We start from the raw sequence: 57,671 nt of genomic DNA, 5'->3' as shown, positions 1-57,671 counted from the left end.
GCGCGACTACCTGTCGACCTTCCTGAAGATCGGCGCGATCCTGGCGCTGGCGCTCGGCATCCTGTTCGTCGCGCCCGACCTGAAGATGCCCGCGGTTACGCGCTTCATCGACGGCACCGGCCCGGTGTGGTCCGGCAGCCTGTTCCCCTTCCTGTTCATCACGATCGCGTGCGGCGCCGTATCCGGCTTCCATGCCCTGATCTCGTCCGGCACCACGCCGAAGATGATCGAGAACGAATCGCACGCGCGCCTGATCGGTTACGGCGGCATGCTGATGGAGTCGTTCGTCGCGATCATGGCGCTGGTTGCCGCATCGATCATCGATCCGGGCGTGTACTTCGCGATGAACAGCCCGCTCGCTGTCCTCGGACCGACCGCCGAGAGCGCTGCGCAGGTCATCTCCAGCTGGGGCTTCGTCGTGACGCCCGAGATGCTCACCGGCACCGCCAGTGCGGTCGGCGAACACACGATCATCGCCCGCACCGGCGGCGCACCGACGCTCGCAGTCGGCATGGCGCAGATCTTCTCGGTGATGTCCGGCGGCACCGCGATGATGGGTTTCTGGTACCACTTCGCGATCCTTTTCGAGGCGCTGTTCATCCTCACCGCCGTCGATGCCGGCACCCGCGCGGGCCGCTTCATGCTGCAGGACCTGCTCGGCACCTTCGTGCCGGCGATGAAGCGCACCGACTCGTGGGTCGGCAATGCGGTCGCCACCGCGCTGTGCGTCGCCACCTGGGGTTACTTCCTGTATCAGGGCGTCGTCGATCCGCTCGGCGGCATCAACACCCTGTGGCCGCTGTTCGGCATCTCGAACCAGATGCTCGCCGCGGTGGCGCTGATCCTGTCGACGGTCGTGCTGTTCAAGATGAAGCGCGAGCGCTTCGCGTGGGTCACGCTCGTGCCGATGGTCTGGCTGCTTGCCTGCACCCTGACGGCCGGGTGGCAGAAGGTTTTCCACGCGAATCCGAAGATCGGCTTCCTCGCCCAGGCATCGCGCTTCCAGGACGCCCTGGCGCGCGGCGAACTGCTCGCACCGGCCAAGAACCTCGACCAGATGCATCAGATCATTCTCAACAATCAGATCGATGCCGGGCTGTCCATGTTCTTCATGCTGGTCGTCCTGAGCATCCTCGCCTACGGCACACGCTGCTGCTACCGAGCCTACCGTGTGGCGCATCCGACTGCACAGGAAGTCGGCGCAACGGGCACGGCCTCGCAGGGCGCCGCGGCGTAATAAGGCGGTGTTCAACGACCTCTCCAAGCTCGGCAAGTATCTCGGGCAGGCCGCCCGCCTGATGGTGGGCCTGCCCGACTACGACACCTACGTCGCGCACGTGAAGGCGACGCATCCGGACCGGCCGGTGATGAGCTACGAGGAATTCTTCCGCGAGCGGCAGGAAGCGCGCTACGGCGGCGGCACCGGCCGCTGCTGCTGAGGGCACCACGATGGAGCAATCATCGACCATGGAAAACGCCAGCAATGCACCGATCCCGGTGACGGTGCTCACCGGATTTCTCGGCGCCGGCAAGACGACGCTGCTGAACCGCATCCTGACGACTGGCCACGGCCAACGCATCGCCGTCATCGAGAACGAGTTCGGGCCGGTGAATATCGACAGCGAACTGCTGGTGCAGCAAAGCGCCGAAGTCGTCGAGATGACGAACGGCTGTCTGTGCTGCACCGTGCGCGGCGACCTCGCGAAGAACCTCATCGACCTGAAAGCGCGGCGCGAAAAAGGCGAACTCGTGTTCGACCGCATCGTCATCGAGACGACCGGTCTCGCCGATCCCGGTCCGGTCATCCAGACCTTCTTCGCCGAACCGGAACTGGCTCAAAGCTATCTGCTCGACGCGGTGCTGACGGTTGTCGACGCGGTGCACGCGCCGCGTCAGCTCGACGAACATCCGGTGTTGCTGAAACAGATCGGCTTCGCCGACCGCCTGCTCGTCTCGAAGTCCGACGGCGTCGCAACCGATGCCCTCGACACGCTCGTCGACCGGATCGCCCGCATCAATCCGCGCGCGCCGATCCGGCACCTTGTCGACGGCGATCTGGATATCGGTTTCCTGTTCGATATCCGCGGCTTCAATCTCAATGAAAGCCTCCTCGCCGACGACGCCGCGACCCCACGCTTCTACCCGGTCGCGAAAGGCATCGGCGCTGCATTCGTCCGCAAGAACCACGGCGACGAAATCGGCTCGCTGCTTCTCGAGCATGCGGGCGATGTCGACCTCGATCGCATCGGCGCCTTCGTGCAGCAGATGCTCGACCGCCACGGCGACGATCTGCTGCGCTACAAGGGCGTACTGGCGGTTCCGGAGCAAGCGAGCAAACTCGTTTTCCAGGGCGTGCACCGCATTGCCGGCTTCGACTACGGCGCCGAATGGGCTGACGACGACGTCCGGCGCTCACGCATCGTACTGATCGGCCGCCGTTTGCCCGAGGCCGAACTGCGGGCCGGATTCGCCACGTGCCTGCTGACGGAACACACGCAGGCCCTGACAGATCAGTCCGGTTTCCTTGTGGCGTTGAATCGTGCCTCGGCTTCCTGAAACAGGGATTTGACCCGGTCGACATCCCATGGCTGCTCGATCAATGTTTCGTGATCCCATGCACTTCGCGGGTCAGCCGGATTAAAAAAATCGCCGCCATAAACATGTATTGCGCACGTCATTTTCTGGATCGGATTAAGCACGGAATGGATAATGTCGCGGCCGAGCGTGGCGATGTCGCCGACGCCCAGGGATTTGGCGCCCGCGGCCTCAATGGTGGCTCCGGTTCTTTTCCAGAAAACGTTGTCCTCCCGACCTGAATAGATGCCGACAACCGAAAACATCTGGTGGTTGTGTGGCATCAGACTCATGCACGGGGCCCAGACGAAGTTGATGATGGTCAGATCGGGCGATCGGTAAATCGGTGTAAGTCCTGCATGCTGCGGTTCACCCAGCGCGGACATCACTGCCGCACTGTCGGAAACGGCTTCTGCCACAAGCTCGCGAATGGCACCCTGACCTTCGGCGACAGCATTCATGCAGTCGTGGATAAAACGATCCTTGTCGAACATGGTTCTGTGCTCCTTCTCCTGGCTCATCCGCTGCGTCATCCGGCGCCCTGCTGCGCAGGGGCGGGATCACTGCACAGCCGTCGATTCAACATAGCCCGTGGCCAAAGACATTCAAGCGAAATGCACCATGCCGCGCCAGCGGGTGGCCGTGGCAGCGCCCGGTCGATGACGGCCCGCGACTTTCACGCACGGGAAGCATCCGCAGCGCATGCGCGCGCCGGACCCTTTGTCGTATGATCAGACGATGCAGATTTCCCGCGTCAGCCTGTTCGGCCTCATGCAGGACCCGCACGATTTCGACACCGTTGTCGCGATTGACGTGCTGCGCTCGTTCTCGACGGCGGCCTACGCCTTTGCCGCCGGGGCGTCAAAAATCCATCCGGTGGCGACGGCGGCAGAGGCCGCTTACCTGCTGGAGCGGATGCCCCAGGCACTCACCATGGGGGCTCTCCCCGGCGGGCGTCCGATGCCCGGCTTCGACCTGGGGAATTCCCCTTCGAGTATGCCGACGCGGTCGTTTGCCGGACGGCCGGTGATCTTGTCCACCGCCGCCGGGGTCCAGGCGTTGATCCGGTTTCGTGACGCCCCCCGGCTATTCGCCGCCAGCCTGGTCTGCGCCGGGGCGACGCTGCGGGCCTTGCAGGCCATCGAGCCGCGGCGGGTGGCGCTGATCACCACGGGGGAATGGATCGACCGCGACGGCGACGAGGACATTGCCTGCGCCGATTATCTCGCCGCCGGATTGCTCAGCCAGCCCGTCGACCGCGCGGCGCTGTCGCAGCGGGTGCGCGATTCCGACTTCGGCCGCCGCTTCGCCGCGGGCACCGATCCGGCGCTGCCACCCTCTGATCTGGACCTGTGCGCGGCAGTCGACCGTTTCGACTTCGCGATGCCGGTGGTCCGCGAGCACGGTGGGCTGGTCATGCACGCCGGTGGTACCGGCGCCGACCGGGCGAAATGAAAGAATGAAATGAAAGGGGGCATTTAAATGCGTCGGACCCCTTTTTTCTTCCTTCATCGGGCGGTGCGAAGTGTCTGGAGGAGCTGGGGGTTGATGAATAGCTTCTCTCGTCCTGCCTTCACTTCCTTTAGCAAGCCGATATCGGCCAGCTGTTTCAGATAGATGGATGCCGTCTGCCGCTGTGCGATTCCGGCATCAACCAGGTTGGCGATACGGCAGTAGGGCTGCGTGAAGATCAGTTCGGTCAGCTCGCGGGAATAAATGCCCGGCGCATCTCTCCGCATTCTGTTCGCGGTGTCGTCGATCAAGGCACGAATCGCCTTGATTCGAGAGGTGGTCCAGTGCGCAGTGCTCCGAACGGCCTCCAGCATGAACAGGAGCCAGGGTTCCCAGGCGCCCTCCCGGCTTACGTCGAGGAGCAGGCGGTAGTAGTCCTGCTTTGCCTCGATGATCGCCTTGGACAGGTACAGCACAGGGATATCCAGCAGCCCCTTGTCGACCAGGTAGAGCAGGTTCAGCACTCTCCCGGTACGACCGTTGCCGTCGGTGAAAGGGTGGATTGCCTCGAACTGGTAGTGGCCGATGGCCATGCGCACGAGCGGGTCGATGTCGTCCGCCTCGTGCAGGAAGTGTTCCCAGTTGGCGAGCTTGTCGCGGATGAGCGCCTCACCTTCTGGTGGGGTGTAGATGACCCCGCCGGTGCGGTCGTTCAGGAGTGCGGTGCCGGGGGTGCGACGGACGTCCATATCAACACCCTTGATCGTGCGGCAAATCTCCACTGCCGTTCGGGTGGTGAGGGGGTGTTTGGACAGCGACTCGACGCCCTCGCGCAGTGCGGTTCGGTAGCGGAGGGCTTCTTTGGTCGCAGGGTCGGCCAGCGCCTCGCGGTCGTCCGCAAACTGGAACAGGCGGTCCGTTGTGGTGACGATGTTCTCGATGGCCGAGCTGGCCTGAGCTTCGAGCAGGGGAATACTGTTGATCAATACGGCCTGATTCGGGACCAGCTCCCCCGCCTGCTTCAGTTCAGCAACGGCCGCCCGCGCCTCGATGCAAGCCTTCAGGATGGCCCGCGACTCGATCTCCGCTTGAGGGGGGAGTGGAGGCAGAGTGTTATAAGGTTTCGTCGGTTCGAACGGCATGTGTTGAAAGTTTTGTGGTTGATCGACAGACCGTGGAGATGTGTCGACGGAATCGACATGATATCTTTTCGTGTCGATATATGACGAAAATTTGTACATGTGAGACTCGATTGCGAGACGAGCGGAAAGTCCATGTGAAAAAAAGTCGCAGAAGCGTTTGAAAGAGGGGTCAGGTGGGTGAAGGGCGACACGGCTCGGGCCTCTTCGCACTTTACTCGCAGGTCGTTTCTCGGGCTGGACACTTCCGTTAGCTATACCGTCGGGATAGATATCCTGGCTTGATAAAAACAAGCTATCGTTGCCATGGATTTAAATCGATAGAAACAGGAATCCATCACGGCTAACGTGAGTATCGGGAATACCCGGTTCACCTTTGATAGGAGGGGTCATCCATGAGCAACGAAAATCAGTGCCCATTTTCCAGCATGCATGGGGCTCGCACAGCTGCCCGGTCGAATCGCGACTGGTGGCCGAACCAGTTGAACCTGAACATGCTGCACCAGCACGCGCCGGCCTCCAGCCCCTTGGGCGCCGACTTCGACTACGCTGCAGAATTCAGGAAACTCGACCTGGCCGCGCTGAAGCAGGATCTGCATGCGCTGATGACCAGCTCACAGGACTGGTGGCCGGCTGACTGGGGCCACTATGGCGGCCTGTTCATCCGCATGGCCTGGCACAGCGCCGGCACCTACCGCACGGCTGACGGACGTGGCGGCGGCGGCACGGGGAACCAGCGTTTTGCGCCGCTCAACAGCTGGCCCGACAACGGCAACCTGGACAAGGCACGCCGCCTGCTCTGGCCGATCAAGCAGAAGTACGGCAACAGGATTTCCTGGGCCGACCTGGTGATCCTGGCCGGCAACTGCGCGCTGGAATCGATGGGTTTCAAGACCTTCGGTTTCGGCGGCGGCCGCGCGGACATCTGGCAGCCGGAAGAGGACATCTACTGGGGCAACGAAGACACCTGGCTCGGTGACAAGCGCTATAGCGGTGAGCGCGAGCTGGAGAACCCGCTGGCCGCCGTGCAGATGGGCCTGATCTACGTGAACCCCGAAGGCCCGAACGGCAACCCCGACCCCGTGGCCTCGGGCCGTGACGTGCGCGAAACCTTCGCCCGCATGGCGATGAACGATGAAGAGACCGTGGCGCTCGTTGCCGGCGGTCACACCTTCGGCAAAGCCCACGGCGCTGGCGACCCGGCACTCGTCGGCGCTGAGCCCGAGGGCGCCCCCATCGAAGCGCAGGGTCTGGGCTGGATCAACCGTTTCGGGTCAGGCAAGGGCGGGGACACCACCACCAGCGGCATCGAGGGCGCGTGGAAGCCCAACCCGACCAAGTGGGACAACGGCTATTTCGACATGCTTTTCGGCTACGAGTGGGCGCTGACCAAGAGCCCGGCCGGCGCCCACCAGTGGGTGGCGCAGAACGTCAAGCCGGAACACATGATTCCCGACGCCCACGACCCGTCGAAAAAACACCCGCCGATGATGACCACGGCCGATTTGTCGCTGCGCTTCGACCCGATCTACGAACCCATTTCGCGCCGTTTCCATCAGGATCCCCAGGCGTTCGCCGACGCGTTTGCCCGCGCCTGGTTCAAGCTCACCCACCGCGACATGGGGCCGAAGGTGCTTTACCTCGGCCCCGAAGTGCCGGCCGAAGACCTGATCTGGCAGGACCCGATCCCCGCCGTCGATCATCCCCTGATCGACGCCACGGACATCGCCGAACTCAAGGCGAGGGTTCTGGCCTCGGGCCTGTCGATCGCCGAATTGGTTGCCACCGCCTGGGCCTCGGCGTCCACTTTCCGGGGGTCGGACAAGCGCGGCGGAGCCAACGGTGCACGCATCCGCCTGGCGCCGCAAAAGGACTGGGAAGCCAACCAGCCGGCGCAGCTGGCCAAGGTGCTGGCCATGCTGGAGGGAATCCAGCAAGCCTTCAACAGTGCACAGACGGGTGGCAAGAAAGTCTCGATCGCCGACCTGATCGTGCTGGGCGGCTGCGCCGCGGTCGAAGCGGCGGCCAAGGCGGGCGGTCATGCGGTAGCGGTGCCGTTCACCGCGGGCCGCGCCGACGCTGCGCAAGCGCAGACCGACGTAGCGTCGTTCGCCGTCATGGAACCCCTGGCCGATGGTTTCCGAAACTACCAGAAGCAGGCCTACAGCGTGTCCGCGGAGGGCATGCTGGTGGACAGGGCACAGCTCCTGACCCTGAGTGCGCCCGAAATGACGGTGCTGGTCGGTGGCCTGCGCGTGCTGGGCGCCAACGTGGATCACGCGCAGCACGGTGTGTTCACGCAACGGCCGCAGACCCTGACCAACGACTTCTTCGTGAACCTCCTCGAAATGGGTACGACCTGGAAGCCCACCTCGGATGCCGGGGACAGCTTCGAAGGGCGTGATCGCACGACCGGCGAACTCAAGTGGACGGGCACGCGCGTGGACCTGATCTTCGGTTCCAACTCGCAGCTGCGCGCGCTGGCCGAGGTTTATGCGCAGGACGACGCGCACGAGAAGTTCGTACGCGACTTCGTTGCGGCCTGGAACAAGGTGATGAACCTCGACCGCTTCGCCTTGAAGTGACGCTGCGCAAGGCGTTCTGGAGGCTCTGCCGGCGTGGTTGCGGCGGCTTCCGGAACGCCCCTGCCCGCTCACGGTCCGTCGGGGCGGTCCGCGTCGTCCAGCGGATAGGAGTCGGCGTAATAGGCCGGGCCTTTCATCACCGTCAGGATCACGGCGCCGGTGGCGAGCGTCACGATCGTCGCCCAGAGCAACAGGAGGGTGCTCAGGCCGAAGATGTCGGCGGTGAGGATGCGCGTCGTGGCGTCGGTGTCGAGGCCGGTCCAGGCGAGCAGCCGTGTGAAAAGTGACGGGATGGCTGCGACGACGGAGCCGAACAACCCGGCGGCGGGAAGTCGTCGCAGCAGGATACGTTCGAATCCGGGCGGCGCACTGCGCACGGCAGGCGTTTGGTTTGACACAGCCATCGTTTCTCCTTCTTGCCGAGGGGTGCCGGCATTTACCCACGTGAGCGTGGTCGCCGCCTCGGCCGTGCTCCTTTGAACACCGCCGACGGGTGAGCGTTCCACTCGATTACAGCAGGGTATGAAATTGGTGGTCGAGTCGAAGGATGAAACCGCCGCCGCCTGCTGACGGCATCATCGCTATCAGTGCATTGCCGGGCTCGTTTCCGCCAGCAGCGTCGCGAATGCCGCGCTGCTCAGCGGGCGGTGGAAATAGTAACCCTGGCCGATCTCGCAGTGCCGGTCCTTGAGGATCTGCAGCTGCGCGCCGGTTTCGATGCCTTCGGCCAGTACCGTCATGCCCAGCGCATGGGCCATGTCGATGATGGCGGTGGTGATCGAGCGGTTGCCGGCTTCGTCGGCGATGGTGCGGACGAAGCTCTGGTCGACTTTCAGTTCCTGGATCGGCAGCCGGCTGAGGTAGGACAGCGATGAATAGCCGGTGCCGAAGTCGTCGATGCTGATGGCAATGCCATGGCGGGTGATGCGCGACAGGATCTGGGCGGTCTGGTCGAGGTCCGTCATCAGCGTGCCTTCGGTCAATTCGAGGCAGATCGCCTCGGGCGGGACGCCCTGACGTTCGAGCAGCTCGCACAAATGTTCGACAAAGTGCGGTTCGCGCATTTGCTGGGCGGCGACATTGATCGAGATTCGCGGCGGCACCAGACCCTGCATGCGCCACAGCGCGATCTGCGCAAGGACCTTGGAGAGCACGATGTCGCCGATCGTGACGATGAGGCCGGCCTCTTCGGCCACCGGGATGAAGCGCGACGCCGGCACCTCGCCCAGCGTGGGGTCGGTCCAGCGCAGCAGGGCTTCGGCGCCGACCATGGCGCCGGTGACGAGGTCGTCCTGCGGCTGGTAGACGACGCGGAAGCGGTCATGTTCGATGGCGGCGCGCAGGCCCGTTTCGAGCGACATGCGCTGCCGCAGGCGGGCGTTCATGTCCTCGGCGAAGAACTGGTAGCGGTTGCGGCCGCCGGCTTTTGCGGCGTGCATGGCGGTGTCGGCGTTGCGCAGCAGGATGGCGCCGCTGTCACCGTCCGCGGGATAGAGGCTGATGCCGAGGCTGGTGGTGATGAAGCGTTCCTGGCCGCCGAGGCAGAAGGAGGCGGACAGGTAATCGAGGGTGTTGGCCGCGAAGCGGTGGAGTTCCTCGGAGGTCGCGCCGCGCATGACGACGGCGAACTCGTCGCCACCCAGACGCGCAATGGTGTGGGCGTCGCAGATGCAGCGCCGCAGCCGATCGGTGATGTGCTGCAGCAGTCGATCGCCCAGATCGTGCCCCAGGGAGTCGTTGATGTCCCTGAAATTGTCCAGCCCGATGAGCATGACGGCGAGCGGATCCTTGAGCCGTGCAGCCTCGTCGACACATTCCTTGAGGCGCTCCATCAGCAGGCTGCGGTTGGGCAGGCCGGTGAGGGGATCGTGGATCCGCATGAACTCGACGTGCTGCTGCGAAGCCTTGATGGCGCTGGCGTCACCGAAGATCGCGATGAAGTTCTGGATCGCACCGTCGGCGCTCTTGATCGAATAGATCGTCAGCCATTCCGGGTAGATATCGCCGTTCTTGCGGCGGTTCTGGATTTCGCCCTGCCAGCGGCCGTGGTCGATGAGGCTGCGCCACATGCGCTGGTAGAACTCCTTCGCGTGCAGTCCGGACTTGAGGATGCGCGGTGGCTTGCCGATCACCTCGTCGACCGCGTAGCCGGTAATCCGGGTAAATGCCGCATTGACGGTGACGATGTGGCCGTTCGCATCGGTGACCAGGACGCCTTCGCCGGCGGGATCGACGGCGGCTGTCGTCGAGCGCAGTGCGCTGCGGGCTTCGTCGGCTTGGGCAATTTCGTTGGCCTGGGTGCAGATCGACGTGATTTCGCCGCTGCCGTCGCGAATCGGAAAGCGCACGGCGGCGAGCCACACGCTGCGGCCGTCGAGTGTGAGTTCATCGACCGATTCGCAGCTGGCGGCTTTGGCGATCGCTTCCAGTTCCCGTCTGCGCAGCGTTTGCGCCAGGTCGGCGTTGAAGATCTGCGCATCGGTGCGCCCGAGGATGTCGGCGGATCGCACGCCGAATGTCTGTTCGAAGCAGCGATTGACGAATTCGTAATGCCCGGCCATGTCCTTGAGGAAGACGACCGAGGCGGATTGATCGAGCATCGTCGACAGCAGCGCTTCGCGCGGCTCGGACGGCGTTCCGGGGACGCGCGCGGCGGCAGACTCGCCGATCCGGGGCAAGGACCGGTCGGACAGCGCGGCGAGCATCGGAATGCTTACGACGAAGCCGAGCAGCTGGCTCTTGCGCAAGATCGGTTCGATGCGATTGGCGAGGAGCCATTCCGGCAAGGTTTCCGGCGCCGCGTCCGGTGTTTCGGCTGCACCGGGCAACGGGATGCGGGTGGTCGCGATCAGGCTGACGTCCCAGGCTGCCAGTGCGGCCGTCGCCTTGTCGTTGGCTTTCACCAGATTGCCGTGGCGATCGAAGACGATGACGCCGTCGCCGGACGACAGGCGCGGCAGGCAGGCTTCGAGCAGCGCGAGGCGTCGCTCACTTTCCTGTTGCGCCAGCTGATTCTCGATGCGCTCGGCCGTCATCGCGACGAGCGGCAGGCTGTACTTGTTGTAGGTGCCGCTGAGACCCGATACGTCGAGGACCCCGAGGATGGCCGCGGTGACCGGATCGCGAATGACGGCGGCCGAACAGCTCCATTTCTGCACCTCCTCGCAGAAGTGCTCGGAGGCATGCACCTGGATCGGCTGAAGCAGTACCAGGGCCGTGCCGATGGCGTTGGTGCCGCTGGCGGTCTCGTTCCAGGACGCGCCGGGGACCAGGTGCACGCGTTCGATCGCGTCGCGCAGCCGCGGGTCGCCCTCGACGTCGAGGATCGTGCCTTCCGGATCGGTCAGGATCATGACCGTGCCGGTCCGGGCGAGCAGGCTGCGCGACTGCACCATGAAAGGCGAGCTGGCCGAGATCAGCCGTTCGTGGCGCTCACGTAGCGCTTGCAGTGCGCTGCGCTCGAGCAGCGGCGGTGTCGGATTGTGCGTCGGGTCGACGCGGCTCACCAGGCAGCGCCGCCACGACTCGTCGATCGTCGGGCGCAGCCCGGCGCTGGCGGAATAGTCTTTTCCGCTCAGGAATTTCTCCCACGCCCCTTTGATTTGCTTGTTGTATTTCGGGTGGGACAACCAACTGCTTTGCAGCGTCCTTGTCACCGCTTCACCCTTGCCGCTCTACTGGCGGGCACCTTATCGTTACTTTATAGACCACAGCCGGTATGCGGGGATCGAGCGTTTCTGGGTGAATTGTTCCTGATCGGGCAGAGCTTGCCAATGGAAGCGCCTGACGCGTGCGGCGTCTACGCGGACTGTCGCGTCGCGAAGTGTTTGCGCCGAACGATCCAGCCATCGACTTCGAGCGCCGACGAGCCCGCCATCGGCAGGTTTTGGGCCAGCCAGCAACGCGTCGGCAGCAGCGGTTCGCTCGCGCTCGCACGGGCGGCGGCGCGGTCGCCGGGCAGCTCGGCGAGGGTCGCGCGGATGCTCGCCTGCGCATCGGCGGGCAGGTCGTGCACGATGAAGACGAGGCGGCCGCGATGGTCCTCGAACGGGCCTTGCTGCGGCCAGCGGGGGAGCCGCAGCGGCGGGTAGGCGACGTCCTGCACGCAATGCACGACGCGCGGCAGCGGATCGCCGGCGACGTTGATCAGGCCCTTGACGCGCAGGATGTGCGGTCCGCGGGCGCGCAGGATGCGGCCCATCGCAATGCTGAAACCCATCCAGGACACGGGCGTGGGAAAGTCGACGACGAAGCTGGCGACTTTTTCATCGTGGCGGGCGGCGGCGTGGAGCGGGGCTGCCTTGCGCGTCCACGCGGTCGGGGCGGCGGGGGATAGGGCGGGCGAGGCGGGTGCCCGGCGCAGCTGCTCGTCACCGAGCCAGGCGGCGACATCCGGCAGTTTGCCATCCGGCGTGTAGAGGCCGCAGCCGAACAGATCGTCGGGGCTGACGCGGCCGTGGCGGACCTCGATTCGCGTCGCCGCCGGGTTGTGCGCCGCGAGGCAGGCGTCGAGCGCGGCGCGGCTGCGCGAGTCGGCGAGATCGCCCTTGGTGATCAGCAGCCGGTCCGCCATCGCCACCTGGCGCAGCGCCTCGCGGTGGGACGCGAGCTGCTGCAGCGCGTGGGTGGCGTCGACCACCGTGATGACGCCGTCGCAGACATAGCGCGCGGCGACGAAGCGCTCTTCCATCAGCGTGTAGATTACCGGGACGGGGTCGGCGAGGCCGGTGGTTTCGATCAGCACGCGCGTCACCGGCGGGATCTCGCGCCGCGAGCTGCGCTCGGAGAGCTGTTTCAGCGCTTTCACGAGGTCGCCCTGCATGCTGCAGCACAGGCAGCCCGAGTCGAGGATCATCAGCGTCTCGTCGACCTTGGCGACGAGGTGGTGGTCGATGCCGATCTCGCCGAATTCGTTGATCAGCACCGCGGCGCCGGCCATGCCGGGATCTTGCAGCAGCTGGTTCAGCAGCGTGGTCTTGCCGGCGCCGAGAAAACCGGTGAGCAGCGTCACCGGAATGCGTCCGACCGTGGCGGATTGCCGGAGCGCGTCCGGCTGCGTGATGTCGTTCATTCGGCTTGCCTCATGTTGCTGTGTCGGTTCCTGACTCGCCGGCCGGCGAGCGTTGCCGGCCGGCGAAAGGAGTCTAGGCGCGCAGCCGCGCGAGACTCTCCAGCACCTGCTCGGGCTGGTGGTTGCGCGGGATCTCGGCGAAATGGAACTGGCGCTCGCCGAGGGTCGGCAGCGCCTGCCCCGACCACAGGCGTTCGCTGACATCGACCCCCGTCGCGCAGCTCGCCCCTTCGGTCGCCTTCGCGCTGCCGATGAGCGCCTGGATGTCCTCGGCGGCCGGCAGCTCCAGCAGCGGCGCACCGAGTCGCAGCGCGACGGACCAGCGGTAGTGCCGGGCGACGTTGAGGAGCGGGCGGTAGCGTTCGACCTCGACGGCGCCATCACCCTCTTCCTCGAACAGCAGCCCCGCGACCGGCAGCTGCGACACCGAGCGCAACACGTCGGCGACGTACATCGCCGCGTCCTCGATGCCGTCGGGGTCGAGCTCGACGCCGTCGCGCCCCGCCAGCACGCTGGCGCGCTGCAGCCACGCCCGCGGCGAAGGCATCGCCAGCACCAGCGGCACCTGGCCGCGCAGGTGGGCGGCGACCGCCTCCAGCACTTCGGCCAGCACTTCGCGCGGCTCGGTGTGTTCCAGCCACTTGCGCAGCGGGTAGGAGAGCCGGCGCTTGGCCCCCAGCTCGCGCTGGTGCTCGGGGTGGCGCGCGAGCCACGAGTCGTAGAGCTCGCCGGCCTCGACCACCGCGACGTCCGGTCGCAGCAGCCCGTGGGCCTGGGAGAAATACGCCAGATACTGCGCGGCGCCCCCCCAGGGGTCGCCGGCTTCTCCGAGGAGCAGCCGCTTCGTGTAGGCGGAAGACTTCAGCCACACGCGGATACGCCCACCGCCCGGGCTGCCGGGCAGAAGGTCGGCGAGACTCTGACTCATTGCTTTTCCTCGGCGAGCGCACCCAGTGCGGCCAGACGGGCTTCGAGTGCCTCGATGCGGACGTCCTTGGGATGGCGCATGTAGTTGGGCTTCGGCGCGTTCGCGTCGCGGGCACTGTCGGCGCTGCCGGCATACAGCGTGCCGACGTCGTCGCCCCAGCAACCGAAGTACTGCAGGTAGGTCGGCGGTTTCGGCTGCGTCCAGGTCTTGACGAAGTCCTTGAACGGCACGCCGCGCGCGAGACGCGCCTTGCGCTCCGCGTCGCGCAGGGCGGCAGTGGCCTCGGCGTTGATCGCCAGCGTCGCCGGATCGAAACTCACCTTGTAGAGCCGTTCGGCGACTCCCGGCGAGATCAGGCCTTCCTCGATGTCGCGGATGACGCCCGCGGGGTCGCGCTCGAGCAGGTCGCCGTAGCCGGCGCCGGCGCCCTGCGAGATCATGAACAGTTCGCCGCGCTTCGAGATCTCGAAGCCCATGCCCATGTGGTGGGTGGTGTAGCTCGCGCCCTCGAAGGGCTGCTCGTTCATGATCTCCTCGATCGAGTGCTTGAACTTCTCCGGCTCGTTCAGCAGCACGTCGTAGACGTCCACCCCCTTCACCTTGCACAGCGGATAGGCGCCGCAGGAGTAGCCGCCGAACAGGCCCTGCATCGGCGGGATCTTGGCGCCCTGGCACACGGTCATGAAGCCCCACTGCTCGCTGTCCTTGGTCGCGACCATCTGCGTGTAGCCCTGGCCGCCGCGGTACTTGCCGGGGGCAACGGCGTCGCGCGTCATCTTCTTGGAGACGAGCTGCAGGAAGGGCACTTCCTCCTCGTTCAGCTCCTGCTCGCCGATGTCCGCCATGGTCGCGAAGATCGGCGCCAGCGCGTGCTCGCCGTCGCGATCGACGGTGGCCCCGGCGCCCATGCCGTTCAAGTCCGCGCACAGGTTGCCGAGCGTTTCGCCGTGCTGGCTGACGCCGCCCCAGATGAAGGTGTTGATCATGTTGAAGGTCGGCGCGTGCACCTTGGTGTACTTCTCCGGGCAGCTGTAGAGGAACTTCGCGACCGCGTGCTGGCCGGCGGTGAAGCCGGTGAAGATCGACATCAGGCTCTGCGAGTTCGGCGCGTCGTAGGAGCAGTTCACGATCGAGTTCGGATCGGTGATCACTTCGATCGGCGCGAACGCCGCCTGGCCACGCGGCAGGTCCGGCCACACGTAGCACAGGAAGACCTGCGCCAGCATGCCCTTGAGGCCGGCGACGATGGTGTTGGTGGCGCGGTTGGTGAACTCGGGGCTCGAGCCGCGGAAGTCGAAGATCAGCCGGTCGCCGGTCTTGGTGAGCTGGCAGTTGATCTTCACCACGCAGTTCTCGCGCAGCGTCGAGTCCTGGATGATGTAGGTGCGCACCGTCATGTCCGGCCATTCGCTGATGCGGCGCTTGACCTCGGCGCGGACGTTCTCCATCGTCAGGCGCAGCGTCGAGACCAGCGCCGCGGGACCGTCGGTGTTGAGCGTTTCCTCGATGCGCTGCTTGATGCGCAGGCAGGCGAAGAGCTTGACCTTCATGTCCTCGTACTGGAGCTTGGGCTCGCGCACCGAGTTCTGCAGGAAGGTCAGGATGTCGCGCTTGATCTCGTAGTTCTCGACGACCTTGAAGGGGCACATCTTCAGGCCTTCGTCGCACGGGCTCTCGGCCATCGACGGCATGCCGCCGGGTTCGATCGCGCCGTTCTCGCCTTCATGCACGGTGGACGCCACCCAGCACACCAGCTTCCCTTCGTGGAAGATCGGCAGGATCATCGACTGGTCGGTGTTGTGCACGTTGCCGTAGCGCGAGTCGTTGTGGATGAAGCCGTCGCCTTCGCGCACACCGACGGTGGGCTCGTTCATCCAGTTCTTGATGATGAACTTGATCGGGTGGTGCACCAGCGCCGAGAAGATCAGCACGCCGCCGGCACTGGCGATCGCGAGGTCGCCGGACGCGGAATACACGCCGGTGATCACGTCGCCCCACTTCGCGCCGGGGGCCGCGCCCATCTGCTCGACCATCTCGTAGCCTTCGTCGCAGCCGGCCTGGATGCGGTCGCGGATCTTCGCGATGGTGTGCGCGTCGCTGACCTCTTTCATGCACGCGTCCTCGATTGCGGTGCGCGGCATCAGGTCATGGTTCTGCATGATCTCGGGATCGGGCCCGAGGAACAGCGTGGTGTCGGTGAGGAACTTCTTGATAAGCGCCACTTCCTCGGAACTTGGCGTCTTGGCCGCAACGGGCGTCATGATTTCGCTCATTTTCAATCCTGTATAGGTGGTCGGGTCGATCGGAGGGCCGCCGCGCTCAGGCGCGCAGGAACCACGAGGCCCCTTGTTTGGCCGCGACGAAGTTCCAGCCCGGGTTCACGAGGAAGGTCGTCACTTCGGAGGCGATGATCGCGGGCCCCGGAATCTCGACGCCTGGCTCGATCGCCGAACGGCTCCACACCCGCGTCTCGAACGAGCCTTCGTGGCCGACGAAATGGCATTTGCGCGTGCCAGCCGGTGCCGGCGGCTTGCGGCGCTGCTCGGGTGGGACCGGCTTGATGTCCTCGAACTCGACCGTCTCGTGGCGCACGAAGGCGGCGACGCGGATGGTGTTGATGCGGATGCCCGCTTCCGGCGCCTGCGAGCCTTCGCCGAAGCGCTTGCCGTAGTCGTTGGAGAACTGCGAGATCAGCGCCAGCACGTCGCCGGGGCCATGCACTTCGTGTTTCGGGATCACCGCGGTGGTCTGCACCAGCTGGTTGCCGTAGCGCATGTCCAGTTCGAGGTTGTGGCAGATGTCGTCCTTGGCGATGCCCTGGCGCAGCAAGTCCTGCGTGCCCTGTTCCTTCAGCTCGGCGACGATGCGGTTGAAGCGCGTGTAGTCGTCGAAGATGTGGCGCGTGTTCGAGTCGTACAGCACCATGTACAGCGACTGCTCGTGGATGTGCAGCTGGTGCATGTTGCCGGCGCCGACCGCCGAGAACACCGAGCTCATCGGCGGCGCGAGGATCTTGTCGATGTTGAGGTTCTGCGCGATGCCGCAGCAGTGCAGCGGGCCGTTGCCGCCGTAGGCGAGCATCGTGAACTCCTTGGGGTCGTAGCCGCGCGCGCGCAGTTCGGTGAATAGGCCGTTGGCCATGTTGTCATCGACCTTTTCGCGGATCAGCAGCGCCGCCTCGATCACCGAGCAGTCGAGGTCGTCGCACAGCGCGTCCTCGATCGCCGCGGACGCGCGCCGCGGATTCAGCGGAATCGAGCCGCCGGCATAGTTCTTCGGGTCGAGGTAACCGAGCAGCAGGTCGGCGTCGGTCACCGTCGGCCTCATGCCGCCGCGGTCGTAGCACGCCGGGCCGGGGTCGGAGCCGGCCGACTCGGGGCCGCATTTCACGGTGTCGTACATGCGGTCGTAGCTCGCGATCGAGCCGCCGCCGGCGCCCAGCGTCACGAGGTGCACCATCGGCACCGACACCAGCCAGCGGTCGATCACCGGGTTGAAGTCGTAGTGCTTGATGCCGCCATCCACGACGATGCCGATGTCGTAGCTGGTGCCGCCCATGTCGGTCGCGACGACGTTGCCGAGGCCGGCCTGCATCGCCAGGTGCTCGGACGCGGCGATGCCGGAGACGGGACCGGAGTGGATCGTCTGCAGCGCGTCGGTCGAGTTCAGCTGCGCCATGCCGCCGGAGTTGTGGATGACCAGCATCGGCTTTTCGTAGCGGTGCGCACGCAGGTTCTGCTCGAGCGCGGAGAGCGCGTGATACATCGTCGAGTGCAGGTAGCCGTCCACGATCGCCGAGGTGGCGCGCACGTACTCGCCCTTGCGGCCCGCCACCTGGTGCGACAGGATCACCGGGATCGCGCCCAAGAGGTGCGACGGGTACTCGTCGAGCAGGATCTCCTCGATGCGCTGCTCATGCTCCGGGTTGACCACCGCATTGACCAGGGCGACGACGATGATCTCCGCGCCCTTGTCGACCAGCGCGCGGATCTGCACGCGCACGTCGTCCTCGTCGAGCGGCATCACCAGCTTGCCCTGGAAATCGAGTCGCTCGCGCACGCCGCAGATCATGTGCGGCAGCACCAGCGGATCGGGACGCTGGGCGTTGGGCATGTCCTGCTGGCCGAGGTTGTCGAGCCCCTCGCCGTAGCCGCGGGCGCGGGAGAGCGGCACCGTGGCCTCGAAGCCGGCGGTCACCAGCATGCCGATCTTGGGGCCCTTGTGCTCGATCAGCGCATTGGTGCCCAGCGTGGTGGCATAACGGACGGAATCGACCTGCGACAGGATCTCTTCCAGTTCCAGCCCGAGCACGTGATAGGCCTTGCTGAGCGCCTCGTTGAAGCCCAGGGCCAGGTTGTGGTGGGTCGTCAGGGCCTTGGCCTCGATGTACTTGCCGTCCCACACCACGAAACAATCGGTGAACGTGCCACCGATATCGACTGATACGCGCCTCATGCTATCTCCTCAATTCATTGTCGTCGCGGCGCACGGCGTCCCTGCTGCGGGGCCGCGCACCGGCAATACACAGGGGGCTTTTAGTGGCCGTGGCCGTCGCCGGCCGTCACCGCCGGGCCGACCACCGCTTCCTTCACTTCCTCGCGCGTGGCCCACTGGGCCTTCAGCGCGGGCAGGTCGGGCTGCATGTCGTGGAGCGGCGGATGGCCGGGGATGGCGTACTCGGTCTCGACCTGCGTGCCGCAGCACGGGCAGTAGTACTCGAGGATGCGTACCCACTCGGGATCGGGGCTAAAGGTGAAGCGGTACTTTTCCGGGTCGATGATGGGCGGGTGGATCTCGCGCGGATCGCGGTTATGCACCAGCATCCCTTCCTTGTAGCTCCGGGTCGCCGGGCCGACCACGTGGTTGCACACGCGGCATTCCCACTGCTCCTTGTCGAGATCGATGCGGAGGTATTCGGTCATCAGTACTTTCATGATTCTCAAGCCTTCCTGTTGAGCATGATGTCGCCCGCATCGCTGATGACGAAACTCCAGCCATCGAGCACGCGGCACGTGAAGTAGTCCTCTTCCAGAATCGCCGGTCCCGTGGCGTGATCGCCGGCCTTGAGCTGGGCGAGCTTGTAGACGGGCACGTCGATGCGGCCGGCGCCGCGGGTCAGCACCTTGCGCACGCCGTCCGCTTGCGCCGCGGCGCCGGCAGCGAAAGTCGCGCTCTGGCCGGCGTCCTGCCGCAGCGCCTTGACCGCCCGCAGTTCGAGCTCGACCGACACCGCCTTGGCGAATTCGGCGGGGAAGCTCGCCTGCCCGTTGAGCGGACGCGCCGTTTCCTCGCCGTCGCGGTTCTCGGCCACGAGCGCGGCTTCGACCTCGTATTCGCCCTCGCCGAAGCCTTCGGCGAACATGTCGCGTGAGGCCTTGAGCTTCAGCGCGGCCAGTGCGTCGGCGACTCCCGCGTCGCTGCGCTCGGTCAGGGTGACGGCATAGCGTTGCGAGACGTCGCAGGAACCGATGCCGAAGGCGCTGAACACGGCGGCGAGCTTCGGCACCGCCACGCGGTCGATGCCGGCCTTTTCGGCGACCCCGCAGGCGTTGAGCGGACCGGCGCCGCCGAAGGCGAGCATCACGGTGTCTTTCGAAATCCGTGTGAAGCGGTGCAGTTCCACCGCGATCTTGTCCTCGTACGCGTGCTCCATCTTCAGCAGCGCGTCGTCGAGGCTCACCCCCAGCGGCTGCGCGATGCTGAGGCTCACCGCGGTCGCCGCGCGGTCGAGGTCGAGGCCCATGCCGCCGCCGAAGTAGGACTTCGGATCGAAGAGGCCACCCAGCAGGCTGGCGTCGGTGATCGTCGCCTCCTTGCCGCCGCGACCGAAGCAGGCCGGCCCGGGCACCGCGCCGACGCTCTCCGGACCGATGACGATGCGGTCGTTCACGACCTTGACGATCGAACTGCCGCCCGCACCCGCGCTCATGATCTCGCACAGCGGGAAGGACACGCTGATGCCTTCGACATGGCCGCGGCGGATCTCCGCGACCTTGCCGTCGAGGCACTGGCCGATGTCGGTGGTGGTGCCGCCGACGTCGATCGCGACCACGTCGGGCAGCTTGTACAGCTTCGCGAACGCCTTCATGCCTTCCATGCCGCCGCGCGGCCCGGAGCTGTAGGTCTTGATCGCGACGGTCTTGGCGACGCGGGAGGCATCGCCGTCGTTGCGGAAGATCAGCAGCGGATTCTTCGTCCGATAGGCGCGCAGGCGGTTTTCGGCGTTGAACAGGAAGGCCTCCATCGCCGGGTGCAGGAAGGAGTTGATCAGCGCCGTCCAGGTGCGGCGGACCACATCCCGGTCGGTCGACAGATCGCTGCCGTAGAGCACCGGCACCGCGCCGAGCAGATGCCGCGGATACTTGCGCAGCACGACTTTCTTGAAGCGGTTTTCGATCTCCAGGAAATCGCTGCCATCGAAGCTCACGACGAGACGGTTCGCTCCGGTCGCCGTCAATTGGTTGATCGCCTTGACGACCTCGACTTCCGCGGCGTCGCCGGCGACCGCGGCCGCGTCGAGGAACACCACGCGGTCACCGACCAGGGCTTCGTAGACTTCCGGATCATGCTCGGCGAGCCGCACCGGCAAGTCCTTCGCCTTGGCCGCGACGATCAGACCCAGGCGCGGACCCTTGCGCTCGCAGATCGCGTTGGTGCCCTGCGTGGTCGAGTAGCGGATCAGGTCCACCTCTTCCAGCAGGCGCGCGACGTTCTGCTCGCCATAGACGACCCCGGAGGCTTTCTGCAGTCCTTCGAAAAAGCATTTGCTGAGGTCATAGGGCGTCGTCAGGACTTTGGTCTTGCTGACGACGCCGTCGCGATTGATGCAGATATCGGTGAGCGTCCCACCGTTATCGATATTTATTTGCAGTGCCATACTGCGTTTCCTCCTACCGACGGTTGCGGATGAATTGCGCTTTGAATCGTTGTCGCGGGCCATGAATGGTGCGGACGACCGCCGCGCCATTTGCCGATCCTCAATTCGGAAGTTGATTTTTCAAATCACTTCGCGTTTGAAGAGGGGCATCCGTAATGGCAGTCAGCAAGGGGTGTGCCAAACGGAATTACGCCGGTAGATAATCATTAAGTGATTGTTTATAGGACGTTAATTCGCTGGCGTAGCGACGCTTGCGGCGACCGTACGAATGGGTTCGGCGTCCGGTTAATGGATAGGCGTCCGATTGTTGGATGCAGCATCCGATCGCGCGCGGATATTCCGAAGACTGCTCATCGACCGCATCGCAACGACCATGCAGGTTTTATGGCAAATGGCTTGATGTATGATGAACGGCTGAGTTGAGACGATTGGTATCAGGACGTTCGATTCAAGCACTTATCCCGTTCCGGCGCTCTCGCGCTCAGGACCACATCATGAATGACCTTATTGACTTGATTTCTGACGGCGCCGGTTGGCGCCAGACCGACCGCTTGCTGACCTTGATCACGCCGGCAGGCGCCGATGCGCTGCTCGCCGAAACGGCCACCATCGACGAGGCGCTCGGTCCGGTCGCGGACCATGCCGGCTTCCGGATCGACCTTACCGCCTTGAGCGTCAACGCCGACCTGTCGCTGACCGCGCTGCTCGGCCAGCCGGCGCGCCTCGATCTGCAGACCAGCGCATCGCGAACTTTGCTTCGCTCGTTTCACGGCCACGTCACCCGCGCCGTCCGGCTCGGGGCCGACGGCGGCTTCGCCCGCTACCGGCTGACGATCGAGCCGTGGCTGAGCTTCCTTGGCCAGACGCAGGACAGCTATCTCTTCCAGGACAAAAGCATCGTCGAAATCATCGACGAACTGCTGGGCGACTGGAACGGGCAGGGCAAGCTCGTGCCCGCCTGGCGCTGGGACCTTGCCGATCCCGCGGTGTACCCCAAGCGGGGCATGACTACGCAATACCGCGAAAGCGACTTGGCCTTCTTCAAACGGCTGCTGGCCGAAGAGGGGCTGTTCTGCTGGTTCGAGCATCAGGCCGATCCCGGCGACACGCTGGGGGCGCACACGCTGGTCATTGCCGACCACAATGCCGCCTTTATCGACAACACACAGCCCCGCATCCGCTTCACGCAGGCGGGCGCCACCCTGAGCGAAGACAGCGTCGACCGCTGGCACGCCATCCGCCAACTCGACACCGGCAACATGCAGGCGAGCAGCTGGGACTACCGCAGTCTCGGCATGCGCCCGCAAGCTACCGCGAGCGCGATCGAAAACGGCGCCGGTCCCTCGACAGTCTCCTGGGACGATCCGGGCCCCTATGCCTGGCCGACCGCCGCACACGGCGAGCGAATGATCCTTCGGCATCGGCAGGCCATCGATGCCCGGATGAAGCAATTCGTCGGTGAAGGCACCGTCCGCAGCGTGGCTCCCGGCACCATCTTCACGCTAGCCGACCATGCCGAGCACGACCGCGATGCAATCGACCAGCGCCAGTTCCTGATCACGGCGGTGATCCACAGAGCCCGCAACAACCTCACGACGCCGCCCGAGCTGCCGCGGCCGGAGGGCGTCACGGTCGATCTCTACCGCAACGAAATCCGTGCAGTTCGTGCGCCCGTGCCATGGCGCCCACTCGTTGCCGACGGCCACGGCCGCAGCATCCATCCCCGCCCCACGGTACCCGGCACGCTCACCGCCATCGTCGTCGGCGACAGCGCCGGTGACGGGAAACCGGCTCCGACGCACACGGACCGCGACCTCCGCATCCGCGTCCAGTTTCCGTGGCAGCGCGGCAGCCGATCGGCGAGCCGGTGTGCCCACCCGAGCGGTGCGGACAACGCCCCGGCCAATGCCTGCCTCGGCGTCTGGCTGCGCGTGCTCGCCCCCGTGGCAGGGGCCAACTGGGGCGGGCATTTCACCCCGCGGCCGGGGCAGGAAGTCCTGGTCGCCTTCCAGAACGGCAACATCGACCGCCCCGTCGTCATTGGCGGCCTCTACAACGCCCAAGGGCAGACCGACGCCGCGGGCAACCGCATCGGCGGCGGCACCCAGCACGGCACCGCCAACGCCCCGGCCTGGTTTGTCGGGCAGGCCGATCCTGCCCACGGCCACAGGGCGAGCCTCTCCGGCATCAAAAGCCAGCAACTTTCGGCGAGCCGGAGCGGGCAGGGCGGCTACAACCAGCTTGTCTTCGACGACGCCCCAGGTGAAGCGCGGATCGAACTCGCGACGACCGAATACACGAGTCGCCTGCAACTGGGCCATCTCAAACAACAGACCGACAACGCCCGGCAAGCCGACCGGGGCCACGGCGCCGAGCTCGCCAGTCAGGCGGCCGTTGCCCTGCGCGCCGGCAGCGGCCTCCTGATCAGCGCCGATGCGCGGTCGGCCGGCGCCGGACACCATCTCGACAGCCGCGAAGCCATCGCCCAGACCGAAGACGCACAAAGCCTCATCCAGAGCCTGGCCGACATCGCCCAGAAGCAAAAAGCCGGGCTCAAGGACGAAAGTACGCCCGACAAGCTGCCGGCGAGCGTCTCGCTGACCCACGCCCGCGAAGTCCTCACCGCCACCACCAGCTGCCGCGGATCCACCGGCACCGCGGCCGCGGATCCAAACGGCTTCACCGCCACCGGCGGCGGCACCGGCACCGTCACCGCCTGGTCCGAACCTCGCATCCAGTACAGCGCCCCGGCCGGCATCGCCCAGCTCACCCCGCAAGACCAGATCCTGGCAGCCGGCAACAGCCTCGTCATCGCGTCCGGACAGGACGCCCAGCTCATCGCCCAAGGCAATCACAGCCTCGCGGTCAAGGATGGCCTCGCGCTCTTTACCGTGGGCAAGGCCGGCAAAGGCCCAAAGCCCAACACCGAAACCGGCATCCATCTCCACGCCGCGAGCGGCAAGGTGAGCCTGCAAAGCCAGAGCGGCAAGACCACCGCGGCGGCCGACAAGACGGTGACGATCGCGAGCACCGACGCTGGCCTCACCGTGAGTGCCAAACAGCACATCCTAGCCACCGCGCAGGGCGCCTATCTCAAGATCGCCGGCGGCAACATCGAGCTCCACGCTCCTGGCAAGGTGGCGCTCAAGGCCAGCATGAAGAACCTGACCGGGCCGGCGAGCGCGGCTGTGGTGCTGCCGAGTTTCCCGCAGCGCGAGATGCCGGCAATGGTAGAGACGTCCTACAGCCAACGCGTCAATGTCGCAGGCGCCATCGGAATGGATCCGGAGACCAACGCCCTCTACGCCAATCTGCCCTACGAAGTGTTCGACGAATCCGGCAAACGCATTGCCGTCGGAACGCTCGACGATCAGGGAAACACTGCCCGCGTCTTCACCCAGAAACCTGAAAAACTGAAGTTCGTCGTGACGAGCGGTGAGTGGATGTTCTTCCAAGATGTCACGCACGGTTGAATGCCAGGATATTGAGAGTCAGCAACGATGAGTGAAGCCAAGATCATTGAGGGGCCAGACGATGTGCTGGCCCCGGAAAACGTCCTAAGCCAGGAAGGCGTCTCCGCTCAGGGCGTTGTTCCTCCCGCGGAAAATAATCCGGTTCAAGACGAAGTTCCGATTCAGGAGGGGGCTCCGGTTCGGGAAGACCTCCCAGTTCTGGAAGAAGTCCCGGCTCAGGAACGAGGCTCGACTCAGGAAAGTTTGCCTACCGAGGAAAGTGGCCGGGTCCCGGAAGGCGGCTCAGGCGAAGAAAGAACCGTCGAAAGCGCGGCAAAATTGGATATGGGCTTTCTGGCGCTAGATGGAAACCGCATCCCCAATCTGGGCGTTCATGTGAGCTGGCCCGGCGGGGAAATCCGTTGCCGAACAGACGCCAATGGGCATCTGCCTTCTATTATTCAGGCCCCAGCCGATGCCGAACTGACTATTTGCGTTCAGCGCTTCAACCAAACATACAAGGAAATCGGGAAATGCCGTATGCCGGCGTCGCATGGTGTGCTGACGATCTGCAGCCCGAACTTCGTCCTTGATACCAGCACGCAAAAGCATGACGGCACCCCGGGCAATGCCGAGTCCCGCATTCCGACTGCCGAGGCTCAAGATTTGGGTGATCTGGAATCAATCGGCGAGGAGAGCAAGCAAACGCAGGCGCAGTCTCCGCAAGCGTCCGATCCGGCTAGTGTCCCCGACGCTCAGTCTTCCGCGCAGCAAACCGCACCAAAAACCGCTGTAGTCCGCGAACAGCTTCCTGCGATGAAGGAGCAAGTAAACCGGGCAGACGCACGTGCAAAACAAGCTTCAACTAAGCCGCCGCAGAACATCTCGGGCAAGACCGGGGCCAAACCCAAGCTTGAGACGGGGCGGGACGAAAATGGCAATCCGCTCGCCGTAGTCGCGCAAAAGACCATCGATTGGTGGAATAGCTGGCGACTGCCAACATTCAATCTGTGGGGCGGTCCGGAAGGCGTCACAGACGGAGGCACCAAGCCCACTACGCCGGTTCGCGTCGACGCCGAAATGCTGGCAAAGGTGAAAGCCTTGCTGGAGTTTGCCAAGGAGCAGACGGAATACCGTTACGCCGACAAGGAAGGTACCGTGGTTGTGTTGGATTCGATGGCGAAGGGGGCATTTAAGCATCAGAAGGGAGAAAAAAAGGCACGGGAATCATTAGGTCTCTGCTACACCTACGTCAAGGTCGCGCTGACGCGGAGCAAGATCGTCGACGGGGTTCTGGCTTGCAAGAAAGTGGACTCGAAACAGAGTGACGCGGACCACCGCGCGATGCAGGAATCGGCCAGCAAGGCAGGCCCAGCGCTAATTGCCAAAGGCTTCGCGGATGTAACCCGCGAAGTCCCCGACGCACGTTGGGCGGCTGCGGGCGACGTCATCGTCTATGAATGGACGGATACGACTTGGGAAACACGCAAGAGGAACAATCCGACTAAACCAAATCATGGGCATATAGACATTCGGGACTATGAATTTTATATCAGCGATTTCATATCACCGGAACCTCTCTATCGCCCGAATTGGATCGCCTATCAGAACATTCGCATTTACCGAAAAGTTTACGATTTGTTGCCGACTCTACGCATCCGAGCTTTTCTATGCTGCTTGCGGGAGTTTGAGTGCCAGGCCGAGCGCGAGGATTCGAAGCGCTACCAAATGCTGAATCGAGCATTGCCAACGACCGGCAGTAAGCGATTTTCCGATTATGCGACTCATCCTTGGGCCACCGTGCCGGAAGACCTCCGTGGAAAGGCGACCGCAGCCGGCGCATATCAGATCCTTTATTCGACATGGAAGGAAATCGTCGATAAGAAGCTGATCGAATCCGGGAGTTTTTCGCCTCAAGACCAGGACAGGATTGCGGTAATGAAGATTGAGGATCGGGGAGTTCTACATCTGATCCGAGCCGGTAAAATCCAGGAGGCGCTTAATTACAAGACGCCCCGAGGTGTATTAAGCTTACCCAGCGAATGGACCAGCCTCCCGGGCGGTTCCGAAAATGAGAATCGCCGCACGGCAGACGGCAAATTGATGGATGTAAGCTATTTCAGTACGTTGTTCGACAAGTATCTAGAACAGGAAAAACAAAAGGCAGAATAATGCGCATTATTTACTGTGTTTTTGCATTGATGTTTACTGGTTTGGTTTATGCTGCCCAGAATGAAGCATTGACTTCAGATCAGTTGGAGGTCAAATACTTTATCGAGAAAATGTATTCGTATGATCCGGGTAGTGTTGAACATGGAAACTTCGATTCAAAATTACAGCCTCTAATGCTTAATCGGGTGTCGCCGGGCGGTGGGAAGTACAATCCCGTAAAGCAATGCCAGTTATTGAGAGAGTTTTTTGAAGAAGGCTTAATAGTCAAAAGGCAAATTGCAAAAGAAAAGACGGAGTGTTCGCCCGGGGATGTTGGCTATGTCCTGTATCCGACATTAGATGATGATAATCAGTCCATTTCGACCCGCTATATTACGATTCCGCGGCCAGAGATCGATACGCCTCGGGTTCTCGGCGGCAAGGCTAGCGTGGCTGTATTTACTGGCAAATCCAAGGGTCTAGATTATCCGCGGGCGCGCAGCTTGTTTTTTTTGACCAAATCCGATCAAGGATGGCGTATTAGCAATTTCATGCTGCATCGGAAGTGGCCAGATTTGGATGACCGGACCAATAACTGTTACTTCGTTTTTGCGAGAGAACCATCTGCCGACGAAGAGAAGGAAATTCCCCACCATTGTCGGCGGTAATGGCGGAACAAGCAGATCAAGCGCTCACGCAAACGCTGGAACGGCGGGTGGTTGCTGCCGTAGACCCGCATGGGCAGAACACAGGCAGCCATGTGTATTACAGCAGCCAGGGGTTCTGGCGCGTCAGTGCCGCGGTGAATTTACCAGCCCGGATTAACGAAACAAATTACGCGGGACTCAACGGTTTCGATTCGCGTTGTTCCGCTTATGGTGTGGCGCTGGCCGCACTGAGCGAGCAATTACTGCCGGATGCTCAAGGTCGAACAACGCTCCTCTATCCGGAAGGGTATACGCGAGGTGCACGATGATCGGACGGCATACAGTTATGGGCGTATTGCTAATTAGCGCCGGAATGACCTGGGCCAAGCCGGCTCAAGCCTGTGTATCCTCCTCTTACGCCAGTCATTGCTAACATGGGGCAAGGATGCCGCATCAAAATCGACCTGCCAGCCAAGGAACGGTATGGATTTAATTACGCCGAAATACCTGAAGCAGGCCCCTTTGGCGCAGGCGGAAATGGCGGCATATCCGTGATCAACCCTCCTTACTGGCCGGGGTATTGGCATCTTCAATTCACCTGCTACAGCAAAGACGCCGAGCTTGCCAAGGACGACTTGATTGTATGGGGAGAGGCTGCTGAGCGCTGGATCCCGAACCCCGATGGCTGGCCAGTCCCTCCGGCCATGCGGTTCACGATTTATGAAGTCAAGACACCCAACGCCAGCGGGTGGGCGCATACCACCGATGACACGGCAGTAGCGGAGGAGCGTGCAGAAAGGCGGCTCCGTTACTGTATTTACCACGATGAACGAGCCATCTGCGGAGGAAGTACCGTGGGCAACTTGCTTACCATCACCCGGCACCCGCAGGCCGACCGCACCCCTTATGTGCTCGAGATTCTGAGGAGCATCGAATTTCTCGACGATGCGCTGTCTGAACCTGCGAAGAATCCGCCCCCGCAATAAGTTTGCGCTTGCGGATACCTTGAATCTGGCGGCTTGAGGCCCTTGGCCTGCCAAACCTTCGTATCCGAAATGCCGAGCTTGCCATTGCGCGTACGTGGGCATCGAATAAAAAAACGGGGACACATCCAGGCACGCACGGAGGAGAGGGAGGAATCTTGCCTTCCCGGATACAGCGCGTCCCCGTAAAAGAAAATCAGGGCGACTCGCTGCAACACATGGCGCAGGAAATTTCGAGTGCGATCGCGAACGGCGCGGCGGTCTTCGCCCGCACTTCATCGATCGTCGTGCCCGGCGCGAGATCGACCAGCGTCAATCCGGACGGCCCGACTTCGAACACGCACAGGTCGGTGACGATCAGGTCGACGACGCCGGCGCCCGTGAGCGGCAGCGTGCATTGCCGCAGGATCTTCGGTTCGCCGCGCGCGGTGTGCTCCATGATGACGACGACGCGCGGGACGCCGGCCACCAGGTCCATCGCGCCGCCGATCCCCTTGATCATCTTGCCGGGCACCGTCCAGTTCGCGAGGTCGCCTTTTTCCGACACCTGCAGCGCGCCCAGCATCGACAGCTGGATGTGGCCGCCGCGGATCATCGCGAACGAGGCCGCGCTGTCGAAGAAACTCGTCGTCGGTAGCGTCGTGATCGTCTGCTTGCCGGCGTTGATCAGGTCGGCATCCTCGTCGCCGTCGAACGGGAACGGGCCCATGCCCAGCATGCCGTTCTCGCTCTGCAGCTGGATCGACATGCCGGGCGGCACGTAATTCGCGACCAGCGTCGGGATGCCGATCCCGAGGTTCACGTAGTAGCCGTCGCGCAGTTCCTCGGCGGCGCGGGCGGCCATCTGTTCTCGACTCCAGGGCATAGTTTACTCCTCGAAAGCCGCGGCGCGTGGGCGCACGGTGCGTTGCTCGATGTACTTCTCGCATTGGTCCAGGATCACGATCCGCTTGACGAAGATGCCGGGGGTGACGATGTGGTCCGGATCGATGTCGCCCGGGCGCACCAGCTCTTCGATTTCGGCGACGGTCAGCGCCGCGGCGGTCGCCATGATCGGATTGAAGTTGCGCGCGGTCATGCGGTACTGCAGGTTGCCCTCGGGGTCGCCGCGCCAGGCGTGCACCAGCGCGAGGTCGGCGCGCAGGCTGCGCTCCAGCAGGTACTCCTCGCCATCGAAGTCCGCCGCGGGCTTGCCCTCGGCGATCACCGTGCCGGCGCCGGTGCGCGTATAGAAGGCCGGGATGCCCGCGCCGCCCGCGCGGATGCGCTCGGCGAGCGTGCCCTGCGGGTTGAACTCGACCTCGACTTCACCCGCCATGTACTGCTTGGCGAACAAGGCGTTCTCGCCGGCGTAGGAGCAGATCAGCTTGCGGATCTGGCCCTTCTGGAACAGCTTGCCGAGGCCGTGGCCATCGCTGCCGGGGTTGTTCGAAATCACCGTGAGTCCCCGCACGCCCGATTCCAGCACCGCGTCGATCAGCGTGGCCGGGATCCCGCACAGCCCGAAGCCGCCCGACATGATCGTCATGTCGTCGTGCAGGACATCGGCGATGGCGCTGCGAGCGTCCAGATAGAGTTTGTTAGCCGACACCGGTCTCTCTCCTCGTAATGGTTCGGAGCCATGCCGCGGCGCGAATCGCAGCGGCATGACGTCTGAAAATGTTCGGTCGTCTATTGCATGAACCGAAGTGAGCAAGACCGGTGCCAATCCGTCGCGTGATGTAAAAGTCACGTTGAATCAACGGGATGGAAGAGCGGCCGGACGCGCGCCGAGTTTGCCGGCGTCTTAAGCGCGGACGGCCGCGGACGGTAAGCGTCCGAATATCGGGCAGTTGACGCGGGTCGATCGCGCGTGGCGCCGCGCGCCCGTTACCGCAAGGCGAGCGCATCAGGATCGCCGATCGCCGGCCGATCCCTGTGTTCGCCATGGACGCGCTTCCCGGGCCTCGCCGGGCGTTAGCCGAGGCCCCGGCGTCCGGCGCGGCCCGCCGTTCGAAGTGTCCGATAGCTGGGCGGTGGTCCGACGCATATCTGGACGCCGACCGGCAAATTGCTGCTCCGCCGCAATCCGATCTAGAAAAAAATACTGCGTAAAAACAAATATTTACGACGTGTTGCGAAGCGCAAAACGCTTGGCATCCAAGTTGCTGACCGGTCAGGCCGGCCCTGGCAGCGCAGGGGCCGATCGAGGGTGGCGCGCAGGGCGGAGCGATCCGCTATGTGGCCGGGCAAGGCCTGGAGGCGAGACGAAGGGAGTCGCAATGGTGATGCAGCGCAAGACATCGGGATGTCGGGAGCAAATGGGGGCGGCACGGGCCGGTGGGCCGTGCCGCGGGGACAAGCGCGGAACGCAGGGAGCGGGCGATGCTTAAGGCGATCAATGGGCTCGGCAAGGCCGCGCGCTCCGGCGTCGCGCTGACGACCTCGGCAGCGCCGATGCTGATCATCGGCGCGCTGCTGTACACGGCCTTCTTCGTGAAGGCGGAGCCGCAGGTCGGCAATCTGCAGGCGCGTTCGATCGAACGTCGCGACGCCTTCTACGGTGTCGCCGTGCCGCAGGCGGACGTGGTGTGGGCGGCCGGCTCCTACGGCAAGGTCGTGCGCAGCGACAACGCCGGCAAGTCCTGGGGCGTGCAGCCGACGCCGGGCGATGCGCATCTGCAGGCGATCTCGGCTTGGGATGCGGAGCGCGCGGTCGCGGTCGGCAACCACGGCGTCGTCATCGTCACCGCCGACGGCGGCAAGAGCTGGCGCGAAATCGAGGTGCCGCATTCCGAGGTCGCCAACAAGCTGATGCAGGTCCGCAGCTATGCGGGCGGCACCGGCTGGGCGGTCGGCGAGATGGGCGCGGTGCTGCGCACCCGCGACTACGGCGCGAGCTGGACGCGCGTGCTGGACGAGAAGGACCAGGCCTGGAACGACATCTTCTTCGTCGGCGAGGACGGATGGATGGTCGGCGAGTTCGGCCGGATGATGCGCACGCGCGACGGCGGCGAGAGCTGGAGCACGATCGACAGTCCGCTCGAGTCGAGCCTGATGTCGGTGCATTTCCGCGATGCGAGCAACGGCGTCGCGGTGGGTCTCGCTGGTGCGGTGCTCGTCACCGCCGATGGCGGGGCCGTGTGGACCGAGGCGCGGCGGGTCACGCGCGAGCATCTGAACTGCGTGATCTGGGACGGCAGCCGCTGGGTCGCGGTCGGCGACAAGGGCATACGCGTCACCGCCGGGGCGGACGGCAGCGGCTGGACCGGCGGGCGCATCTCCGAGCAGGACCTGTCGTGGCGCACGCAGATCGCTCGCGCCGGCGACGGTTTCGTGCTGGCCGGCGCCAATCTCGCGCAGCTCGAACATGACCAGCTCCACATCATCGGCCGCGACTGAGCGGCCGCGTGCCGCAGCGCAACCTTCGGAAAAAGGAAACCAGCAATGAAGAACGCAACGTTCAGGGCGCTTGGCCGCGTCATTGACCTGCTGCTGCGACATCGGGTGCTCGTCGTCGCCACGATCGCGGCGCTGACCTGCGTCATGGGTTATCTGGCCGCGCATATCGAGATCAAGACGGTATTCAGCGACCTGCTGCCGAAGAACCATCCCTATGTCGCCGTCAATAACAAGTTCAAGCAGACTTTCGGCGGCTCGAACATGGTGAGCATCATGCTCGAGGTCGAGCAGGGCGACATCTTCGACATGAAGCTGCTCGGCAAGGTGCAGAAGATCACGCAGGACCTGAAGAAGGTCGAAGGCGTGGACACCTACCAGATCGTGTCGCTCGCGTCGAAGAAGATGAAGGAGGTGCGCGCCTCGACCGAAGGCATCGAGTCGCGTCCGCTGATGTGGCCGAACCTGCCGCGCGACCAGGCCGGCATCGCGGCGCTGCGCGAGGCGGTGCTCAACAATCCGCTGGTGTACGGCCCCTATGTGTCGATCGACATGAAGGCGACGCTGATCACCGCCGACTTCACCGACGGCGCGGTCAACTACCTCAAGGCTTACGAGCAGATCCAGGCGATCGCCGAGCGCGCGAGCGGCGACGGCGTGCTGGTGCGGGTGGTCGGCGAGCCGATTCTCTACGGCCTGGTGAACCACTACCTGACCGAGACGCTGTACATCTTCCTGATCACCGTCGGTGCGCTGGTGTTCCTGCTGCTGCTGATCAGCCGCACCTGGCACGGCACGCTGCTGCCGCTCGTCACCGGCGGCGTCAGCGCGGTCTGGGCGCTCGGCGCGGCGAAGCTGATGGGCTTCCACCTCGATCCGCTGGTCATCGTCGTGGCTTTCCTGATCACCGCGCAGGCGATTTCGAACTCGGTGCAGCTGGTGTCGCGCTTCGACGACGAGGTCGCTGCGGGGGCGCCGAGCACCGCGGCGGCGGCCAAGGCGAGCCTGTCGAACCTGTTCAAGCCGGGCATGCTCGCGATCGTCGCCGATGCGGGCTGCGTGCTGGTGGTTGCGTTGACGCCGATCCCGATGCTCGAGAAGATCTCCTACATCGGCACCGTGTGGATCCTGTCGATCATGTTCAGCGCGATGGTGCTGACGCCGGTGCTGCTGTCGTGGTGCGGGCTGCGGCGGCGCTACGCGCACCCGGTGAACATCATGCCCGCGTTGCAGGGCATCCTCGGGCTGTGCGCGCGGCTGGTGACGTCGCGCGCGCGCTACGCCATCGTCGGCGGCGCGGCGGTGGTGTTCGTCGTGTCGGGCCTGTATGCCTTCAACCTCAAGGTCGGCGACGCCAATCCGGGGTCGCCGATTCTGTGGCCCGACTCGACCTACAACCGGGACGCGAGCGCGATCAACCAGAAGTTCCAGGGCTCGGACCGGATGTTCGTCGTCGTCGGCGGCAAGCACGAGGGCGCGCTGAAGGAGCCGGCGGTGCTGGAGGGTATGGAGCGCTTCCAGAAATACATGGAAGCGCAGCCCGAAGTCGGCGGCAGCCTGTCGCTCGCCGACATTCTGCCGGCGGTCAAGCGGGTCGTGCGCGAAGGCAATGCGCGCTACCAGGAGCTCGGCAATTCGGCCAACGAGAACGGCGAGCTGGTGTACATGTTCGTCTCCGGCGCCGACCCCGGCGACATGGACCGCTTCGCCGATCCGCAGGCCTTGAACGGGGCGGTGACGCTGTTCTTCCGCGACCACCAGGGCGAGACGATCCGCACCGCGATCGCGCGGGTCAAGGAATACGTCGCCGCGCATCCGATCGCCGACGCCGAATTCCTGCTCGCCGGCGGCCTCGTCGGCGTGCTCGCGGCGGTCAACGAGGTGATCCTCGCCGGCCAGATCGAAGCTATCGCCTTCGCGCTGCTGGTGCTGGTCGTGTGCTGCATGTTCACCTACCGCTCCTCGGTCGCCGGCATGTTCTTCATGGTGCCGGTGCTGCTCTCCAACACGCTCACCTTCAGCTACATGGCGTGGAAGGGCATCGGCATGAACATCAACACCCTGCCGGTCGTCGCGCTCGGCATCGGCCTCGGCGTCGATTACAGCTTCTACATCGTCGATGGCATCCGCGAGGAACTGCACCACCACCGCGACATCGGCCGCGCCATCGCCAAGTCGATCGCGTCCGCCGGCAAGGGCGTGTTGATCACCGCACTGACGCTGGTCACCAGCGTGGTGCTGTGGAGCTTCTCGTCGCTGCGCCTGCAGGCCGACATGGGCGTGCTGATCGCGATCTGGCTGTTCATCTCGGCATGCAGCGCGCTGTTCCTGATGCCGGCGATGGTGCTCGTGTTCCGGCCGGAATTCATCGTCGGCTCGAAACGCCATCCGATCGAACAGGCGACTGCGGTCGAACCGGTTCCGGCCTTTTAAACCCCATCCGCGCAGCACCAGCCCTGCCGCAATCCGCGGCAGGGAGGGGGTCGTGCGTCCACCAAATGAAAAGGGAGACAGGTACATGAGCAACACGAAAGTCAGGAAGATCGCCGCGGCGCTCGCGATGCTGTCCGTCGGCTGCGGCATCGCGCACGCCGGGGACGGCAGCGAGGGCGAGTCCGAGAATTTTTTCCGTCTCGGCGGCTACGTGCGCGGCTGGAGCGCGTTCAACCTGCAGGACATCCCCGAGACCGAGGCCAACGACCGCGGCAAGCTGTCGATGCTGCGCGGTTCGCTGCTGCTCGACGCGGATGCGCGCACCGGCCCGATCAAGTGGAAGGCGGTCGGGCGGCTCGACCGCGAGTACAAGACCGACTATCTGAAGGATCTGGAGGATCTGCGCAAGACCAACGGCACCACCGGCGGCGACGCGTCGAGCATCCTCGATAACTACAACCAGAGCGAGCTGCGCGAATTCTGGGGCGAGTTCAAGGTCGGCGAGCGCGCCACCTTCCGCCTCGGCAAGCAGCAGATCGTGTGGGGCGAATCCGACTTCTTCCACGCGATGGACGTGGTGCATGGCTACGACCTGAGCTGGCGCCTGTTCTTTGAAGGCGAAAACGAGGAATGGCGCAAGCCGCTGTGGCTCGCGAGCATGAAGCTCGATGTGCCCGAGGCCGATGGCGAGCTGCACGCCTATGTCCGCCCGGGCCTCGATCGCTGCAAGGACATCGGCAATACCTACGATATCCAGGGCGGCCGCTGGTTCTTCCAGCCCTATCGCGGCTTCGACCTGACCGCGGTGACGACGCTCGATTGCGACCATCCCGAAGGCGACAAGGACGACGTCACCGGCGGCATCCGCTGGTCGGGACTCGCCGGGCCGCTGAACTACTCGCTCGCCTACATCAAGACCTTCGCCGCCGATCCGGTCGCCAACTCGGTGTTCGCGCCGTACAAGCAGGCGCCCGACGGCCCGCTGTTCGACCTCATCCATCCGATGATCGACGTGCTCGGCGCCACCGTCAGCGGCTATTCGGCGCCGCTCGACGCGGTGCTGAGCGCCGAGATCGCCTACACCATCGACCAGCCCTACAACGTCGGCACCGGCGCGCTGACGGCACCGGCGCGCGGCGCCGCGGCGGGCCTCGGCCTGGGCGGCATCCGCAACAAGGACACGGTCACGACGATGCTGCGCGCCGACAAGAACCTGCACTTCGAACGGCTGCTCGGGACCAACCGGCCGTCGTTCTCGTCGGTGCAGCTGTTCGACACCTGGGTCAAGGACTTCCGCAAGTCGGACGACCTCGTGCGCCTGTTCGCCTACGGCTCGCCGCTCTCCGAGCACAACACGATCCTGACCGCCTTCACGGTGCTGAACTACCGCGGCGACACGATCAATCCGGGCTTCGCGATCGGCTTCGACCTGACCCACGGCGGCGGCTTCGCGATCCCCAGCCTGGACCTCGCGCTCGGCGACAACTGGCGCGCCAAGATCGAGGCGGACCTCTTCTGGAATTCGGGCTCGACGAAGACCCTCTTCGACCCCGACCCCAAGGTGCAACTGTTCGGCTATTTCGCCCGCAACAACCAGCTGACCTTCCGCTTGACGCGTCAGTTCTAACCCAAGGAGACATCACATGAATCGAGCATGCACGGCCCGGCGGGGCCAGCCACTGAACCTCCGCGCGCTGGTCGGCGTCTGCGCGCTGGCCGTCGGCGCGGGCGTCGCAACGGCGCAGGCCGGCGAGCTGCAGCCGGGCTTCGTCATCAGCAAGGACAACTACGACAAGATCAAGAACGAGACTTTCGAAGGCAAGACCATCGCCAGCATGGTGACCGAGCGGATGGAGCAGATGATCCGCAACCACGGGCTGACGATGAAGATCGCCCACGCGAAGAAGATCGAGATGGACCCGAAGTACGTCGCGGCGACGCGCGACTTCGCCAAGGACGTGAAGTTCGATGCGGCGACGCGCACGATGAGCGGCTGGAAGGCCGGCATGCCGTTCCCGCCCGAGGCGATCAAGCTCGACGATCCGACCGCCGGCGACAAGGTGATCTGGAACCTGCGCGCCGCGACCTACGGCGCGACGATGGACCTGCGCGACATCTCCTTCGTGTTCATCAGCGGCGCCACCGGCATCGAGCGCGTGCAGCGCTGGCAGTCGCGCCGCTACTACATGGAAGGCCGCCTCGACGGCGGGCCGATGAGCGAGGGCGACGGCTCGATCGCGCAGAAGACCTACCTGTTCGCGACCAGCCCGCAGGACATCCGCGGCCTCGGCACCTTCTCGATCCGCTACAACGATCCCACCTCGGCCAAGCCCGACGACACCTGGGCCTACCTGAAGTCGGTGCGGCGCACGCGCCGGCTGTCGGGCGGCGCGTGGATGGACCCGATCGGCGGCACCGACCAGCTCTACGACGACTGGGACATCTGGGACGCCTTCCCGACCAAGTACAGCGCCAACAAGCTGACCGGCAAGCGCTGGGTGTTCGCGATCGCGCACAGCCCGCTGCTCAGCGTCGACAACGCCAAGCGCGACACGCCGGCGGAGTTCCCGTCGGTCGGCCTGACCGAGGCGCCGTACTACTTCCCGGCCAAGCACATCGAATGGGAGCCGCGCGAGGTGTATGTCGTCGAGGGCACGCCGCCGCCGGAGCATCCGTACAGCAAGAAGGTGGTGTACATGGAAGTGGGTTTCCCGCGGCCCTACCTCGGCGAGATGTATGACCAGAAGGGCGAGTTCTGGAAATTCATGGTCTTCCAGAACCGCCCCGATGTCGGCGATGACGGCTACAAGGCGGTGATGCCGGTGGTCGGCCACGTGATCGACGTCAAGCGCAACCACTCGACGACCTGGTCGGCCAACATGAAGGCCAATCCGAAGGGCGTCGAGGAACGCGATGTGTCGCTGAGCAAGCTGGAGGAAGTGGCGACCGGCGGCAAGTAAGCCGGGGCCGGGCTGCGTGCGAACACACGGAATTCGCCGTCGCAGACCGATGCGTCCGATTCCTGGACGGCAGCACAGTCCAGGAATCGGACGCATGCGCGTCCAGAAATCGGACGCATCCGGCTGCCGGTGAGCCGCGCTGTGCTCCGGCCCGCCCTGTCCGCGCGCGCCGGCGCTTGCCTGCGGCATTGAAATTCGTCCGGAATGGCGTCAGGACGGGCTCGCAGCCACGCTGACGTGATGCTGTCTGCACCCATGCGGTGGTCTGCGTGCTGCGCACTTCGTTCTGGTACGGTAATTGCGGCGAATGTTGTCACCGGCACGGGGCCCGACCCGCCGCGAACGGATCCGGGGGCCGGAGCGCGGCTTCTTTTTCGACACGGCGTACTATTCTTGGTGGTAGCGATTCGAAAAAATACCGGTAGCAGTGAAAAGGACAGGGTTTTTACAAAGAACTGCGCGCCACGCCGGCTAAGGGCGGACGGAAGAGCGCAGCGCAGAAGCAAAGGAGGAGTGAGATGGAAGTTACCAGTCCGAGCCAGATGTTTTCGCGGCCGGAGAACGACAGTCGCGTCATGGCGACATGGGAGCGATTCCTGTGTGGCGAGGAGAGCAGTCCCGATGCCTTGCGCCGCCTGATCGACGACTCATGGCGGCGTTGTTTCGATGCGAGCGTCGATCCGGCGCGCAATGAGGCGCCCCCGCCCTTGCCCGAAAATTCGCTGTATTCGCTGCGCGACGAGCATGGCGAACTGCTGAGCGCGAGTACGCCGGTGATGGCGCTGGCGCGCGAGTTCCTGTCCGAGACCGGGACCGTGATGGTGCTGACGGACCACAGCGGCACGATCCTCAATCTCGAGGGCGATTCGTCCACGCGCGGTGCGGCCGAGAACGTGCATCTGCTGTCGGGCGCGAACTGGAGCGAACTGGCCTGCGGCACCAACGCAATCGGTACGGCGCTGGAGATCGGACAGCCGGTGCAGATCCACTCCGCCGAACACTACTGCGCCGGCATCAAGCTGTGGACCTGCTCGGCGACGGTCATCCGCGACCCGTACGACGGCACTATCCTCGGCGTCATCGACGTCTCCGGGCTCAATACCACCTATAACCGTCACAGCCTGGCGCTCGTCGTGACCACCGCCGGACGCATCGAGAACCGCCTCGCCAAGCTCGAGATGGACATCCGTTACCGCCTGCTCGAGTACTGCATGCGGCGCCTGACGAGTGCGACGTCCGACGGCATCATCGTGCTCGACCGCCGCGGTAACCCGATCAAGGCGAACGAGCGCGTCTCCTCGGTGCTGACCGATCTCGGCGACGGCTGCTGGGACGGCGTGCCCGGCGACCTGTCCTCGCTCGCGCTCGGCCGCGCCGATGGCAATGCCCTGCCCGCCACGCTGCCGGCCTGGATCCGCAAGGACTGGTTGGAACCGGTGATCCACAATGGCCAGCGCATCGGCACCCTGCTGACGCTGCCCAATCGTCGCGGCGCCGTTTTCGGCTCGACGGCGAGCCAAGCCGACAACGGCGAGCCGGTCGGCAAGGGCGGCTTCGAACGGGTCATCGGGCAGGATCCGGCGCTGATGGAAGCGGTCAAGCGAGCGCAGCAGTTGGCGCGCTCGAGTGTCCCGGTGCTGCTCCTCGGCGAAACCGGCGTCGGCAAGGATGTCTTCGCGCGCTGCATCCACGATGCCGGCGCGACCAAGGATGCGCCTTTCGTCGCGCTCAATTGCGGCGGCTTCTCGCGCGAGCTGCTTACCAGCGAACTCTTCGGCTATGCCGAGGGCTCCTTCACCGGTGCGCGGCGCGGCGGGATGATGGGCAAGGTCGAGGCCGCCGACGGCGGTACGCTGTTCCTCGACGAAATCGGCGAGATGCCGCTCGACCTGCAACCGCATTTCCTGCGCGTGTTGGAGGAAGGCGAGGTCTACCGCCTCGGCGAGAACAAGCCGCGCAAGGTCAAGTTCCGCCTGATTGCAGCGACCAACCGCGACCTGCGCAAGGAAATCGACGAAGGGCGCTTCCGCATGGATCTCTTCTACCGCGTCGCGGTGACCAGCATCCGCATCCCCGCGCTGCGCGACCATCCGGACGACATCCCCCTGCTCGCCGAGCACTATCTGCGCAAGGTCGCCGCCGCGCACGGCATCGAAGAGGGCGTGCTGCTGCACGATGCGCTCGACTGCCTGAAGCGCTACCGCTGGCCGGGCAACGTCCGCGAATTCCGCAACGTCATCGAAAGCATGCTGCTGACCTCGCACGACGCGCGGCTGTCGATCGACTCGCTGCCAGCGGAGATCCGCGCCGGCCACGTGCGCACCAGCCCGACGCTGGCGCCGTCGTCCGAGCCGCAGCGCCGCGTCACCGGCCTGGAGCAGGCCGAGCGCGAAGCGATCCTGCGCGCGATCCGCAGCTGCAGCGGCAACATGGCGGCGGTCGCGCGCGAACTCGGCATCGCCAAGAGCACGTTGTACCTGAAGCTCAAGCGCTTCGAACTCGATCCCCACGTCGATAGCGTGCGCGGCAATCGCGTCTGAACGCCTCGAGCGACGCAACGGCTGCGGGCCGCCCGGTGCAGGGCGGCCCGCAGCTGCCCGGGCGGGTTCAGGCGTGGCCGTCGGCGTCGAGCAGCGCGCGCAGTTCGGTTTTCAGCACCTTGCCGTAATTGTTCTTCGGCAGGCTCGCGACGAAGCGGTATTCCTTCGGCCGCTTGAAGCGCGCGATGTGATCGAGGCACAGCGCATCGAGTTCTTGCGCGCCGACGCGCTCGCGACCCTCGCCGGCGACGACGAAGGCGACCACCACTTCGCCCCATTCCGCGTCCTTGCGACCGATGACCGACACTTCCTGCACCGCCGGGTGCTTCAGCAGCACTTCCTCGACTTCGCGCGGATAGATGTTCGAGCCGCCCGAGACGATCACGTCCTTCGAGCGGTCCTTCAGCGTCAGGAAGCCCTCGTCATCCATCGCGCCCAGGTCGCCGGTCCACAGCCAGCCGTCGCGCAGCGTCTGCGCGCTCGCCTGCGGATTGCGCCAGTAACCGGCCATCACCGCGTCGCCGCGCACCAGCACTTCGCCGGTCTCGCCCGCGGGCAATGTGCGGCCGTGCGCATCGGCAACGCGCACTTCGACGAGCGCCTGCGCGACCCCGACCGAGGCGATGCGCTCGGCCCAGCGCGGGTGCCCGCGCTCGGCGAGCTGCGCGCGCGACAGCGCCGTGATCGTCATCGGCGACTCGCCCTGGCCGTAGATCTGCACGAAGCGTGGCCCCATCACGTCGAGCGCGCGGCGGATGTCCTCGACGTACATCGGCCCGCCGCCATAGACGATGGTCTTGAAGCCGGACACCTCGGCACCGGTCGCGGCGACGGTCTCGGCGACGTGAGCGACGAGGCGCTTGACCATCGTCGGCGCGGCGAACAGCGCCACGCGGCCGAGCGCCTGTGCCAGCGCCGCGAGCTCGGCCGCATCGAAGCCGCCCGACGGCGGCACGACGTGGCGCGCGCCCTTCAGCACGTACATGAAGTTGTACAGGCCGGCGCCGTGCGACATCGGCGCCGCATAGACGATGGCGTCGTCCGGGCCGACCTCGTCGATATCCGCGAAATAGCACGAGCTCATCGTGCACAGGTTGCGGTGGGTGATCATCACGCCCTTGGGCCGGCCGGTCGTGCCCGAGGTGTAGAACAGCCACGCGAGATCGCCCGGCGCGCGGTGCTGCGGTGCCAGTGCCGCGCCCGCCAGGAGCATGGCGTAGTCCGGCGTGCCGGGCGCGAAAGCCTGGCGCAGCGCCGGTGCCGCGGCGAGCAGCGGCAGCACGCCGCTCGCGAGGCCCTCGCTGACGAAGAGTGCCGCGGCGCCGGAATCCTCGAGGATGAATTCGACCTCCTTCGGATGCAGCTTGGCGTTCGCCGGCACCGCGACGAGCCCCGCCCACCAGATGCCGTAGAGCACTTCGAGATATTCCGGGCAGTTCGTCATGAACACCGCGACGCGGTCGCCTTCGGCAAGCCCCAGCGGCCCGCGCAGGTGGCCGGCGATGCGCGCCGCGCGCGATGCGAGGCTGCGGTAGTCGAAGAGGCAGCGTTCGCCCGAAAACACCGCCGGACGCTCCGGATGGATGCGCGCCGTGCGCACGAGAAACTGGGCGACGTTCATCGTGCACGCTCCAATACGCTGACGTAGTTCGCGACCGCGAGCCCGCCCATGTTGAACACGCCGCCGAGGCGCGCGCCCGGCACCTGCATGTCGCCGGCCTCGCCGCACAGCTGCATCGCCGACAAGACGTGCATCGACACGCCGGTCGCGCCGATCGGGTGCCCCTTGGCCTTGAGGCCGCCGGAAATATTCACCGGCAGGCGGCCGCCGCGCGCGACGGTGCCGTCCTCGACGACGCGCGCGCCCTGTCCCGGCGCGGCGAGCCCCATCGCCTCGTAGCTGAGCAACTCGGCGATCGTGAAGCAGTCATGCACTTCCGCGAAGGACAGGTCGTCGAGCGTGCAGCCCGCCGCCGCCAGCGCTTGCCGCCACGCGCGGCGCGGCCCCTCGAAGGATGCCGCATCGCGCCGCGACATCGGCAGGAAGTCGTTCACCTGCACGCGCGAACGGAAGCGCACCGCGCGCGGAAACTGCCGCGCGATCGATGCGTCGGCGAGGACCAGCGCCGCGGCGCCGTCCGACACCAGCGAGCAGTCGGTCTTGCGCAAGGGCGCGGCGATCAGCGGGTTCTTGTCGGAAACGGTGTTGCAGAACTCGAAGCCCAGATCCTTGCGCATCTGCGCCCACGGATTGCGCACGCCGTTGGCGTGGTTCTTCGCCGCGATGCGCGCGAGCGTCCCCGAGTGGTCGCCGTGGCGGGCGAAATACGCCTGCGCGATCAGGCCGAAGATGCCCGGAAAAGTCAGGCCGCGCGCCGCCTCCTCCCTGACGTAGGACGCGCTCCCGAGCACCCGCGTGACCTCGGGGCCGGAGATGCCGCTCATCTTTTCCGCGCCGACGACCAGCGCGATCTTCGCCCGCCCGGCTTCGATCGCATCGCAGGCCGCGAAGACCGCCGCGGCGCCCGACGCGCAGGCGTTCTCGACGCGCGTCGCGGGCGTCCAGCGCAAGCCGTCGTCGGCCTGCAGCGCAAGTGACGAGCAGAAGATTTCCGGAACGAAGCCGCCGTTCAGGTTGCCGAGCCAGATCGTGTCGATCGCGGCGGCCGGCACTTCGGCATGCGCGATCGCCTCGCGCGCCACGCCGGTGATCAGGGCCTCGATATCCAGCTGGTCGAAGCGGCCAAAGGGCGAATGCGCCCAGCCGACAATGCAGGTGCCCATCGGATGTCTCCTCTATTGTTTTGTGTGATGCCGGAGAAGACTGTAGAGGCGCGCCGGCCACCCGGACAGGCGTAGGACTACGCTATGGTAGTCTTACGTAAGCCTTCACCCGACGCGCGTCGCGATGTTGAACACTCGAGAAAAACCGGACCTCGTGTCGAACGACGACCTTGCGCTGGCCTTCGAGCTCGCGCCGGTGGGGCTGTGCGTGTCGCGCAATCGCATCATCCAGCGCTGCAACGCGACGCTGGCGGCGATGTTCGGCTACCGCGCCGGGGAGCTGGAAGGCGCCTCGTTCGACAGGCTGTATCCGTCGCAGGAGGAGTCCGATCGCATCGGCCAGGCCGGACTCGACGAGATGCGCGAAAAGGGTTGCTACAGCGACGACCGCATCATGCGCCACCACGACGGCCACCTGTTCTGGTGCCACGTGTCGGGGCGCTCGCTCGATCGCTCGGACCCGTTCGCCTGCGCCGTATGGATGCTCGAGGATCTCTCCGCGCAACGGCCGGTGACCGCGGCCCTGACGACCCGCGAACGCCAGGTCGCGCAGCAGCTCATTGCCGGCAAGACCAGCAAGCAGATCGCGCGGTTCCTCGACATCAGCCCGCGCACCGTCGAAGCGCATCGCGCCCGGCTGATGAAGAAGCTCGAGGTCGGTTCGCTCGGCGAGATGATCTCGCGACTCGTCGGATCGGCGCCCTGAGGCGCGGGGCCGGCCGCCCGTTGTTCGAGCCGTGTTGGACGCGACCGCGCGTGCCGCGAGACGCTCAGTCCTTGTCAGGAATTGCGCTGCTTGTCGTATCCACTCGCCTTAGCGGCCCGGGGTTTGATGATCGCTTCGTGGAAAACGAAGGCGTCGTGGATATGTTCGCGCAGGAGGACGCTGTCCCAGGGTTTGCGCAGGGATTTGTAAACGGCGCCCTTGTCGATCGCCTGGGTGATCGTTTCCTGATCCGTGCTGCCGGACAGCACGATGCGAACCGAGTCCGGGTGCAATTCCTTGACGCGGGAAAGGAACTCGGTGCCGGTCATGTGCGGCAGGTGCTGGTCTGCGAGAATGACCTGGACGAGATGAGTGGCCAGCAGGTCCAGTCCCCGCATGCCGCTCTCGGCGGTCAGAATGTCGTAGCCGTCCTGGGATAGCAGCCGGTACAGCGAAAAGAGTCCGTCCGGGTCGTCGTCCACGAGGAGGATGGTGCGCTTCGCGGCGTTCTCCGCACCCTGCATGCGGGGCAGGCATTTGCCTTCCGCGATCAAGGTATGGAACGCGTCGGCGGACATCGGCCGGGCGAAGTAATAGCCCTGCATTTCGTCGCAGTCGCGACTTTGCAGGTAGCCGAGTTGTGATTCCGTTTCAACGCCTTCCGCGACGACTTTCAGGCGCATGCGATGGGCGAGGTCGATGATCGAGACGGCGATCATGGCCGCCTCGGGCTCGGTGACGATGTTGCGCACGAAAGACTGGTCGATCTTCAGCGTATCGATCGGGAAGCGGCTCAGATAGGCAAAGCTGGAATAGCCCGTGCCGAAGTCGTCGAGCGACAGCCTGACGCCGATGCGCTTCAGCTCATGCAGGATGGCGACGGTCTGCTCCGGATCCTCCATCAACATGCTCTCGGTCAATTCCAGTTCCAGAGAGGCTGCCGGTATCCCGTGGCGCGCCAGGGCCTGCTCGACGATCATGGCGAGGTCGCCGGAATTGAACTGGCGGCTGGAGACGTTGACGGCCAGGCGCAGGTCGGGCCAGCCCGTGTCGCGCCAGGCGCGCAGCTGGCGGCAGGCGGTGTCGATGACCCAGGTCCCGATCGGCACGATCAGTCCGGTCTTTTCCGCCAGCGGAATGAAACTGCCGGGCGGCTCCATGCGGCCGCCCTCGCGTTGCCAGCGAATCAGCGCTTCGGCCCCGACGACCAGACCGGTACGCAGATCGAGCTTGGGCTGGTAATGCAGCACGAACTCCTTGCGCTCCAGCGCCCGGCGCAAGGCCCCTTCGAGGGCCAGCTGTGCCAAGGCGTTCACGTTCATGTCGGCCGTGTAGAAGCAGAAGCGGTTGCGACCCTGTTCCTTGGCCTTGTACATGGCCGCGTCGGCATCGCGCAGCAGCTCGGCGGCAGTGCTGCCGTCTTCCGGAAAGATGCTGATGCCGATGCTGGCCCCGATATAGGCCTCGTTGCTGCCGTCGAGCAGGAACGGCGTTGCCAACGCGGCCAGCAGGTCGCGCGCGACTACCGCGGCCTCTTCGGGGTTGTGAATCGGTTCGAGCAGCAGCAGGAATTCGTCGCCGCCGAAACGGCCGAGGGTATCTTCGTCGCGCACGCGTTCGCGCAGGCGTCGCGCGACATCGACGAGCAAGTTGTCGCCGACGATATGCCCGAGGCTGTCATTGACCGCCTTGAAGCGATCGAGGTCGATGAACAGCACTGCGGCGCGCTCGCCGTGCCGTCCAGCCCGGTCGAGGGCGTGCTCGATACGCGACTGGAGCAGCAAGCGATTGGGCAAGTCGGTGAGCGGGTCGTAGTGGGCGAGGTGCAGCAGCTGCTCCTCGCTGCGTTTGAGCTGGCTGATGTCGCTGAAAACGCCGACATAATGCGTCGGGCGGTCGCGATCGTCGTGCACGGTGGAGATGGTCGCCCAGGCCGGATACACCTCACCGCTCTTGCGCCGGTTCCAGATCTCGCCCTGCCATTGACCGGTTTCCAGCAAACTCGCCCACAGCGCCTGGTAGAACTCGCGCCCGTGCCGGCCGGAGCGCTGGATGCTGGATTTCCGGCCGAGGGCTTCGGCTTCGGTGTAGCCGGTGATCTCGGTGAAGGCCTTGTTCGCCGCCACGATGCGGCTCTGCAGGTCGGTGATGATGACGCCTTCGCGGGTGCTCTCGAACACCGTTGCGGCCTGGCGCAGCCGCTCCTCGTTGCCGCGGCGCTCGGTCACGTCTTCGACCACGCCGACATAGCGCGATGGTCTTCCCGCTGGCGTGGTGACCGGAAATCCGCGGTCCTGCACCCAGCGTATGGAACCGTCGGGCCGAACGACGCGGAACTCGTGCTCGAAAGGCTGCCCCGCTGTCTGCGCCGAATGCGTGTCCCCGATGACCCGCTCGAGGTCGTCGGCATGGATGCCGTCCTGCATCGAGCGCGGATTCTCGTAAAGCGAGGCGCACGTCCGCTGCCAGATGTTCTCGTAGGCCGGACTCGCGTAGACGATCTGTCCGAGATCGACATCGGCCAGCCAGATCGCCCCTGAAATGTGTGCCGCGATGAGCCGGAACCGTTCCTCGCTTTCCTGCAGGGCCTGTTCGGCGGCACGCTGGGCACGATGCTGGGCGCTATCACGCAAACTCCGGTCGAGCGCCGGGCACAGCCGCAGCAAATTGTCCTTCAGGACAAAGTCCCAGACGCCCTCCTTGAGCAGTTCGACCGCGGTTTCCTCGCCGATGGACCCCGACACGATGATGACGGGACAATCCGGAAGGCGATTGCGCAACAGCGCCAGGGTGTCGCGAAACTTCATGTTGGGGACGTTGTAATCGGCGAGAACGGCGTCCCAGCCCGGCTGGTCGAGCGCCTCCCGGAGTCCCGCCGGATCCTCCACGCGTACCACATCGGCCTCCACCCCCTGGCGCCGCAGATGGCGGGTCAGCAGATGGAAATCCGCGGGGTCGTCTTCGATATAGAGTAATTTGATCATCGGCTCGCCCTATCCCTTGGCGGCTCATTGGTGGCCAGCCAGTAGACGCCCAGGCGCGCCACCGTTGCGGCGAACTCGCCGAAGTCCAGCGGTTTGCGCACGAAGCTGTTGGCTCCACATTCGTAACTGACCAGCCGGTCACGTTCCTCGTCGGAGGACGTCAGGATCACGATCGGCAGCAAGCGCGTGCGCGGATCCTTGCGCAGGCGTTCCAGCACCTCCAGCCCCGACAGCCGCGGCAGCCCGATGTCGAGCAGCACCACGGTCGGGAGTTCCGTGCCTGCCAGTCCGGCGAATTCACCCTCGCCAAAAAGGTAATCCAGCGCCTGTTGGCCATCCCGGGCCACCGCCACGTTGTTGGCCAGGTTGCTCTTCTTCAGCGCACGCAGAATCAGCATTTCGTCCTGCGGGTTGTCTTCGACCAGAAGTATGGTTCCTCGATTCATGACGATCCTCCATTGCCGCCGTTGCCCGCGGGCAGGGAAAAACAGAATGTCGCACCCGCGCCGGGAACTGCCTCGGCGCGAATTTCCCCGCCGTGACGACGGATGATGCGCTGCACGGTGGCCAGGCCGATGCCGGTGCCGGGGAACTCGTCCTGGCGGTGCATGCGCTGGAAGGCGTTGAACAGGCGATTTGCGTGGGCCATGTCGAAGCCGGCACCGTTGTCGGAGACGCAGATGCCTGCCACGGCATCAACCTGACCGGCAAACACGCGGATGACGGGTTGCGTGGTGCCGCGTGTGAATTTCCATGCATTGTCGAGCAGATGTGCCATCACCACGTCGAGCATTTCCGTGTCGCCGGTGGCGCTGAGGCCGGGTTCCACGTCCCATACGATCTGTCGTAGCGGCTCGCCGTGCGCCAGTTTGCCCAGCCGCCGTCCGGCCAGCACCGAGATATCGACCGTTTCGCGTTTCAACTCACCGCGTGTGCAGCGCAACAAGGCGAGGATGCCATCGATCAGCTCGCCCATGTCGCCGCTGGCCTGCGTGATCTGGGCAAGGCATTTTCGCGCTTCCGTATCGAGTGTCCCGGCATGATCCTCGACCAGCACCTGCGAGAAGCCGCTAATCGCGCGCAACGGTGCGCGCAGATTGTGCGTGAGTGCGTAGGCCAGGTCTTCGAGTTCGGTATTGGCCGACTGAAGTTCGGCGGTGCGCTCCGCCACCCGCTGTTCCAGTCCGGTATTGAGCTTGCGGAGTTCGGCTTCGGCGCTCCGGTGCTCCGTGATGTCCCGCGCGATACCGAACAGGCCGACGACCCGGCCCGCCTCGCCGATCACCGGCCCCCTTGTGCCCAGGAATACCCGTGTCCTGCCAGTGTGGGTCGTGACCAGTTCCTCAGTGGTGTGCGTTCGGCCCGTCGCCAGGATCGCACGATCCATGGCCATCATTTCCCGTGCCGTCGCTTCCGGGAACAGGACGCTGTCGTCGCGGCCGATGATCTCTTCCCGTGCTTTGCCGGCAAGCGCGCAAGCCGCGGCGTTGGCCAGCAGGTAGCGAGCTTCCGTATCCTTGACGAACACGGCGTCCGGCGTGCTCGAGATCACAGCATCGAGCAGGCGACGATCAAGCTCTGCCCTGATCAGCGACCGCCGCAACATTTCGCTGAGAACGCTGACCGCCACGCCGTTGACGACCAGGAAGGCCAGTTGCAGCAGGTCGACGCTATTGGCGATGCGCAAGCTGTGCTGTGGCGCAATTGCCAGGTAATCCACGGCGAGCGCGGCCATGGCGGTCGATACCAGGCCGGGCCCAAGGCCGCCGAGGAGGGCGCTGAGGATGATCGGAAACATGAACACGATCAGTAGCGGCGGGTCGCCGAACCCCACCGAAAGACGCTGGCGCACCAGCAGCATGGCGAGGGTGATTGTCACGGCGAAGAACCAGGTCAGCCAGCGCGGCCGCCGCCCCGGCGCAACGCCGGTGGCCAGTGCGTCCATCAGCCGTCCCATGCCGGTCGCGTCGGCGGCGGGTACCGAGCGCAGGGCAAAGAAAAACGCCGTGGTGGAGGCGCAAACGAAGAACACACCCTTGGCCGTCGACAGCGAGACGATGGATTCCATGTCGGCGAAGGTCGACAGCAACCGGTCGGACAGGAAAATCCAGGCCAGCGCCAGCACCGCGTAGCTGACACAGGCGACGACGACGTAGCGATTACGGGCGGGGGTGGTCATCCGGCCTCGCTTTCGCTTGCCAGCGTGAAGCAGAAGGTGGCTCCCTGCCCGGGGGCGGCCTGGGCGTGAATCTCGCCGCCGTGGCGCCGGATGATGCGCTGCACGGTGGTGAGGCCGATGCCGATGCCCGGGAACTCATCCTGGCGGTGCAGGCGCCGGAATGGCTGGAACAATTTATCGGCATGGGCCATGTCGAAGCCGGCGCCGTTGTCGCTGACGCAGATTCCGCGTCGGCCCGCAACGTCGCCGGCACGCACGCGAATCACCGGCGCCGGTGTCCTGGCCGTGTATTTCCAGGCGTTGTCGAGCAGGTTGAGCATGACCGCCTCGATCATGCGGGCGTCGCCGAAGACCGACATGCCCGGCTCGATGTCGACGCGGATGGCGCGGTCCGGCTCGGCGCGCCTCAGGTCGGCGAGGATCCTGTCGGCCAGTGCGGACAGGTCGATCGTCTCGCGCTGCAGCTCGCCGCGCGTGACCCGTGACAGCGCGAGAATGCCTTCGATCAGCTCGCCCATCTTGCGGCTCGCGATGCCGATCTGATCCAGGTAGACCTTCGCTTCATCACCCAGCTTGTCGCGATAGTCCTCGAGCAGCGCCTGCGAAAAACCGCTCATCGCACGCAGCGGTGCGCGCAGGTCGTGCGAGACGGAGTAGGCGAAGCTGTCGAGATCCTTGTTGGCGGCGGTGAGTTCGGCGGTACGCAGTTCGACGCGTTGTTCCAGGCTGGCATTGAGTTCGCGCAGTGCGTCGGCCGCCTGCTTGCGCTCGGTGATGTCCTGCACCGTGCCGTGGAGCTCCACCACCGCCCCCTTCGCATCCCGGGTCGCCTCGCCGCGGGCTACGATCCAGCGGTGCGTTCCGTCGGCGCGCACGACCTCGGCATCGCATTCGTAGGGTTCGCCCGACGCCACGCAGCCCTCGACGGCGGCAGCGAGGCGGGCCCAGCTGTCGGGCGCGAAGTACGTCTGGACCTCCGGATAGACCGCCGGCGGCAAGTCCGGGTCGCGGCGGTAGATGCGATAGATTTCATCCGACCAGACATGGTCGCCGGTGCGCAGGTCCCACCTCCAGTTGCCGATGCCGGCCCGGCGCTGCGCCTCCTTCAGCGTCGCTTCGCTGGCCCTCAGCGCCGCTTCGGTTTCCTTGCGGCGCTGGATATCCTCGATAACCGCGATGAAATAATCCGGGCGGCGGTCGGGGCGCCACACCAGCGCGACGGTGAGGTTGATCCATACGAGGCGGCCGTCCTTGCGGATGTAGCGCTTTTCCATCGAATAGGCGTCGATCTCGCCGGCGAGCGTCTGCTGCATGGACCTCAGGTCGGATTCGAGGTCGTCCGGGTGCGTGATGTCCCGGAAGGTCTTGGTCAGCAGTTCGTCGGGCGTGTAGCCGACGATGTCGCACAGTTTCCGGTTCATCCGCAGCCAGTGGCCATCGGGCGCGACCAGAGCGATACCGACGGCGGCCTGCTCGAAGGTGGCGCGGAAACGCTGTTCGCTCTCGCGCCGCGCTGCTTCAGCTGCCTCGCGTCGTGCGACGTTTTCCTCAAGCAGTTGGCGCACCGCGGCAATTTCGGTGATGTCCGGCATCCGGGTCACGGGGCACGGGGTGATCGCCAGCGCCGCCACCGCCCTTCCCAGCCGGCGGCTGGCCAGCAGGCCGCCGAGGACGCCGGCGAGCGTGGCGCCCAGGATCGCGATCACGAGCGCTATGGCGGCGTTCACCTGGGGGGCACGATAGAGGTCGCGGGGAATCTCGAGGACGACCGACCACGATGAGGCTTCAGACCGGGCCACGAAGCGCCTGGCGTCTTCTGCGTCCGTGGCAGGATCGACGCCCGCCGGCATGCGGCGGGCAATGGCCTCGCCGGTGCCGTCGAGCAGGGTGAGGCCCCAGCCGGCGGGGAGCGCCACCAGGTCGAGGCGATTCTGGAATTGGCGAGCCTCGAAAATCGTCAGCATCAGAAACGCGGTCCTGCCGTCGCGCAGGGCAGGCACGGCGATGGCGACCATCGGTACCTTGGCGATTGGCGCAAAAAAGCTGTCGCCGACGGCCGGCCTGCCGGTTTCGAGCGCGGTCTGCGCCGCGCTGCGCCCTTTGAATTGCGGCAGCACGGGCAGTGTCGTGCCGAACGGCTCGCGCGTATTCAGCAGCATGCGCATATCCCGGTCGGCAAGGAGGACGTGGCTGCCGAAACTCTGGTGGAAGCCTTGCGCTTCCCGATAAAAATCTTTCCAGCGCGACGCATCATCCGCGAGCGGCGACATGGCCAGCATTTGCAGCGCGTCGATGCGTGCAGCCAGGTTCTGGTCGATCGCGGTGGCGAAGTTCTTCGCTACGTTGGCGGCCACGAGGTCGCGTTCCGCCTGCGCCGTGCGGACCCGGTCGATGGCCAGATAGGCCGTCAGCAGCACCAGGGGCATCACGCATAGCCAGATCAGCCGGGTCAGGAAGCTATGCAGCGACATACCGATGTCCGGCGTTGCCCCTGTGGCCCGCGGGTGGTCCGAAGTCGTCCCGCGGCAGCCATTGGGCACCCGGCGCAGCGTAGCGCACGGCGATTGCCGACGCGACGCCGGTCGCGGCGCGATCGATCTGGCATGGGCGGGCAAGGCTGGCCATGGGTTGGGGGCATGTCTCGTGTGTGCTGCCTGAATCACGCCACGGGCGCAACGCAGGTGCTTATCGTTTTATTCAATTGTGCCGCGCATTTCATATTAAGGATAGACGAATAATTCCCATTTTGATTGTAGGAATTTCCTATTGGGATTTTCGACGAGCCGATTCGGCAGTGCGCAGCAGCGCCAGTGCCCGCCGCAACGCGTATCGGCGGGCCACAGCTCCCGGTTCGTGTGCGCGGTCTTTCCGTCGCCGCGCGGGTTTTTGTCACGACGTCTCGGTTAGAATCCGCGCGGCATATTCTCCGAGGGTGTCATGCAATTCGAAAGACAACGCATCAAGGGTTTCGGCGCCGTGCAGCTTGCGGTTGTCGCCGTTCTCGTCGTGCTGGTGCTGGGCTTTTTCTTCACCGGGTATCTGCGCGACACGGGGACGGACGAGCTTCCCGCCGAAGGCGTGGCTTTCGAGGTGGTGGATGGCGCGCCCCGCGACCTGGATGGGTCGCCGGCGCTGGCCCTGTCCTTCAGCCTGCCGCTCGACGCCCGGAGCGACTACGAACAGTTCCTGCAGGTGCTGGAAATGCCGGCCGCTACCCAGGCCCTGGACGCGTCCGCACCGCACGAGGGCGAAGGCGACGAGGACGAGTCCGGCGCGGCCGGGCCCCTCGCGAGCGGTACCAGCCGCGCCGCTGCGGATACCGCGCTCGAAGGCGGCACCCCGGTGTCCGGCGCGTGGGTCGTCGGCGACAACCCGCGCATGCTGTTCTTCCCGCACATCAAGCCACAGACGCGCTACGTGGTACGCGTGCAGGCCGGTCTGGCGGCGAAGAACGGCAGCAAGCTCGTCGCCGAATCGCGCTTCTCGATCCAGATGGCGGCGGTGGCGCCGGCCTTCTACTTCGCCAGCCGCGGCATGGTGTTGCCGGCCGCGCAGAATGGCGGCCTGCCGGTGACCACGGTCAATGTGCCGGAGGTCGACATCCAGTTCCTCAAGGTCAAGCCGGAGCAGTTGTCCGAGTTCCTCGAACAGGTGGTGGCCGGTCCGGTGCGCCAGCCGCCAACGTCGGGCGAAGCAGGCGAAGACGGTGAAGACGAGGACGAGCGCTATTACGGCGACAGCGGCACGCGCCTCAAGGGGGCGGTGGACGGCTGGGAGCTCGAACGGCTGCACAAGATGACGACGAGCGCCTTCATCGGGCGCTTCCTCACCGAGCAGAAGGCCGATCGGCGCAGCGTCACCTTCATTCCGGTGGAAAACATCCCGGCCCTGCGCGAGCCCGGCGTCTATGTCGCGGTGATGTCGCAGCCGAACCGTTTTCGCCACGAGTTCCAGACCACCTATTTCTACGTCAGCGATCTGGGCCTGCACCTGCGCCAATACGCCGCGCGCGGCGCCGATGCCTACGTGAGTTCGCTGACCAGCGGCAAGGCCGTGTCCGGCGTCGAGGTGAGCTGGGTCGACGCGCAGGGCAAGACCCTGGCGCGCGGCGAGAGCGACGGCGATGGTCGCGTGGCCCTTGCCGAGCGCCCGAAGGACGCCCGTGTGGTGATGGCGCGCAAGGGCGAACAGATGTCGCTGATCGCCCTCAAGGAACCCGCGCTCGATCTGGCCGAATTCGACACCGCCGGCCTGCCCTACGTCCCGGTGCGGCTGTTCGCCTACAGCGGGCGCAACCTGTATCGGCCGGGTGAGCGCTTCGAGGTGTCGGTGATGGCGCGCGACGCCGACGGCGGCGCCGTGCCGCCGCAACCGATCCAGGCGGTGCTGCGCCGGCCCGACGGCAAGGCGCAGTGGACCGCCACCTGGCAGCCCGACGCAGTGGATGCCGGTTACTACCGCCGTGCCATCGAGTTGCCGCCGGATGCGGCGACCGGTTCGTGGGCCCTGGAGCTGCGCGCCGATCCGGCGGCAAAGGTGGCCGGTACCGTGATGCGTTTCGGCGTCGAGGAATTCCTGCCCGAACGCATGAAGCTCGAGCTCGTGAGCCAAAGCGCGTCGCTGGAAGGCGCATCGGCCTGGCCCATCGACATTACCGGGCGCTATCTGTACGGCGCCCCCGCGGCCGGCAACCGTCTGCTGGGCGTGGTCAATACCGAACGCAACCGCAACCCGCTGGCGCAGAAACTGCCGGGCTTCGTTTTCGGCGATGCCGACGAAGACATCGTGAAGTCGCGCGCCGAGTTGCCCGAACTGCAGCTCGACGAGGCCGGCAAGGCCAGCCTCGAGGTCGACCTCGATCCGGTCGCCAAGCGCCGCTCGCCCTTCACCGTGCGTGCCACGCTGGGCCTGCTCGAAAGCGGCGGCCGGCCGGTGGTGCGCAGCATCGAGCGGGTGTTCTGGCCGGCGCCGGTGCTGGTCGGCCTGCGGCCGCTGTTCGTCGGCGCCTACGCGCGCGAAGGCGCGCCGGCCGAATTCGAGGTCGTGCGCAGCGATGCGTCGGCCAACTTGAAGGCGGGTATGGCACTGCCGGTGCGGCTCTTCCGCGAGAACCGCAGCTATTACTGGCGTTTCGACGACCAGCGCGGCTGGAATTCCGGCTTCACCGAAAGCGACGAACTGGTGGCGACGACCCAGGTCTCCGTGCCGGCCGGCGGGCGCGGCAAGCTCGCGCTGCCGGTCAAGTACGGCCGCTACCGCGTCGAAGTGTTCGATCCGGAAACCGGCCAGACGAACCGATTCCGCTTCTACGCCGGCTGGTTCGCCAAGGACGACGAGACGCAGGGCGTCCGCCCCGATCTCGTCGCGCTGAAACTCGACAAGCCGGCCTATGCCGACGGCGACACCGCGCGCCTGACGATCACGCCGCCGCACGCCGGCGAGGCGCTGGTGACGGTGGAAGGCGACAAGGCGCTGTGGGTGCGCCGCCTGTCGGTCGGGGCCGACGGCACGACGATCGACATTCCCATCGACAAGGAATGGAAGCGCCACGATCTCTACGTCTCGGTGATGGTGCTGCGCCCCGGCAATGCCGGCGACAAGGTGACGCCGGCGCGCGCGCTGGGCCTTGTCCACCTGCCGCTGGATCGCGGCAGCCGCAAGCTCGACGTGACGCTTGAAGCGCCGCAGAAGATGGAGCCGGACCGGCCGCTGAAGGTCCGCGTCAAGGTGCCGCAGGCCAAAGGGCAGAAAGCGATGGTGACGGTCTCGGCGGTCGACGCCGGCATCCTCAACATCACGGGGTTCAAGAGCCCCGACCCGTTCGGCTTCTTCTTCGCCAGGCTGCGCTACGGTGCAGATGCCTACGACGTCTACGGCCGTGTGATCGAGAAGATGGACGGCGAGAAAGGCAAGCTCAAGTTCGGCGGCGATGCGGCCCCCAAGCCGACCAAGAGCCTGCCGAAAAAGGTGCGCCTGGTCGATCTCTTCAGTGGCCCGGTGGTGCTCGACGACCAGGGCGAAGCCGAAGTGTCGCTGCCGGTGCCGGATTTCAACGGCAGCCTGCGCCTGATGGCGGTGGCGACCAGCGGCGAACGCTTCGGCATGCAGGAGGCGGAAGTCACGGTGGCGGCGCCGCTGGTGGTCGAACTGGCGACGCCGCGCTTCCTGTCGGTGGGCGACAGCGCGGTGCTGGCGATGGACGTGCAGAACCTCGCCGGCGCCGCGCAGGACATCCGGATCACTGTGAGCAATCCCGACGGCCTCGTGATCAAGGCCGGCGAACAGACGCTCACGCTCAAGGACCAGCAGAAGCGCATCCTGCGCATCCCGATCGAGGCCGGCACCGTGATCGGCCTGACCGAAGTGCAGGTGCGCATCGAGAGCCCGCTACTCAAGCTCGACCGCACCTTCCCGCTACAGGTACAGGCGCCGACGCCGCGGCAGTCGGTGATGAAACGCGTGGTCGTCGCACCCGGCGAAACGCTCGAAGTGCGCGACGCCGAACTGGGCGGCTTCATGAAACAGACGGTCGAGGCGACGCTGGCGGTGTCGGACAAGGCGCCGATCGACGTGCGCAGCGCCGTCAGGGGGCTGCTGACCTACCCCTACGGCTGCGCCGAGCAGACCACCAGCACGGCCTATCCGCACGTCTTCATCGACGAGGCGGCCGCGAAGCAGTTCGGCCTGAAGCCCTACACGCAGGCGCAGCGCGCCGAGATGCTGGAAAAGGCGATCGCGCGTCTCGCCGGCATGCAGGCGCCGAATGGCGGCTTCAGCCTGTGGGGCAATCTCTCGGAGTACCAGTACTGGCTTTCGGCCTATATCACCAATTTCCTCGTGGACGCCCGCGAGCAGGGGTTCAACGTGCCCGCCGAGATGGAAAAGCGCGCCGTCGAGTTCCTGTTGAAGGGCCTGCAGGAAGGCGTTGCCGGCCTGCCTTCCGGGCCGGTGAGCTACAACGAGAACTCGGTCTGGACCGACTACCGCTATGCCGGCTCCGGCCGCTTCGGCGTGCTCGCCTACGGCGCCTATGTGCTGGCCCGGCAGGGCAAGGCGCCGCTGGCGACACTGCGCCAGCTGCACGAGTCGCAGGCTGCGGCCCATTCGGGGCTGGCGCTGGTGCATCTCGGGCTGGCGCTGAAGCTGATGGGCGACGAGGGCCGGGCGACGGGCGCCGTCGAAGCCGGCATCAAAAAGCCGCGCACCGGCCATTACTGGTGGGGCGACTACGGCAGCAACCTGCGCGACTGGGCGCTGATGTACGTGCTGCTGGAGAAGCACCAGTTGAAGCCCGACGGGCGCGACAACCTCGTCAGCCAGGTGGCCGGCGAGATGGAGCGCAACCGCTACCACAGCACGCAGGAAAAGCTCGCGCTGTTCCTGCTCGGGCGCAGCTTCCTGACCCAGCCGGGCGGCGACTGGGCGGCCGAGATGACGGTGGCGGGCAAGCCACAGGCGATCGGCGGCAAGGGCGCGCAGTTCCAGGCCTTGTCGCCGGCTGACGTCGCGACCGGCGTGAAGATCACGAATACGCACAAGGAAAGGCTGTTCGTCGAACTCAACTTCGCCGGCAACCCGGTGAAGATGCCGCCCGCGCGGCGAGACGTCTTCGACCTCAAGCGCGAGTGGTACACGCCCGACGGCCAGCCGCTCGGCAGTCGCCCGCTGCGCGTTGGCGAGTCCCTGATCGTGCGCGTGAACGTGAAGACGCCCGGTCGCTACGCCAACGGCCTGATCGTCGATTACGTGCCGGCAGGCGTCGAGATCGAAAACGCCAACATCGTCCAGGGCGAGCAGTCGGCGGTGACCATCGCCGGCATCGATCCGCGCCACGCGATGCAGAACAGCAGCATCCAGCACGTCGAGTTCCGCGACGATCGCTTCGTCGTCGCGGCGCGTCTCAGGAACGAGATGGACTTCTTCTACCGCGTGCGCGTGGTGACGCCGGGGCGCTTCGTCGTGCCCCCCACCTATGCGGAAGACATGTACCAGCCGCAGATCTACGGTCTCGCGGGCGGTGGCGAAATGCTCGTGGTCAGCGACGGCAACGAAGAAGCGGCCAGCGCGAAGCCATGAGGTCGACGCCATGAGCCTGCAGCGGCGGCTGGCGCTGGCCGCCGCATTGGGCGCGCTGCTGCTCGCGGATCAGCTGTTTCCGCCACCCCTGCCCGGGCGGGCGGCGCCGCATGCGCAGGTGGTGGTAGCGCGCGACGGCACGCCCTTGCGCGCCTTCCCCGACCGCGCGCATATCTGGCGCCACCCGGTGCGCGTAGACGAAGTGTCGCCGCGCTATGTCGAAGCCCTTGTCGCCTACGAGGACCGCTTCTTCTGGTGGCATCCGGGCGTCAATCCGTTTGCCTTGCTGCGCGCCGCCGGGCAATGGGCAATCAATGGCCACATCGTCTCCGGCGGTTCGACGCTGACCATGCAGGTCGCGCGCATCCTCGAGCCGACGCCGCACACGCTGCCCGGCAAACTGCGCCAGATCGCGCGTGCCCTGCAGCTCGAACTGCGCCTGCCGAAGTCCGAAATACTCGAGCTGTACCTGAGCTTCGCGCCGATGGGCGGTGTGCTCGAAGGCGTCGAGGCGGCGAGCCGCGCGTATCTGGGCAAGCCGGCGAAGCGCCTGACGGAATCCGAGGCGGCATTGCTCACGGTGCTGCCGCAGGCGCCGTCGCTGCTGCGCCCGGATCGCTACCCGCAACGTGCGCAGCAGGCGCGCGACAAGGTGCTGGCGCGCCTGGAATCGCGCTGGGGCGCGGCCGTCGTCGCTGATGCGCGACAGGAGCCGGTGATCGCGCAGACCGTGCGCGAACCGCTGCTGGCGCCGCTCTTCGCCGAACGCCTGCGCCGTCAGCGGCCGCGCGAACGGCGCATCGACACGACGCTCGACGCGGGCGTTCAGAGCACCGTGGAGCAGATGCTCGCGTCGCGCCTGGTGGTACTTCCGCCGCGCGTGTCGATGGCGGCGCTGGTCGTCGACAACGCGACGCTGGAAGTGCGCGCCTATGCCGGCTCCGCCGATTTCACCGACTCCGCGCGCTTCTCGCATGTCGACATGGTGCAGGCGGCGCGCTCGCCCGGCTCGACGCTGAAGCCCTTCCTCTACGGGTTGGCGCTGGACGAGGGGTTGATCCATTCGGAATCGCTGCTTGCCGACGTGCCCCAATCCTTCGCGGGGTACCAGCCGGGCAACTTCCAGGCGAACTTCAGCGGCCCGGTCAGCGTGTCCGAGGCGCTGCAGAGTTCGCTGAACGTGCCGGCGGTGGAAGTGCTCGACCGTCTCGGTCCGCAGCGCTTTGTCGCGCTGCTGCGTCGCGGCGGGCTGAAACTCGAGCTGCCGCGTGGCGCGGCGCCCAACCTCAGCGTGATCCTCGGCGGCGCGGCAGTCGATCTCGAAGGACTGGTCGGCGCCTATACGGCGCTCGCGCGCGGCGGCGTCAGCGGCAAGCCGCGCTACCTGCCCGACGCGCCGCAGGAAGACGCGCGCATGATGAGCGAAGGCGCGGCCTTCATCATCCGCGAGGTACTGGAGTCCGGCGGGCCGCTCGCGCGAACGATCGAAAATGGCGTCGGCGCGCGCCGCGGCATCGCGTGGAAAACCGGGACCAGCTTCGGCTTTCGCGACGCCTGGGCCGTCGGGGTCAGCGACCGCTACACCGTCGGGGTCTGGGTAGGCCGGCCGGATGGCACGCCGAACCCCGGTTTCTTCGGTGCCAACATCGCGTCGCCGCTGCTGGTCGATATCTTTTCCGCCATCGATGACGGGCTGCCCCTGCCGCGCACGCCGCCGGCCAGCGTGGCGCCGGCGAAGATCTGCTGGCCGCTCGGTCTGCTGGCTCAGGCCG

The 57,671-nt window shown here is 65.4% G+C and carries 36 protein-coding genes (2 of these 36 only partly in view); 18 read left to right on the top strand and 18 right to left on the bottom strand.

What is annotated here, in order from left to right; all coding sequences use genetic code 11:
- The 3 genes in view from GPA25_RS08235 to GPA25_RS08225 are tightly spaced (at most 28 nt apart) and all read left to right on the top strand, a layout consistent with a single transcriptional unit that may run on beyond the window.
- On the top strand, positions 1 to 1,237 hold the 3' portion of the coding sequence (locus GPA25_RS08235; protein ID WP_169259890.1) for a carbon starvation CstA family protein. It extends 833 nt beyond the left edge of the window; 1,237 of the gene's 2,070 nt are visible here — the last part of the coding sequence; its start codon lies off the left edge, out of view; it ends in the stop codon at positions 1,235 to 1,237.
- Between the two features lie 7 nt (positions 1,238 to 1,244).
- On the top strand, positions 1,245 to 1,439 hold the full coding sequence (locus tag GPA25_RS08230; protein WP_169259889.1) for a CstA-like transporter-associated (seleno)protein: 195 nt from the start codon (positions 1,245 to 1,247) through the stop codon (positions 1,437 to 1,439).
- 28 nt (positions 1,440 to 1,467) lie between these two features.
- On the top strand, positions 1,468 to 2,556 hold the full coding sequence (locus GPA25_RS08225; RefSeq protein ID WP_169259888.1) for a CobW family GTP-binding protein: 1,089 nt from the start codon (positions 1,468 to 1,470) through the stop codon (positions 2,554 to 2,556).
- Here GPA25_RS08225 and GPA25_RS08220 read toward each other — a convergent pair.
- Positions 2,511 to 3,068, bottom strand: a complete 558-nt coding sequence (locus GPA25_RS08220) for a hypothetical protein (protein WP_169259887.1) — start codon at positions 3,066 to 3,068, stop codon at positions 2,511 to 2,513. The two genes, GPA25_RS08225 and GPA25_RS08220, sit on opposite strands and share 46 nt — an antisense overlap.
- 244 nt (positions 3,069 to 3,312) lie before the next feature.
- Here GPA25_RS08220 and GPA25_RS08215 point away from each other — a divergent pair, with 244 nt between their 5' ends.
- Complete coding sequence (locus GPA25_RS08215) at positions 3,313 to 4,029, top strand: 2-phosphosulfolactate phosphatase (RefSeq protein ID WP_169259886.1); 717 nt, start codon at positions 3,313 to 3,315, stop codon at positions 4,027 to 4,029.
- A gap of 53 nt (positions 4,030 to 4,082) precedes the next feature.
- Here GPA25_RS08215 and fic read toward each other — a convergent pair whose 3' ends face one another.
- On the bottom strand, positions 4,083 to 5,267 hold the full coding sequence (gene fic, locus GPA25_RS08210) for a protein adenylyltransferase Fic (RefSeq protein WP_281357694.1): 1,185 nt from the start codon (positions 5,265 to 5,267) through the stop codon (positions 4,083 to 4,085).
- 293 nt (positions 5,268 to 5,560) lie between these two features.
- Between fic and katG the strand changes: the two genes are divergently transcribed.
- Positions 5,561 to 7,750: a catalase/peroxidase HPI gene (gene katG, locus GPA25_RS08205; RefSeq protein WP_169259885.1), complete on the top strand. Its 2,190-nt coding sequence runs from the start codon at positions 5,561 to 5,563 to the stop codon at positions 7,748 to 7,750.
- 68 nt (positions 7,751 to 7,818) lie between these two features.
- Here katG and GPA25_RS08200 read toward each other — a convergent pair whose 3' ends face one another.
- The 8 genes from GPA25_RS08200 to GPA25_RS08165 all read right to left on the bottom strand — a co-directional run bounded on the left by GPA25_RS08200 (position 7,819) and on the right by GPA25_RS08165 (position 20,626).
- Positions 7,819 to 8,154 (bottom strand): hypothetical protein, encoded by a 336-nt coding sequence (locus GPA25_RS08200; RefSeq protein WP_169259884.1) that lies wholly within the window; start codon positions 8,152 to 8,154, stop codon positions 7,819 to 7,821.
- Between the two features lie 180 nt (positions 8,155 to 8,334).
- Positions 8,335 to 11,379, bottom strand: coding sequence for an EAL domain-containing protein (locus GPA25_RS23830; RefSeq protein WP_211163016.1), 3,045 nt, complete (start codon positions 11,377 to 11,379; stop codon positions 8,335 to 8,337).
- A gap of 170 nt (positions 11,380 to 11,549) precedes the next feature.
- Positions 11,550 to 12,821, bottom strand: a complete 1,272-nt coding sequence (locus tag GPA25_RS08190) for a CobW family GTP-binding protein (protein ID WP_169259883.1) — start codon at positions 12,819 to 12,821, stop codon at positions 11,550 to 11,552.
- Between the two features lie 73 nt (positions 12,822 to 12,894).
- Positions 12,895 to 13,749 (bottom strand): hypothetical protein, encoded by an 855-nt coding sequence (locus GPA25_RS08185; protein ID WP_169259882.1) that lies wholly within the window; start codon positions 13,747 to 13,749, stop codon positions 12,895 to 12,897.
- On the bottom strand, positions 13,746 to 16,022 hold the full coding sequence (locus GPA25_RS08180; protein ID WP_169259881.1) for a hydantoinase B/oxoprolinase family protein: 2,277 nt from the start codon (positions 16,020 to 16,022) through the stop codon (positions 13,746 to 13,748). Before GPA25_RS08180 ends, GPA25_RS08185 begins: the two co-directional genes overlap by 4 nt.
- Positions 16,023 to 16,068: 46 nt before the next feature.
- The gene (locus tag GPA25_RS08175; RefSeq protein WP_169259880.1) at positions 16,069 to 18,204 is read right to left on the bottom strand and encodes a hydantoinase/oxoprolinase family protein; all 2,136 of its coding nucleotides are present in this window, start codon (positions 18,202 to 18,204) and stop codon (positions 16,069 to 16,071) included.
- 80 nt (positions 18,205 to 18,284) lie between these two features.
- Complete coding sequence (locus GPA25_RS08170) at positions 18,285 to 18,671, bottom strand: acetone carboxylase subunit gamma (protein WP_169259879.1); 387 nt, start codon at positions 18,669 to 18,671, stop codon at positions 18,285 to 18,287.
- A 17-nt stretch (positions 18,672 to 18,688) separates the two neighbouring features.
- Positions 18,689 to 20,626, bottom strand: coding sequence for a hydantoinase/oxoprolinase family protein (locus tag GPA25_RS08165; protein ID WP_169259878.1), 1,938 nt, complete (start codon positions 20,624 to 20,626; stop codon positions 18,689 to 18,691).
- A gap of 551 nt (positions 20,627 to 21,177) precedes the next feature.
- On the opposite strand from GPA25_RS08165, the gene GPA25_RS08160 reads away from it, so the two are divergent.
- The 5 genes from GPA25_RS08160 to GPA25_RS08140 all read left to right on the top strand — a co-directional run bounded on the left by GPA25_RS08160 (position 21,178) and on the right by GPA25_RS08140 (position 27,862).
- Positions 21,178 to 24,099: a type VI secretion system Vgr family protein gene (locus GPA25_RS08160; RefSeq protein ID WP_246265475.1), complete on the top strand. Its 2,922-nt coding sequence runs from the start codon at positions 21,178 to 21,180 to the stop codon at positions 24,097 to 24,099.
- A 27-nt stretch (positions 24,100 to 24,126) separates the two neighbouring features.
- Positions 24,127 to 26,250 (top strand): lysozyme family protein, encoded by a 2,124-nt coding sequence (locus tag GPA25_RS08155; protein WP_169259877.1) that lies wholly within the window; start codon positions 24,127 to 24,129, stop codon positions 26,248 to 26,250.
- Positions 26,250 to 26,897, top strand: a complete 648-nt coding sequence (locus tag GPA25_RS08150) for a hypothetical protein (protein WP_169259876.1) — start codon at positions 26,250 to 26,252, stop codon at positions 26,895 to 26,897. The genes GPA25_RS08155 and GPA25_RS08150 overlap by 1 nt, the downstream gene beginning before the upstream one ends.
- Positions 26,885 to 27,205 carry a hypothetical protein gene (locus GPA25_RS08145; RefSeq protein WP_211163014.1) on the top strand — a complete coding sequence of 107 codons (321 nt, stop codon included), beginning with the start codon at positions 26,885 to 26,887 and terminating at the stop codon, positions 27,203 to 27,205. The genes GPA25_RS08150 and GPA25_RS08145 overlap by 13 nt, the downstream gene beginning before the upstream one ends.
- Positions 27,206 to 27,310: 105 nt before the next feature.
- A complete protein-coding gene (locus GPA25_RS08140) occupies positions 27,311 to 27,862 on the top strand; it encodes a hypothetical protein (RefSeq protein ID WP_169259874.1) in 552 nt (183 codons plus the stop codon).
- A gap of 193 nt (positions 27,863 to 28,055) precedes the next feature.
- Here GPA25_RS08140 and GPA25_RS08135 read toward each other — a convergent pair whose 3' ends face one another.
- Together GPA25_RS08135 and GPA25_RS08130 are read right to left on the bottom strand one after the other, a co-directional pair.
- Positions 28,056 to 28,724 carry a CoA transferase subunit B gene (locus GPA25_RS08135; RefSeq protein ID WP_169259873.1) on the bottom strand — a complete coding sequence of 223 codons (669 nt, stop codon included), beginning with the start codon at positions 28,722 to 28,724 and terminating at the stop codon, positions 28,056 to 28,058.
- A gap of 3 nt (positions 28,725 to 28,727) precedes the next feature.
- Positions 28,728 to 29,450, bottom strand: coding sequence for a CoA transferase subunit A (locus GPA25_RS08130; RefSeq protein WP_343034876.1), 723 nt, complete (start codon positions 29,448 to 29,450; stop codon positions 28,728 to 28,730).
- Positions 29,451 to 30,223: 773 nt separating this feature from the next.
- Here GPA25_RS08130 and GPA25_RS08125 point away from each other — a divergent pair.
- The 5 genes from GPA25_RS08125 (at position 30,224) to GPA25_RS08105 (ending at position 39,170) form a co-directional block, all read left to right on the top strand.
- Positions 30,224 to 31,240: a WD40/YVTN/BNR-like repeat-containing protein gene (locus tag GPA25_RS08125; RefSeq protein WP_169259871.1), complete on the top strand. Its 1,017-nt coding sequence runs from the start codon at positions 30,224 to 30,226 to the stop codon at positions 31,238 to 31,240.
- Positions 31,241 to 31,285: 45 nt separating this feature from the next.
- A complete protein-coding gene (locus GPA25_RS08120) occupies positions 31,286 to 33,670 on the top strand; it encodes an efflux RND transporter permease subunit (protein ID WP_169259870.1) in 2,385 nt (794 codons plus the stop codon).
- Positions 33,671 to 33,755: 85 nt separating this feature from the next.
- Positions 33,756 to 35,297, top strand: coding sequence for a DUF1302 family protein (locus tag GPA25_RS08115; RefSeq protein ID WP_169259869.1), 1,542 nt, complete (start codon positions 33,756 to 33,758; stop codon positions 35,295 to 35,297).
- Positions 35,298 to 35,313: 16 nt separating this feature from the next.
- On the top strand, positions 35,314 to 36,630 hold the full coding sequence (locus GPA25_RS08110; RefSeq protein WP_169259868.1) for a DUF1329 domain-containing protein: 1,317 nt from the start codon (positions 35,314 to 35,316) through the stop codon (positions 36,628 to 36,630).
- Positions 36,631 to 37,148: 518 nt separating this feature from the next.
- Positions 37,149 to 39,170: a sigma-54-dependent Fis family transcriptional regulator gene (locus tag GPA25_RS08105; protein ID WP_211163013.1), complete on the top strand. Its 2,022-nt coding sequence runs from the start codon at positions 37,149 to 37,151 to the stop codon at positions 39,168 to 39,170.
- Positions 39,171 to 39,237: 67 nt separating this feature from the next.
- Here the strand turns inward: GPA25_RS08105 and GPA25_RS08100 are convergent, their stop codons facing one another.
- Both GPA25_RS08100 and GPA25_RS08095 read right to left on the bottom strand, forming a co-directional pair.
- Entirely contained in the window at positions 39,238 to 40,791 is a 1,554-nt protein-coding gene (locus tag GPA25_RS08100) for an AMP-binding protein (RefSeq protein ID WP_169259867.1), read from the bottom strand.
- Positions 40,788 to 41,954 carry an acetyl-CoA acetyltransferase gene (locus GPA25_RS08095; protein ID WP_169259866.1) on the bottom strand — a complete coding sequence of 389 codons (1,167 nt, stop codon included), beginning with the start codon at positions 41,952 to 41,954 and terminating at the stop codon, positions 40,788 to 40,790. Before GPA25_RS08095 ends, GPA25_RS08100 begins: the two co-directional genes overlap by 4 nt.
- A gap of 124 nt (positions 41,955 to 42,078) precedes the next feature.
- Here GPA25_RS08095 and GPA25_RS08090 point away from each other — a divergent pair, with 124 nt between their 5' ends.
- Complete coding sequence (locus GPA25_RS08090; protein WP_169259865.1) at positions 42,079 to 42,660, top strand: LuxR C-terminal-related transcriptional regulator; 582 nt, start codon at positions 42,079 to 42,081, stop codon at positions 42,658 to 42,660.
- Positions 42,661 to 42,734: 74 nt separating this feature from the next.
- Here the strand turns inward: GPA25_RS08090 and GPA25_RS08085 are convergent, their stop codons facing one another.
- From GPA25_RS08085 to GPA25_RS08070, 4 genes are read right to left on the bottom strand one after another with little or no spacing between them, the layout of a single operon-like run.
- On the bottom strand, positions 42,735 to 45,644 hold the full coding sequence (locus tag GPA25_RS08085) for an EAL domain-containing protein (RefSeq protein ID WP_169259864.1): 2,910 nt from the start codon (positions 45,642 to 45,644) through the stop codon (positions 42,735 to 42,737).
- Positions 45,641 to 46,090: a response regulator gene (locus GPA25_RS08080; RefSeq protein WP_169259863.1), complete on the bottom strand. Its 450-nt coding sequence runs from the start codon at positions 46,088 to 46,090 to the stop codon at positions 45,641 to 45,643. Before GPA25_RS08080 ends, GPA25_RS08085 begins: the two co-directional genes overlap by 4 nt.
- Positions 46,087 to 47,823: a sensor histidine kinase gene (locus GPA25_RS08075; protein ID WP_169259862.1), complete on the bottom strand. Its 1,737-nt coding sequence runs from the start codon at positions 47,821 to 47,823 to the stop codon at positions 46,087 to 46,089. Before GPA25_RS08075 ends, GPA25_RS08080 begins: the two co-directional genes overlap by 4 nt.
- Complete coding sequence (locus GPA25_RS08070; RefSeq protein WP_211163012.1) at positions 47,820 to 50,294, bottom strand: sensor histidine kinase; 2,475 nt, start codon at positions 50,292 to 50,294, stop codon at positions 47,820 to 47,822. Before GPA25_RS08070 ends, GPA25_RS08075 begins: the two co-directional genes overlap by 4 nt.
- 466 nt (positions 50,295 to 50,760) lie before the next feature.
- On the opposite strand from GPA25_RS08070, the gene GPA25_RS08065 reads away from it, so the two are divergent.
- Together GPA25_RS08065 and pbpC are read left to right on the top strand one after the other, a co-directional pair.
- The gene (locus GPA25_RS08065) at positions 50,761 to 55,899 is read left to right on the top strand and encodes an alpha-2-macroglobulin family protein (protein ID WP_169259861.1); all 5,139 of its coding nucleotides are present in this window, start codon (positions 50,761 to 50,763) and stop codon (positions 55,897 to 55,899) included.
- 10 nt (positions 55,900 to 55,909) lie between these two features.
- Positions 55,910 to 57,671 carry the 5' portion of a penicillin-binding protein 1C gene (pbpC, locus tag GPA25_RS08060; protein ID WP_169259860.1) on the top strand. Its footprint extends 536 nt past the window's final position, so the window shows 1,762 of its 2,298 coding nt (coding positions 1-1,762); the start codon lies at positions 55,910 to 55,912; its stop codon lies beyond the right edge, outside the window.

Origin of the sequence: Aromatoleum diolicum, assembly GCF_012910955.1 — a bacterium.
GTDB classification, from domain to species: Bacteria; Pseudomonadota; Gammaproteobacteria; order Burkholderiales; family Rhodocyclaceae; genus Aromatoleum; species Aromatoleum diolicum.
The sequence above is the reverse complement of the archived record's forward strand: the minus strand, read 5'-3'. Positions and strand labels throughout refer to the sequence as shown.

Excerpts from the sequence above, each read along its gene's own strand:
- GPA25_RS08135 (WP_169259873.1), bottom strand. The coding sequence starts at position 28,724 with ATGCCCTGGAGTCGAGAACAGATGGCCGCCCGCGCCGCCGAGGAACTG.
- GPA25_RS08090 (WP_169259865.1), top strand. The coding sequence starts at position 42,079 with ATGTTGAACACTCGAGAAAAACCGGACCTCGTGTCGAACGACGACCTT.
- GPA25_RS08215 (WP_169259886.1), top strand. The coding sequence starts at position 3,313 with ATGCAGATTTCCCGCGTCAGCCTGTTCGGCCTCATGCAGGACCCGCAC.
- GPA25_RS08185 (WP_169259882.1), bottom strand. The coding sequence starts at position 13,749 with ATGAGTCAGAGTCTCGCCGACCTTCTGCCCGGCAGCCCGGGCGGTGGG.
- GPA25_RS08085 (WP_169259864.1), bottom strand. The coding sequence starts at position 45,644 with ATGATCAAATTACTCTATATCGAAGACGACCCCGCGGATTTCCATCTG.
- GPA25_RS08200 (WP_169259884.1), bottom strand. The coding sequence starts at position 8,154 with ATGGCTGTGTCAAACCAAACGCCTGCCGTGCGCAGTGCGCCGCCCGGA.
- GPA25_RS08175 (WP_169259880.1), bottom strand. The coding sequence starts at position 18,204 with ATGAGGCGCGTATCAGTCGATATCGGTGGCACGTTCACCGATTGTTTC.
- GPA25_RS08155 (WP_169259877.1), top strand. The coding sequence starts at position 24,127 with ATGAGTGAAGCCAAGATCATTGAGGGGCCAGACGATGTGCTGGCCCCG.
- GPA25_RS08180 (WP_169259881.1), bottom strand. The coding sequence starts at position 16,022 with ATGAGCGAAATCATGACGCCCGTTGCGGCCAAGACGCCAAGTTCCGAG.
- GPA25_RS08115 (WP_169259869.1), top strand. The coding sequence starts at position 33,756 with ATGAGCAACACGAAAGTCAGGAAGATCGCCGCGGCGCTCGCGATGCTG.
- GPA25_RS08065 (WP_169259861.1), top strand. The coding sequence starts at position 50,761 with ATGCAATTCGAAAGACAACGCATCAAGGGTTTCGGCGCCGTGCAGCTT.
- katG (WP_169259885.1), top strand. The coding sequence starts at position 5,561 with ATGAGCAACGAAAATCAGTGCCCATTTTCCAGCATGCATGGGGCTCGC.
- GPA25_RS08100 (WP_169259867.1), bottom strand. The coding sequence starts at position 40,791 with ATGAACGTCGCCCAGTTTCTCGTGCGCACGGCGCGCATCCATCCGGAG.
- GPA25_RS08075 (WP_169259862.1), bottom strand. The coding sequence starts at position 47,823 with ATGACCACCCCCGCCCGTAATCGCTACGTCGTCGTCGCCTGTGTCAGC.
- fic (WP_281357694.1), bottom strand. The coding sequence starts at position 5,267 with ATGTACAAATTTTCGTCATATATCGACACGAAAAGATATCATGTCGAT.
- GPA25_RS08150 (WP_169259876.1), top strand. The coding sequence starts at position 26,250 with ATGCGCATTATTTACTGTGTTTTTGCATTGATGTTTACTGGTTTGGTT.
- GPA25_RS08080 (WP_169259863.1), bottom strand. The coding sequence starts at position 46,090 with ATGAATCGAGGAACCATACTTCTGGTCGAAGACAACCCGCAGGACGAA.
- GPA25_RS08070 (WP_211163012.1), bottom strand. The coding sequence starts at position 50,294 with ATGTCGCTGCATAGCTTCCTGACCCGGCTGATCTGGCTATGCGTGATG.
- GPA25_RS08105 (WP_211163013.1), top strand. The coding sequence starts at position 37,149 with ATGGAAGTTACCAGTCCGAGCCAGATGTTTTCGCGGCCGGAGAACGAC.
- GPA25_RS08110 (WP_169259868.1), top strand. The coding sequence starts at position 35,314 with ATGAATCGAGCATGCACGGCCCGGCGGGGCCAGCCACTGAACCTCCGC.
- GPA25_RS08220 (WP_169259887.1), bottom strand. The coding sequence starts at position 3,068 with ATGTTCGACAAGGATCGTTTTATCCACGACTGCATGAATGCTGTCGCC.
- GPA25_RS08190 (WP_169259883.1), bottom strand. The coding sequence starts at position 12,821 with ATGAACGACATCACGCAGCCGGACGCGCTCCGGCAATCCGCCACGGTC.
- GPA25_RS08140 (WP_169259874.1), top strand. The coding sequence starts at position 27,311 with ATGGGGCAAGGATGCCGCATCAAAATCGACCTGCCAGCCAAGGAACGG.
- GPA25_RS08095 (WP_169259866.1), bottom strand. The coding sequence starts at position 41,954 with ATGGGCACCTGCATTGTCGGCTGGGCGCATTCGCCCTTTGGCCGCTTC.
- GPA25_RS08125 (WP_169259871.1), top strand. The coding sequence starts at position 30,224 with ATGCTTAAGGCGATCAATGGGCTCGGCAAGGCCGCGCGCTCCGGCGTC.
- GPA25_RS08165 (WP_169259878.1), bottom strand. The coding sequence starts at position 20,626 with ATGGCACTGCAAATAAATATCGATAACGGTGGGACGCTCACCGATATC.
- GPA25_RS08120 (WP_169259870.1), top strand. The coding sequence starts at position 31,286 with ATGAAGAACGCAACGTTCAGGGCGCTTGGCCGCGTCATTGACCTGCTG.
- GPA25_RS08225 (WP_169259888.1), top strand. The coding sequence starts at position 1,468 with ATGGAAAACGCCAGCAATGCACCGATCCCGGTGACGGTGCTCACCGGA.
- GPA25_RS08170 (WP_169259879.1), bottom strand. The coding sequence starts at position 18,671 with ATGACCGAATACCTCCGCATCGATCTCGACAAGGAGCAGTGGGAATGC.